Raw genomic sequence first — 55,407 nt, forward strand, 5'->3', positions numbered from 1 at the left:
TTGACGGTTAGACGATTTGGATATAGTTACTTCGACCCCGGGAGAAACCTCATCAACTATATTTTGCGCCATTGCAACCACGTTTGAATCTTCGCCTTCAATCGGATTCAAGGTCCTTTCATCAGCTAGGGCAGCTTTCGCTGCTGCTACCGCCTTGGAATCAGCATTGGATTTAATGGTTTTGGCCGAAGTAGATGATAATTGGATGGAAAAGAAGAATAACAGACAGACAGTCAGCGCTATGATATGACGTTTCTTAGTAAACAAATGGACCGCCCCTTTCTTATTTGTGTTGGACGGCCCGTTGGAAAAGGCAGGTACATGAATCCTCCTTTTCGGTAGCCTGGCTATCATAGACTGATCTGTCCTTAGACCCATGGCTTTGCGTCCCTGCTTTTCAACAGGTTTGCCTTTATCGGTAAGTGATCTATCCCTGCCGTCCTCGTCTATGTAAAAAACCTGCTCGGATAAGTTGCCGGGCAGGAAATATAAGAACAGTATTTTTGGCAACCCGGCGGCCATGGTCTTGCGACTTTAGGCCCGTAGCTTTGCGTCCCTGTCTTTCGACAGGTTTGCCTTTTTACTTCTATCTACTTTACATCAACTATATCCTGCGATTACCAATTTGTCAATATATCTACTATAATTGGGGATAAAGGTCCCTTGTTTATATGAATTATTATCTAGATAGGATTCTCAACTGTGATACTGGAACTAGAACGACGTAAGGTGGTGATTAAAAGCCATCATGAAATTGGCCAAAAGCCCTGCTGGTTATATACAACGTCGAAAACTGGTACTGATTTCGATGAAAATTACGATACAATTACTAAACTAAATTAAGAAAAACTCAAGATATAAAATTATAGTTGAAGCCAGGAGTTTGCTCTGGAGATAATGAAGCAAAGAAGACAATTTTCAATTTGTCATCGGGTTTAGGATAATTGTGGTGAACATTATATATGAGGTACATAAAAATGTGGGAACAGTTTGATATTGTTATCATGGGGGGAGGCATAAATGGTTGTGCTATAGCCAGACTGCTTTCTCAGAATGGAAAAAAGGTGTGTATTTTGGAAAGACACACCGTAGGTAGTGGCACCTCATCAAACAGCTCCAAGCTTATTCATGGTGGATTAAGGTATCTGGAGACCGGAAGGGTTGGTTTGGTTCAAGAATCTCTCAAGGATAGAAAAAGACTTTTTGAACTTTATCCTGATCTGGTTGAGATGGTGCCTTTTTATTTACCAGTATACAATGATAGCTTGCGACCTTGGTGGATAATCCGTGCGGGATTGGGGCTTTATGATCTTCTTTCTTGTCAAACGAAGTACCATTGCAGGCACATAAGTAATACTGATTTTTTAAACAGGTTTGTAGGGATTAAATCAAGGGGGTTACGTCGGGTTTATTTATATTACGATGGTAAAACGAATGACTTAGAAATGACTCGCAAGATGGCCCGAGATGCTGTCGGTTTTGGTTGTGATATCCGGGAAAATTGTCAGGTGTTTTCCATTAATATCGATGATAAGTTAATTAAGATCATGTACAAGAATAGCAGAGGAGAACATAAGGTAGGGGCCCCTTTGCTTATTAACGCTACCGGTCCTTGGATTGACGAAGTGAATGTAAAATATCGTTTGCCGCATAACTATCGGATCAGCAAGGTGAGCGGGGTACATATCGTTCTTAACCGAACATTAGTTCCGGACTGTATGTTTTTGCAGACGTACAACCGGCGAATATTTTTCATGATCCCTTGGGCGGAGGGAAGAACTATTATCGGGACAACCGAAAGGATGGAGCGAGATTCCTGTGACGATGTGCAAATACAGGATGCCGATGTGAAGTACTTGTTGGATTGTGCCAATCACTATTTACAAGAGCCGGTTAGTCAGGATAATATTTGTGATACTTTTCTGGGCATAAGGCCTCTGGTAAGAATTAAGAATGCTGACTCAGATGCTACTACTATGAGCAGGGATTACAAAATCGATGTAATCAGTAAAGGAAAAGTCAAATTGATTCATGTTTATGGTGGCAAGTTGACTACTTGTTTGAGTATGTCGGAGAAGGTAGCTGCACGAATTTAGAAGAATCATTAGGACGTAGCCAGTTTATATGGTCTTATCTATTATCAATAAAATCATGCAAAGCAGCCGTATTAGCCGGCAAATCGGGGACCAAATAATAAACGCCGTTGATTGTCTTACCTTCGCAGGCTGAATCAAGAGGAATCCGAGTTCGTTGGACGCTTGTAAGATTGGAAGTCAATGCATCTACTCCCATTTTTATGAGATCGGTTTTGCTAAAACTGGTGACGATGTAGGGCAGTAACTCGGAGACTAACCCGGGTACTTCATTGTGGTCTATTACCTGGACTTTATAAATCACTTCTGTAAGCACGCTTCGCTGGCGCTCGGTTCGTTCGTAATCACCGTTGCCTACATACCTGATTCGCGCGTAATCTACCGCTTGCTGACCGTTCAAATGTTGCCGTCCCGCTTCTGTAAGCCCTTCAACACGGGACACTTCTTCTTCCAAAACATTGATATCTACTCCACCCAAGTAATCTACTATCTTTGCCATACTGTCAAATGATACGAATGCATAATCTCTGATATCTAGATCGAAATTGCTGTTAATGGTCTGAATAATCAATGGCGGTCCGCCAAAAACGAAAGCATGATTGATCTTATCCATCCCGTGGCCGGGGATATTGACATAAGTGTCCCGCATAATGGAAGACAATTTGATGGCATGGTTTCTTTTATCTATCGAAAGGATCATGATTACATCCGCCCTGCCCGGGTCATCAAGATTTTCCTGATCAATTCCAAAAAGAGCGATATTCAATGGCGGATATTCCCTAATTATAGAGGTCTCCTGTACTTCCGGATTGATTCCCAGGGCCTCATTACTTTTATCCATGGCCGTATAGGTTATTTTGTTAAGCTGCCAATAAACGTAGGTTCCACCTAGTAAAATCAACGCCAGCATTAAAACACCTATTGTAATAAAAATATGCTTTTTGTTCATTCTTTTTGGCGTATCCGATTCTGTCATATAATACTTGCTCCTCGAATTAGATTTAATTTGCAAAATCATTCTCATTATACCACCGCTGTATGAAAACTTGCCATATGCAGGAGGATAATGGCAGAATCGATAATTTAACACTGTTCAGGTAATATAGCTAGACTTACCAGTTATGAACGGTTTACCCATATCTCGGGCTAAGAACTACTCACTAAAAAATATTCTCTAGGCACCTGAGCGAAAGTGTTCGAGATTTGTTATATTAAAAGGGTATTCTTATTGGCGTCAACAAATATTGTGTAAATATATAAAGAGGGGTGTAATTACTTTGAGCGGGGTTTTTGGGGTTGTATCTAAAGAAGATTGCGTCACCGATGTATATTTTGGTACCGATTATCATTCACATCTGGGAACCAGCAGGGCTGGGATGGCCATTTGGAGCGGTAATAATTTTAACAGTCTAATACACAACATTGAAAATACTCAGTTCAGAGCAAAATTTGAATCTGATTTGCCCAATATAAGCGGGAACATGGGTATAGGATGTATAAGCGACACCGAACCTCAGCCATTGACGGTGCGTTCACATCTCGGTCATTATGCGCTGACCACAGTAGGCAAAATCAACAATTTGGATGAATTGGCGGATAAGGCTTTCACCGGCCGAAATATGCATTTTCTGGAAACTAGTAAAGGCACTATTAATCCTACCGAACTTGTATCGGTAATCATAGACCAGGAGAGTTCTTTTAAGGACGGCCTGCTGAAAGCACAGGAATTGATTGACGGCTCCTGTTCAATTCTGCTTTTGACCCCTGAGGGGATTTACGCCTCACGGGATAAACTTGGCAGAACGCCTTTGGTAATCGGCGAAAAGGAAGGAGCTTATTGTATTTCCTTTGAATCCTGCACCTTTACCAATCTCGGCTACAGGTTTAAATACGAGCTGGGGCCGGGAGAAATTGTGCTCATAACCCCCGATGGTATTGAAAAAATCGTTCCTGCCGGGGATAAAATGAAAATCTGCGCCTTTCTATGGGTGTATTATGGCTATCCCTCCTCAACCTACGAGGGAATGAATGTGGAGGTTATGCGGTACCGAAACGGTGCGGCCATGGCGAAAAACGACCAGGTGGAAATAGATATGGTGGCGGGAATTCCTGATTCAGGTATCGGACACGCCATCGGTTACTCCAACCAGGCCAAAGTACCGTTTGGACGGCCTTTTATTAAATATACACCTACATGGTCCAGGAGTTTTATGCCTCAGGATCAGGATATAAGAAACCTGGTTGCCAAAATGAAGCTTATGCCTGTTCCGGAATTGGTCGCGAATAAGCGCCTGCTCTTTTGCGATGATTCCATAGTACGCGGCACCCAGCTGGGGGAGACGGTAGATCTTCTGTACAAATGCGATGCTCGCGAGGTTCATATCCGGCCGGCCTGCCCGCCGCTGGTTTTCGGCTGTAAATATTTAAACTTCTCGACTTCCCGCTCGGAAATGGATCTGGCCGCCAGACGGGCTATTATTGAACTTGAAGGCCGGGAGCCGGAGAATCTTGATGACTACTGTGATCCGGCCCACGAAAAGTACCACCGCATGGTAAATTGCATCAGCGAACGGCTCAACTTCTCGTCGCTGGAATATCAGAACCTGCCGGATATGCTTGATGCCATCGGAATAGGCCGGGATAAGATCTGCACCTACTGCTGGAACGGCAAGGAATGATACCGGAGGACGCTTTCCTTGTGTTATTTTTTGATTCACTTCAGAATTATTACGAAGCAGCTCGTCAGGTGAATGCAATATCAATGCAGCGGCTGCACAAGTTGCGGTGAAACATCGTCTTTTAGCCCAGGCGGCCTTATGATGTCGATGCAGAATTATATCTTGCCCAAACAGAACGGCTAATGGGGACTTGATGGTTGATTAACTATGTCAGTCGCTTTATAATTTTGTATAGTCATAGGAATTATTCTGAAGTACGGCTGTTTATATCATTTTATATGGTTGTACGGTAGAACGGGAGGAAAATATAAAATGCCCATAATGGATTTTTTAACTCGTAATGCTGCGATTTATGGCTCAGAACTGTGTCTGACCGAAATTAATATGGATCTCCAAGAAAGCCACAATGTCACCTGGCTGGAGTATGAACTGATTGAAAACAGTCCGGCAGGGGAATACCGCAGGGACATGACCTGGAAGGTTTTCAACGAAAAAGCCAATCGAATGGCCAATCTGCTGCTCAAGAGGGGAATCAAAAAAGGTGATAAGGTAGCCATACTTCTTATGAATTGTCTGGAATGGCTGCCCATTTATTTCGGTATTCTGAAGAGCGGGGCTATCGCAGTTCCCCTGAATTTCCGCTACACCGCTGAGGAAATCAAGTATTGCCTGGATTTATCCGATTCCATTGCCCTGGTTTTCGGACCGGAATTCATCGGCCGGGTTGAAAGCATATACAATCAAATCCCCCAGGTGAAAACCCTCCTCTTTGCAGGGGAGAATCGTCCCAGCTTCGCTGAGAATTATGACCGTCTGACTGCCAACTGCTGCTCGGATGATCCTGAGATCGAAATCAATGACCAGGATGATGCGGTGATCTACTTCTCCTCAGGGACCACCGGATTTCCCAAAGCCATTTTGCACACCCATTACAGTCTGCTGTCATCGGCTATCACTGAACAGCATCATCACGGCCAAAATCGTGAGGACAATTTTCTGTGCATTCCGCCCCTCTACCATACCGGCGCCAAGATGCACTGGTTTGGCAGCCTGGTGGCAGGGAGCAAAGCGGTTTTGCTCCGCGGCGTAAAACCGGAATGGATCCTCAAAACCGTTTCCGAAGAACACATCACCATCGTCTGGCTCCTGGTTCCCTGGGCGCAAGACATCCTGGACGCCATCGAGAGAGGCGACTTGACGCTGGAAGATTATAACCTTTCGCAGTGGCGGCTGATGCATATCGGCGCCCAACCGGTTCCGCCCAGCTTGATTCGGCGCTGGAAGCAGTACTTCCCTCAGCATCTCTACGATACCAACTATGGACTGAGCGAGGCTATCGGGCCCGGATGTGTTCATTTAGGAGTGGAGAATATCCATAAAGTCGGGGCTATCGGAACTCAAGGCTATAGCTGGGAGGCCAAGATCGCCGATGAGGACGGATGTTCGGTAGAACAAGGCCAGGTTGGAGAACTGGTGGTCAGGGGGCCTGGTCTGATGAAATGCTACTACAAGGATCCTGAAGCCACCGCAACTGTATTACGGGATGGCTGGCTGTTTACCGGCGACATGGCCCGCATGGATGAAGACGGCTTTATTTATCTGGTAGACCGCAAAAAAGATGTCATCATCAGCGGAGGGGAAAATATTTATCCGGTACAGGTAGAGGATTTCCTGCGCGCCCACCCGGCAATAAAAGATGTTGCGGTAATCGGCCTGCCTGATAAGCGTCTCGGTGAGATTTCGGCCGCCATCATCGAACTCAAACCGGGCTGCGAGTACAGCGAGGAAGACATCCGGGCATTTTGCGCTCCCATGCCGCGTTACAAACGCCCGCGTGCCATAATCTTTGATGAGGTTCCGCGCAATCCCACCGGCAAAATTGAAAAACCCCGGTTAAGGGAAAAATATGGTGCGGTCAGTCTGGTGGCGGTACAAACCGGAAGCTGATTAACCGCACATTAATGAATGCTGCGAAAAATTCTTTATATCATTTATTGCCATAAAGGGGCTGATTCCCATGACATTTGGGATTCAGCCCCTTCAAGCCTTATGCTTGGGATTTCCGTTTCGTTTACCCTATTGACCCAATCTTATGTTTTTGAATGCAATAGTCTGGTTCTTGATCGCTGTTTCGGTGGGAAGCCTTTCGATGCTGGAAGCACCAAAGAAACCATCCACTCCCCGGGTGTGACTCAGGACATATTGCGCATCCGCCGGTTCGGCTATGGGACCGCCGTGACAGATGACCATGATGTCAGGATTAACAGATTTTCCGGCATCATGAATGGCCTGCACCCGCTTAACCGCCTCATCCAGATCCATAGCAGTCTCGGCCCCGATAGTGCCTTTGCTGGTCAAACCCATGTGAGCAACCAGCACATCCGCACCTGCCTGGGCCATCTTCCTGGCATCTTCTTCATCGAACACATAGGGGGTGGTGAATAATCCAACCTCATGTGCTTTGCCGATCATTTCAATTTCCAGTCCATAACCCATGCCGGTTTCTTCGAGGTTGGCCCTGAACTTCCCGTCGATCAAGCCTACTGTAGGGAAATTCTGCACCCCGGCAAAGCCCATATCCTTTAATTGCCTCAGGAAATATTCCATGTCCCGGAAAGGATCTGTGCCGCATACCCCGGCTAGAACAGGAGTATCCTTTACGATGGTCAGCACCTCCCGGGCCATTTCCACCACAACTTGATTGGCGTCTCCATAAGGCATCAGCCCGGCCAGGGAACCCCTACCGGCCATTCTATAGCGGCCTGAATTGTAAATTATGATCATATCCACACCGCCAGCTTCGGCCGATTTGGCAGAAATGCCGGTTCCGGCACCTGCGCCTATCAGCGGCCGGCCGGCTTTAATCTGTTCTTGCAGCCTTGCCCGCACTTTTTCTATAGTCCACGCCACAGCATGAAGACCCCCTTTGATTATTTTTCCAGCATATCAACCAGTTTCTTAGCCATCGCCAGAGCAAATGCTTCATCATTGATATTATTGTCCATCTCTATCAACTCAACTTTATCCTGATTTATGTTGTCTCTCAGGGCATCAAACAGAGCCCGGTCTTCTTCAGGGCCATAGAAAGGCTGACCTTCGGCATCAATCAGTGAAACCCCTTTCAGCGGTAAAAACAGCGCGGTTGCTCCGGTGGTCATGTTCAGCTTGTCAGCGATAATCAGGCCCAACTGCCGGTTTTCATCAACCGTGGTACGCATTAAAGTAACCGTGGCATTATGTTTATAGAGCTTCCTGTCCTTGAACTGTGCTGGAACCGTATCCATAGGACCAAAATTGACCATATCCAGTGCACCTGTTGAGACCACCTGAGGAATTCCCATCTGTGCTGCCGCTTCCAGTCTATGGGGACCTGCGCTAAAGACCCCGCCCACCAGTTCATCACACCATTCTGTAGTGGTGATATCCAATACGCCTTTTATAAAGCCGGCAGTTATTAAGGCTTCCATCGATCCTCCGCCAGCTCCGGTAGCATGGAAAACCAGTACTTCGTAGCCTTTTGACTCCAAGTATTCACGAGCTGCAGTAACGCAGGGCGTTGTCACCCCAAACATGGTGGCTGCCAGGAGGGGCTTTTCATGCTCCAGGACCGGAGTAACCCCTTTTGCCATGCCGGCAATGGCAAAGGCGGCGTTGGCCAGGATTTTTGAGGATATCGAATTTATCCCGGAGATGTCTACCACGGAGTACATCATAGTGATGTCTTTGTTTCCCACATAAGGCCTGGTATCTCCGGAGGCAACCGTTGAAACCATCAGTTTGGGGATTCCCACCGGCAATGCTTGCATGGCATGGGTGCCGATGGTGGTGCCGGCGGTTCCGCCCAGACTTATTATGCCCGCGATCATATCTTGTTTTTCCAGCTCGGAGACGACTTTCGCACTGCCTTTCATCATCACATCCACAGCCCGGCCTCTGTCATTGGCTGCGATAAGTTCGGCCAGTTCCGTACCGCCAGCTTCGGCAACTATGTTGTTGGATATATCCGGTTTAAAGTGGGGGATACCCAGCACTCCGGCGTTGACAACCAGCGCTTGTACACCTTGGGATTCAATGATGTCTTTGATAAACTTGAATTCCGCGCCCTTGGTATCAAGAGTCCCTAAAATTACAACTTTTTTCAAGACCACATGCCCCCTTTTTAATATCGGCCACATTCCACTCTGAAAACGACATCCTATAAACCCAGTCTATTTCATACACCATAATATGTAAATTTATAATTAGAACACCCTGAAAATAGGGATCCAGGGGATGCAAATATTGTAACCAGATTAATTAAAAGTATTATTTGTTGAGCTTTTCTTTCCCATAAGTACCAGGTTTTTTCCACTACATATATATTCTCCATTAAGGCATTAATTAACAAATTAATCTATAGGCCAATCTGACAAACTATATAGTCCTTTAACAGCATGGATAAGACAAGGTAAAAAAAACTGTATGGCACTATAGCCATGTCGTTACTGATATTTCCGATTATTAAAATAAAGCCTACAGTTGGCTTTTGTAGTATGATTGCTCATAAGGAAAGATAGCCCGAGCGGATTTTTCAACTGATGATTGGGTAATTAAAAGCTAAAGGAGAAGTTGTTTTTATACATGCACAATAATTGGAAAAAGAACATTGTTACATTTTTAGCCAGCCAGAATATATCATTGTTTGGATCGATGCTGGTTCAGTATGCTATAACCTGGTACATCACTTTGCAGACCCAATCCGGTGTGATGATGACTGTCGCTATTATTTGCGGATTTGTACCCACTTTTTTTATTTCCCCGTTTGCCGGGGTATGGGCCGATCGCTATAATCGCAAGCTGCTCATTATAGCCTCAGATTCTTTAACAGCGATAACTACATTGATTTTAGCAATTCTGTTTATCATGGGCCACGGTTCGATATGGCTGCTTTTTGTAGCATCTGCTATACGCTCCATCGGTACCGGTATTCAGACCCCTGCGCTGGGAGCAATTCTTCCCGATTTAGTCCCTGAGGACATGCTTACCAGAGTGAACGGGGTAAACAGCAGCATTCAATCTCTGGTTTTCCTGGTTTCGCCTCTGCTCAGCGGAGCGCTTTTGACTCTGGCTACCATCGAAGCCATATTTTTTATCGACGTAGTAACAGCGGCAATAGCGGTCTTTATATTATCTTTGCTGAATGTCAAACTCCATGCCAAAGCGCTTCAGAAGTCTGACATCAGCTATTTTGGCGATATGCAACAAGGCCTCAGGTACATCAGCAATCACGGGTTTATAAGAACCCTTTTTATATTTTGCGGGATATTTTTTATATTGGCGGCCCCGTTATCATTTTTGACCCCGCTGCAGGTAACACGCAGCTTCGGGGCCGAGGTCTGGCGTCTGACTGCCATTGAGGTGGCCTTTTCTGTCGGGATGATGGCAGGGGGCATAATCATCGCCGCCTGGGGCGGTTTCAAAAACCGACTTCACACTATGATAACCTCAGTTGTGGTCATCGCAGTAGGCACCTTTGCACTGGGAATTGTCCCTATATTTTGGATTTACCTTGCTATTATGGGGATGGTCGGCATGGTTCTGCCCATGTTCAACACCCCCTTCATCGTATTACTGCAAGAGAAGGTGGAAACAGATTTTTTGGGGAGGGTATTCAGTGTTTTAAATATGATATCCAGCTCCATTATGCCTCTGGCTATGCTGGTGTATGGACCGGCAGCCGACATGATCAGAATCGAATGGCTCTTGCTGGGAACCGGCCTATTAATACTTGTGGAAGGTTTTTTCATGTTAGGCAATAAGGTGTTGATTGAAGCCGGAAAACCGGAAAACAAATTGGAACCTATTTAGTTTTTAGAGGGCAAAACTCCTCAGCGGTTAAATTTGGGGGGGCGATGGGTTGCTGCCGAGATTGCCATCGCAAACAGGTTGTGGCGGCAAGATAGTTTTCACCCGAGTACACTGCGGTTTGGACCTTAAGGGTCAGGCGAAATTCTGCCTTAAACAGGGCAGCAGTATTATTCCCTGCCTGGCAGCGTGTATTTTTCCTGGTATGGGTTTCAAAACCGTCCCGCTTGCCAAACCCAAATATAATCCAAATCATTGACGCAATAACAGATAGATGATAAAATCTGTTTATTCACGACAAGCATAAACCGATGAGCAAGAGAAGTAGGTTTAAGAAAGCGTTACAGAGAGCCGCTGCCGGTGGAAATGCGGTATGCCGGAATATACTGAATGGACTTGCGAGGGCGGCTCGAAACGATGGGAGTAGACGCCGACGGGAACCCTGTCCGTTATCAGTGGGGTGCATATGATGGTATGCAAAATGAGCGGGCGATTTATCGCCAATCAGGGTGGCACCGCAGAAGTTTGAGCTTTTGTCCCTTTTAGGGATAAGAGCTTTTTTTATGCCTTGGCCCAGCCTGTTTTTGACCTGGATGTTCAAACCATGAAATGAGGTGAAGCTGATGATCAGACCTGACTTGGAGAGTGTTCAGTCTCTGGCCGGTGAATACAGTATTATCCCGATTTGCCGGGAAATCTACGCGGATGTTATTACTCCAATTGCATTGCTCAGAAAAGTCTCCGGCATAAGCAAGCGCTATTTCCTGTTGGAGAGTATAGAAGGAGGTGAAAAATGGGGACGTTATTCTTTTGTGGGCTTCGACCCGGTAATGAGGGTGTCCTGTAAAGAAAACGCGGTTATTATCGAGAACAATGGCGAGTTTAGAGAAATCAAGACCGATCATCCTTATGAGGTATTACGGGTGATTCAGCAGGGCTACCGATCTCCCCGGATTCCCGATATGCCGCCTTTTACCGGGGGATTCGTGGGCTATTGGGCTTACGCCATGATCGCTTACGCGGAGCCCAGCTTGTCAATTAAGCGGGGCGACTGCAACGATTTTGATCTTATGCTCTTTGACAAGGTAGTGGCCTATGATCATCTCAAGCAGAAAATCTGTATTGTCGTCAATGTAAGGACCGATAATTTGCTGGAGAATTACGGCCGGGCTGTTGCAGAATTAGAGGCAATTGCCAGTCTGACCTGTGCCGAGCAAAAGCTTCCCCGGCAAAAGAGTGAGAGAAAAGTTAACTTTACCTGCAATGTCAGCAAAAGTGAGTACTGCGCTATGGTGGAGCGGGCCAAAACATACATTTATGAGGGGGATATCTTCCAGGCCGTTATTTCCCGGCGGTTTTCAGCTCCTTACCACAGCAGCCTGCTCAACGCCTACCGGGTTCTGCGCACCACCAATCCATCGCCATACATGGTCTACCTGTATGTGGACGGCGATGAAATAATGAGCACTTCCCCCGAAACCCTGGTGCGGCTGCAAAATGGGCGGCTTACTACTTTCCCGGTAGCAGGTTCCCGGCCCCGGGGAAGAACCGCAGCAGAGGACAAGCGCCTGGAAAACGAGCTGCTGGCTGATGAAAAAGAACTGGCGGAACATAATATGCTGGTTGACCTGGGCCGCAACGATCTGGGCAAAATATCACAGTTTTCCTCAGTCCAGCTTACAGATTATTTGGCGGTGCACCGCTACTCAACCATCATGCATATCTGCTCACAGGTAGAGAGCAATATCCTGCCCGGGTATGACGGATTCAAGGCCATTGAAGCCGTATTGCCGGCCGGAACCCTGTCCGGGGCGCCCAAAATCAGAGCCTGCCAGATAATAGAAGAATTAGAAGCTGAACCGCGGGGCATATACGGGGGTGCGCTGGGATATATCGATTTCAGCGGAAATATGGATACCTGTATCGCCATCCGCATGGCCGTTAAGAAAGGCAACCTGGTCTATGTGCAGGCGGGCGGAGGGATTGTGGCTGACAGCATACCTGAGAAGGAGTATGAAGAATCGGGCCATAAAGCCCTGGCGGTGATTAACGCCATACGCCAGGCAGCGGAGGTTGATGAGCTATGATTTTGCTGATAGACAACTACGACAGCTTCTCCTATAACCTGGTGCAGCTGGCCGGCGGCATCAATCCGGATATCAGGGTAATCCGCAATGACGAATTGACCGTATCTGAGGTCGATAACCTGAACCCTTCTCATCTCATACTTTCTCCCGGCCCTGGCTACCCCGTGGATGCCGGCATCTGCGAAGACGTGATCCGCTGTCTGGCGGCAAGAATCCCTATTCTGGGGGTTTGCCTGGGACATCAAGCTATTTGCGAAGTCTACGGAGCCAAAATTACTCATGCCAAACGCTTGATGCACGGCAAGAAGAGCACCATCATTCTGGACAACAGCTGTTTGCTCTTCCAAGGCCTTCCCCGGCAAATTGAGGCGGGGCGCTATCATTCGCTGGCAGCACAGGAAAAGACGGTTGACAGCCCTTTGCAGGTGATCGCGACAGATGAGGCCGGTGAGGTTATGGCCGTAAAGCACCGGGAATATCCGCTTTACGGAGTTCAGTTTCACCCAGAATCCATCCTGACTCCACTGGGGCATGTAATCTTAGACAACTTTTTAAGAATATAGGAGGAGAATAACATGATGAAAAACGCCATCCAAACAGTGATAAACGGCGGGGATCTTGATTTTGCCACAGCCAAATCAGTCATGCACGCCATCATGGACGGCACTGCCAGCCAGGCCCAAATTGGCGCTATTCTGACCGGCTTGAGGATGAAGGGCGAAACTGTCGAGGAAATCACCGCCTGTGCTACCGTGATGCGTGAGAAAGGACTGAGAATAAACCCGGTGCGCAATTGCATCGATATAGTCGGGACCGGCGGGGACGGCACCAATACTTTTAACATATCCACCACTTCCGCCTTTGTGGCTGCGGCGGGGGGTGTACCGGTGGCAAAGCACGGCAACCGCGGGGTATCCAGCCAGAGCGGTGCGGCCGATGTTCTGGAGTGCCTGGGGATAAACCTCAACCTGACGCCCGAACAGAGTGAGGAAGTACTAAAAAGCTGCAACATCTGCTTCATGTTTGCCCAGCTCTATCATACCTCGATGAAATATGCCGCACCGGTCCGTAAAGAAATGGGGGTTCGCACCATTTTCAACGTATTGGGCCCCCTGGCCAACCCGGCCGGAGCCACCATGCAGCTGATGGGGGTGTACGACCGCAAGCTGGTTGAACCCCTGGCTCAAGTCCTTTCCAATCTTGGTGTAATCAGGGGGCTGGTAGTGAGCGGACAAGAAGGGATGGATGAAGCCACCCTGACCGGCGAGACCCATGTATGTGAAATAAGGTATGGAACGTTGACTCAATATGAGATTACCCCGGAACAATTCGGATTAAAGCGCTGCGCACTGAATGATTTGGCGGGTGGCAGCCCGGCAGAAAATGCGCGGATTACCACCGATATCCTAACCGGCAGGGAAGGAGGACCCAGGCGCGATGTGGTGGTCTTGAACTCGGCCATGGCTTTGTACCTGGGCATCGACAACTGCAGCGTAGCGGACTGCATTAATATGGCCGAAAACATTATCGACAGCGGAAAAGCCGCGGAGAAACTGGACGAATTTCGACGCCTGACCAGGCAGGTGGCGCCATGATTTTGGATGCCATCGCGGCTGCGGCCAGAGAGAGAATCGAGGGCAAGAAAGCGGCGCTGCCCCTGGAAAAGGTTAAACAGGAAGTTATGAAAATCAATAGGCCAACCGGTTTTCCTTTTGAAAAAGCCCTGCAGCAGCGGGATATCGGTTTTATCTGTGAAGTCAAAAAGGCTTCGCCGTCCCGGGGGGTGATTGCGGCTGATTTTCCATATTTACAGATTGCCAGAGACTATGAGGCGGCTGGGGCAGACGCCATTTCCGTTCTTACGGAACCGCAGTTCTTTTTGGGCCGGGACGACTATTTAGCGCAGATAAAGGATGCGGTTTCCATCCCGCTGCTTCGCAAAGATTTCGTCATTGACGCTTATCAAGTCTTTGAAGCCAAAGTTCTGGGCGCCGCAGCGGTTCTTCTTATCATGAGCCTTATGGATGTGAAGACCGCACGAGAATACCTGTCTATCTGTGATGAACTCGGCCTGTCCGCCCTGGTAGAAGTCCATGATGAATGGGAAGTTGAGGCTGCTTTAGCCGCCGGATCCCGGGTTATCGGGGTAAACAACCGCAATCTTCAGGATTTTAGCGTAGATATCAACAACAGTGTCAGGCTGCGCAGCCTGGTGCCCAAAGAGATCCTCTTCGTGGCGGAAAGTGGAATAAAAACTGCTGCTGATGTGGCAATGATGCGGGAGGTCAAAGTCAACGCCGTCCTGATTGGGGAAACGCTCATGCGCAGTCCCGATAAGCAAGCCGTTTTAACAGAATTGCGGGGTCAGGGCCGATGACCAGAATAAAAATATGCGGTTTGACCCGGCGGGAAGACATAGAGTCTGTAAACCGCTGGCTGCCGGACTACATCGGGTTCGTGTTCTGCCCTAGCAGGAGGCAGGTGACAGCGGAACAGGCCGGCCGGCTGAAAGCCGCTCTTGATAGCCGCATTAAGGCAGTGGGAGTTTTTGTCAATGCCCCGGTGGGCTCAATAGTAAATCTCTGCACAAGTCGAGTCATAGACCTGGTTCAGCTGCATGGGGATGAAAATGAAGGCTATGTGGAGGAGCTCAAGCATAAGATAGACTGCCCGCTGATCAAGGCGGTACGGGTACAGAGCCCGGCGCAGGTGCTGCAGGCCGAGCAACTGCCCTGTGATCTGCTCTTGCTGGATGCTTACCAAAAAGACCAATACGGAGGCAGCGGGAAATCATTCGATTACGCCATGATTCCTGCTCTAAAAAAGCCGTTCATTCTGGCCGGTGGATTGGAAGGGAGCAGCATTATACAGGCCATCGGCAGGTGCCGTCCTTATGGTGTTGATGTCAGCAGCGGGGTGGAGACCGACGGCGTGAAAGACGACGTGAAAATCAAAGCTATCATCCGCAATGTCAGAAATTTTAGATAACAATCAGGAGGCAGGTAAATGATATTTGTATTAAAACCTGAGGTGCCTCAAGAAATCATTGAGCGTTTTCAACGGCACATCGAGTCAGGCGGTTTCCAAACATTCTTAAGTACTGGCACCGAGCATACGGTGGTCTGTTTGATCGGCAACACGGCGGCCATAGACATGGATGCGGTGGTTCAAAACCATGACTTTATAGATTATGGCAAACGCGTGACTGAGCCGTATAAAGCTGTAAACAGGAGCGTACATCCGGAAGACACCATGATAAATATCGGCGGCGCAATCATTGGCGAGGGCATGTTTCAAATTATAGCGGGACCATGCTCGGTAGAGAGTGAAGCCCAGATTATCGAAGTGGCCAGATCGGTCAAGGCCAGCGGCGCAGCCATGTTGAGGGGCGGCGCCTTTAAACCTCGCACCTCACCGTATTCCTTCACGGGGCTGCATGAGGAAGGGCTGCGCCTCCTGCTCAAGGCCAAAAAAGAGACCGGGCTGCCGGTTGTGACTGAAATAATGAATCAGACCCAGCTGCCTTTATTCGAAGAAATCGATGTTATCCAGGTTGGGGCCCGGAATATGCAGAATTTCGATTTGCTGAGAGCGGTAGGACGGTTTAATAAGCCGGTGCTGCTGAAGAGAGGGCTGGCCAATACCCTGGAAGAGCTTTTGATGAGCGCAGAATATATACTATCAGCGGGAAACAGTCAGGTTATCCTTTGTGAGCGAGGAATTCGCACCTTCGAGACCGCCACCCGAAACACATTGGATTTGTCGGCTATTCCACTGCTGAAAAAGAAATCCCATCTTCCGGTTATTGTGGACCCCAGCCATGCGGCAGGTATAAGGGGTCTGGTAGCCCCTCTGGCTAGGGCTGCGGTCGCGGCAGGGGCTGACGGCTTGATGATTGAGACCCACAACGATCCGGCCCGGGCCCTGTGCGATGGCGCCCAATCTCTCGATCTGCTTCAATTTGGCGAATTAATGAAGGACTTAAAACGCCGCATCGCTTTTGAGGGAAAAACCGGCGGTGCTTCGTTGATGAAAACAGGCCGTACTATATAGTCTTGGATCATGCTGAAACTTGTGGCTGTATCCTGAAGAAAATGTAAGTTTTGTGATTGCCGGACTTTTCATCCTTGACCCCAATTGGATTGTGCATATCTGAGCAGGAAATGTTACAAAATAGGAATATTGGAACTCTGTACTATTTGGCAAGAGGACCTTATATGAACCAACCTGCAAACCAGATTATTCGCCGTCCCAAAATTAATATGACCTCCTACAGTCTAAATAGTTTTCACCTCAGGAAACCCTGGGTTATCGCCTGGTGGTCATTGACCTTCCCCGGATTCGGGCATATGGCCTGCGGAAGCATGGCCAAAGGGATCTTCGTATTTGCTGGAGAAGCCATTATAAACCAAATGGCACACATTAACCTGGCCATTTTATATAGCTTTACCGGTGAATTCGCAAAAGCCAAAGAAGTCCTGGATACGCAATGGATGCTGCTGTACTGCGGAATACTGGTTTTCTCTATTTGGGATAGTTATCGTCTCGCTGTAGAGTTCAACAAGTTTTCTGTATTAGCTGACAGGGAAAACGCCAGAATTACTCCTGTTAATCTTGGCGTGGTATCGATGAACGGTCTGGAGAAAAGAAATCCCCGGGTGGCTATGGCATGGTCTTTGTTGATCCCGGGTATTGGCCAGCTGCATACTGCCGAAACGATAAAAGCGGTATTTCTCATGGCGGTGTCAGCTGCTGTCATTGTTAAATCCAATGCCCTGATCGCTGTCGGTTACACTGCGGTCGGCGATTTTCAACAGGCCAAAACCGTCCTGGACTGGCAGCTATTTATTAATATCCCTTCATTCTATGGTTTTGCCGCCTGGGATGCTTATGTTAATGCCATTGAAATCAATAAGCTTTTTGATATGGAACAGGCCCAGTACTGGCGCAGCCAGTTTCAAAATGCTGCCGCCAGGAAGCCGCTGCCCAGGCAAGGAGGCTGAAGTCTTGTTTATCGTCGCTTCATTTAACTACTCACTGTACACCGAGCTGGCTGTTACAGAACTGCTGGAAAAAGGCTTAAAGAACGAGCAGATATTAGCCTTTCCGATGGAACTGAGCGAAGAACCCCGGGAGATTTTTGACACTATTCACCATTCCGATGGTATCAGCATGACCGATGCAGGGTTTATCCTGGGTACTGCTTTTATGACGCTTGGTGTCATATACGGCTTTATATGGGAATGGGGTCCCATCATTTGGGGCCTTATAGGTTTAGCAGCCGGTTTTTTGCTGGGATGCCTGCTGGACTACCTGTGGGGAAAAATGAAGCGATTTACATGCCGGTCCAAAGCAATCACAGAAGTCATTATTATGGTTGATTGTCAGGAGAATCAGGTGGAGATGGTTAAGAAGACCTTGCGGGGGCATCTCGCTTTAGGAATGTCCATGATACCGTAGCAATCTGCAGAAGGTCAACATAGTGGACTTCGGTATTGCCAAAAAAGTTAAATAGGAGACAGTAGATGTTTGCAGTAAAGGTTTTATCCGGCAACGCTGTTTCAGGCCTCAAGTCAATACTGAATTTAGCGGTTATAATATTTGCTTATTCACTTTAAACTGTTTAAAAGGCAGTTAAAATTTCTGTAATCCAAGCTGTTTTCAAGCAGTACATTTTGCATAACAAAAAGCCCATAAGTGCCGGCAATGCAGGAAAATGATTCCATAAATTGTCGGCCTATTTATTGCAATGCACTTCTAAAGTTATTGACATATGTCATTAACCGGTTCATAATGTAATTGTAAGCGACATATGTCATAAACCAAAAGGAGGTGTGTGTTATGCCGGGAGGAGACAGAACCGGCCCGATGGGACTTGGAGCGAAGACAAGCAGAGGCTTGGGCCTATGTAGTGGGGCGAAAGCTGTGGAAGGCGGTCCCGCCTTGGGAAAAGGATTGGGATGTAGGCGCGGCCTGCGTCAGCGCACGGGCAGACGATTGAATTGTAGTTATATTGCGGCAAAGAACTATAAAGAACTGCTGCAGGAACAAAAATGTGTTCTGCAAAACCGGTTAGAAGCTATTGATAGGTATATGGAGACCATGTAGCGAGCAGCGGGAATACCAGAGGAAACTCTGGTTAATTCCTGCGTTAATCGAGGTGAATGATATGCCAAGACCGCGGAAATGGAGAAAAGTATGTTGTCTGCCGCAAAGCAATCGCTTTGGGCCTCTGGACTGCACGGCCAAGGCGGCGGGATTTATTAATATGGGTGTGGACGAGTATGAGACCATCAGGCTTATCGACTTGGAAGGATTAACCCAGGAAGAATGCGCCGGCCAGATGAATATTGCCCGCACCACCGTTCAGGGTATTTACAATGAAGCCAGAAAGAAACTGGCGGATTCACTGGTGAATGGCAAGGTTTTGTTTATCGGGGGCGGGGAATACCGCTTATGCGACGGTTTGGGCGAGGCTTGCGGAAGGGGCGGCTGCCACAGACACCGCTGTGGCAAAGGGTTTGTCAGTGTTGATAGCGAGGAGGAAAGCCAATGAAAATTGCCATACCGGTAGAAGACCAATGCATCCCTGCCAGTGTTTGCGCTTCCTTTGGACGTGCTCCATATTTTTTGATCTATGATACTGAGGATCAAGAAAGCCGTTTTGTCGGCAATCAGGCAGCGTCAAGCCAAGGTGGCGCCGGGATAAAGGCAGCTCAGGCAATAGTCGACAGCCGTATCCAGGCTTTGCTTACCCCGCGCTGCGGCGAAAACGCCGCCGAGGTAATTAGAGCGGCCGGTATCAAGATATATAAGACTGCGGGTACCTCTGTGACAAGCAATATCAATGACTTTAATAACGGCAGACTTGAGGAATTGACCGAAATCCATTCCGGATTTCACGGCCGTGGAGGCGAATAGCATGAAGATTGCTGTGCTAAGCGGCAAAGGCGGCACAGGCAAAACCCTGCTGTCAGTCAATCTGGCTGCGGCAGCGGAATCATCCACCTATATTGATTGCGATGTAGAAGAACCTAATGGTCTGTTGTTTTTCAAGCCTCAAGTTCTTGAAACTGAAGACATTGCGGTTAAGGTTCCTTCAGCAAAAGGGCGAATTTGCATCGGATGCCGCATCTGTGTTGATTTCTGTAAGTTCAATGCCCTGGCGCATGTCAACGGCAGATTGAAAGTGTTCGAAAATATTTGCCATTCTTGCGGGGGATGTCTCTTACTCTGCCCGGAGCATATCCTGACGGAAAAAGACAAGGTTATCGGCAAAGTCCTGAGGGGTATTGCGGATAATGTTGCCGTCCATACCGGGGTGTTAAATATCGGCGAACCATCTGGAATCCCTATTATCAAGAGGATGTTGAGCAATAGTGAGCTCGTGCACACCGATCCTATATTCATCGACTGCCCGCCCGGCAGCGCCTGTACCGTCATGGAAAGCATCAAAGAGGCGGATTATTGCATCCTGGTGGCAGAGCCCACATTATTCGGCGTTCACAACTTAAATATGGTGTATGAGCTGGTAAAGCTGTTCGGTAAACCGCATGGGGCGGTCTTAAATAAATGCCTGGAAACTGTAAATCCTTCGGAAATATTCTGCGAAGATAAAAACATTTCCATATTAGGCAAGCTTCCCTTCGATCGGGAACTTGCCACACTAAATTCCAACGCCCTGATAGCGGCTAGAGTCAGTGCCAAGTATCGGGCTCTGTTCTCATCATTGCTGCGGATAGTGAAGAGGGAGGCTGCGCTATGAAACAGCTCTTAATCCTTAGCGGGAAAGGGGGTACGGGCAAGACTACCATCGCCGGCGCGTTTATCAAGCTGTCCGCTGCCAGAGCTTATGCCGACTGCGATGTTGACGCACCCAATTTACATCTGGTCATGCATCACCCTTCTGAACCCGAAAGAAGCGATTACTGCGGATTGCCCAAAGCAGTCATTGATGCAGGTCTGTGTATTCGCTGCGACCTGTGCCGGCTGCATTGCCGCTTTGATGCCATAATCGCTGAAGCGGATTACAGAGTGGACCATTACGCCTGCGAAGGCTGCGGAGTTTGTCAGGTGCTCTGCCCATACGGGGCAGTATCGCTCCGGCCGGCAGTGGCCGGAGAACTGAGGCTGTATCAAAATGACGCCTTATTTTCCACCGCCCAGCTTAGAATGGGAAACGGCGCCTCAGGGAAACTGGTCACCGAGGTGAAAAAGCAGTTAAACTCGGCCGGAGTGGATACTGAACTGGCGATTATCGACGGTTCTCCAGGCATTGGATGTCCGGTAATCGCTTCCATGAGCGGGGTCGATATGGTATTGATTGTTGCTGAACCATCATTGTCGGGCATCAGCGATCTGGAACGCATTATTAAAACAGCTTGGGCTTTCCGAACCAAAATGATGGTCTGTGTAAACAAATACGATCAAAATTTGACTAGAACCGAATTTATTGAAAACTATTGCGAAAATACCAATATTCCTTTTGCCGGGCGGATACCGTTTGATGCCGACGCGGCCGAGGCAATAAATACCGGCCAGACCATTGTGGATGTGGACTGCATATCCGGGCGCGCTGTTAAGAGGGTTTATGAGGAGACGATGAGACTGCTCTTTCAAGGCAGTGATTAAATAAAAAACAATATTCAGCCCCAGCAACTTACTAAATTGATGTAAAGGAGTAGATTTAATGAGCGAGAATTGTGATCAGAATTGCGGAAGCTGCAGTGATGAATGTGCCGAGAGGAAAGAACCCGGAACCAACTTTTTGGAGCAGCCCCATGAACTCAGCCATATCAGAAAAGTGATTGGAGTGGTCAGCGGAAAAGGAGGGGTAGGGAAATCCCTGGTTACCTCCATGCTGGCGGCTTGTATGAACCGGAAAGGTTTTAAAACCGCCATACTGGATGCCGATGTAACCGGGCCATCTATACCTAAGGCTTTCGGCATTAAAGAGAAAGCAAGCAGCAATGCCCTGGGCCTGTTGCCAGCCAAAAGCAAGGCCGGAATTGAGATCATGTCTATAAATATGCTGCTGAATGATGAAACCGACCCGGTAGTCTGGAGGGGGCCCATGCTGGCCGGGGCGGTAAAACAATTCTGGACCGATGTGATCTGGTATGATGTCGATTTTATGTTCATCGATATGCCCCCCGGTACCAGCGATGTGCCGCTCACAGTGTTTCAATCCATAGCAGTGGACGGCATTATAATCGTAACTTCACCCCAGGAGCTGGTCTCAATGATCGTATCCAAAGCAGTCAAGATGGCTGAAATGATGAAAATACCCATTATCGGTCTGGTGGAAAACATGTCATATTTCACCTGTCCCGATAATGGTAAGGATTATAAGATTTTCGGCGACAGCCATATCGACGAGATTGCCAGGCAGCATCATCTGAAAGTCCTGGCCAAGCTGCCCATTGATCCAGAGATTTCGGCAGCCTGCGACCAGGGCACGATTGAATTATATGATGCTAAATGGCTGGAAGCTGCGGCAAGAGAATTAGCGGAATTGGAGGGAAGAAAAATGCTAAAAATCGCGGTGGCGAGTGAAAATGGCAAGGTTACGGAGCACTTTGGGCACTGTGAGAGTTTTATGATTTTCGATACTGAGAACAACCAGATCATCGCTTCCGAAACCATCGCCAACCCCGGGCACCGGCCGGGATTTCTGCCCAACTTTCTGAATGACAGAGGGGTCAATGTAATTATCTCCGGGGGCATAGGCAGTGGAGCCATAGATATATTCAATGAAAAAGGGATACAAGTAATCGTAGGGGCTGGCGGTGACGCCAGAGCTGCGGTGACAGCGTATCTCCAAGGCGATTTGATTTCTACCGGATCGGTATGCCAGGAACACCAGCATCATGATGGATGCGGCCATTAACTCAATTATCCTGTAGCACAAAAGCTCTGTTGCCTGAGTGGTGTGCCGCTCGACGATGTGATCGAAGGCAAATCTGTAATTTACTTGATAATTCCAACTCATGTGGGTGGAGGAAAATACCTTTAACACAATATACGGTGAAGATGCGGAGGTTTTTAGATGATCTATGCTTTTAATGGCTACACCCCGGAGATAGGGGAAGGTACTTATGTAAGTGAAACTGCCATCGTTATAGGCAACGTTAAAATAGGCGATAGATGTTATATCGGGCATGGAGCCATATTGCGCGGTGATTATGGCCGGATTGAGATCGGATCGGAAACGGCGGTGGAGGAAGGGGTTATCATTCATGTGGCGCCGGATTTGATAAGCAGGGTCGGAAACCAGGTTACATTCGGTCATGGGGCCATAGTCCATTCCGAAGTTATTGGCGATTGGGCCGTTATCGGCATGGGTGCGGTAGTCAGTATCGGAGCCCGCATAGGTATTGGGGCCATCGTGGCCGAGGGAGCGGTTGTTAAGATGAATCAGATAATTCCGGATAAAGTGATGGTGGCCGGCAACCCGGCCAGGACCATACGGGAAATAAAAGAGAAAGATCTTAAACTATGGACCTGGGGCAAACAGCTCTATGTTGATCTGGCCGAAAAATACTTGCGGGTAGGAATGCAGAGGATTCATAATTAATCCCCCCGGATTAGAGTACAAATCCCAAAGGAAAACCGGCAAAGATATTCATACCTTTCCCGGTCAATAGAAATAGCTCTTAAGGAGATTCAATTGTTATTGACAGGTTTACCGATTTATTTGCGCACTAATTCGCGCGGATAATTAGTTAATACTACAGGTTCGGCAGTTCCCACTGCAACCGTGTCTTCGATGCGAATACCCCACGAACCGCAGTATAAGCCGCAGTTACCGACAGCAATAACGGTATTGGTCTGCAACGGATCCGGCGCTTTTTCCCCATGGAAGAAGGCATGACCGGGCGGCAGCGGAGCTTCTTCGAAATCGATGCCGGTACCGTGGATAGCCGGTCCAAAAATGTGGTCCTTATGACCGGCCGCTTTGTAAATATCGTGCATGGCGTTCTCCAGTTCGACCATACCGACACCATTACTGCACTTGGCGATGGCTGCCAGTAAGCCCTGCAGGTAGAGGTCATAGACCTCTTGTTGAATTGTGCTTGGTGTACCCGCACATACCATCCGGCAAAGATCAGCACTATAATTGTTGACTATGGGATGAATATCGATCATCACCAAATCACCTGATTCAATACGTCTGTTGCTAGGCAGGCCGTGGGCTATGTTGGTCCGTGGACCCGCCGCCACATAGCTGCGCCAAAAACCTTCCGCTCCGTGACGACGCATGGCGTATTCAGCTGCACCAGCCACTTCACTTTCAGTAACCCCAGCCGCAACCGCATCGATGGCTGCCTGCATACCGATATCAGCCACCCGGGCTGCTTCCTTCATCAACTCGATCTCAGCTGCTTCTTTTACCAAACGCAATTGTGACAACAGATGAGTGGCATCTTTTGCCGCCACTTGCTCTGGCTTGGCGTGAGGGTGGGTGAGCATACCCTGCATTGACATGGTCAGAAAAGTGTTTTCAATACCCATGGAACCTTTGGAAATCCCGAATTCTTTAAAATAATGGGCGATAGAGTGAATCATGCCGACTTCATCTTCAAAACCGACTATCTTATCGAATGCTGCCGTTTTGGCTACATCCTCGATATCGGTGGAGGGAACCCCGAGCGCTACTTCACCTCTGGACGTTATCATAGCGTAAGAGCATAGCCGGCCGTCTCCAGTCAGGTAAAACATATTGGAAGGCTTGGTCAGCAATAAAACATCCAGATCATGTTTTGTCATAAGTTCGGCACATTTTTTCACCCTGGCAGAATGAATACTATCAGCCATAACAAGTCCTCCTTATCTCTCCGGTATGATGTATAAGCTGGGTTTGATTAATGGTATTATAGCATCAAAGCGAAACCGGAGGTATCACTGATGGAAACAAACCAGGCGACAGTAAAATCTGTGGATGAATACATTGCGAATTTTCCTGCTGATATTCAAGATATCCTGCAAAAGCTGAGAAAGGTGATAAAAGAGGCAGCACCTGGCGCCACAGAAAAGATAAGCTATCAAATGCCCGCCTATGATTTGTTCGGGAATCTGGTTTATTTTGCGGTCCACAAAAAGCATATCGGGTTTTATCCAACTCCCAGCGCAATCGAGGCATTTAAGAAGGAATTATCAGAATATAAAGGGTCTAAAGGCGCGGTACAGTTTCCTCTGGGCCAACCACTGCCTGATGAGCTTATCAAAAGGATAGTGAAGTTCAGAGTTGCTGAAAATGAGGGAAAAGCGGAAGGTAAATTGAAAAAGAAGTAGGCGTATGTGCCAGGGCATAAACCCCATATTAGGATCATCCAACTTAATCATTTGTTAAAATATCTTATCCAGACATACCTCTTCCTTTCTGGGCATGTGCTCGAGCTGCCCCCGGCAATCTTTTTCAATGATTTTGTCTCCTTCATAATTCTTGTATCCTTAATTAGTATTTCCCTGACCCTTAGGAGCATTCTTAAAACCATTTGACACCCCTTATAACATATGTTAAATATAACCTATGGTGTTCAGGAATTGTAAGGCTGAAACGGAGGATAACATGGCCATCAAATATGCCATCCTGGGCCTGTTAAGCTGGCAGCCCTTTACTGGATATGACTTGAAAAAGGTATTTATGGATTCTACAGTTTTTTATTGGTCAGGCAATAATAATCAGATCTATCGGACTCTGGTTCAGCTGCACAATGAAGGGTTGGTTACTAACGAGATCCACTATCAGAAGTCTCTCCCCGCTAAGAAGGTATATTCTATAACCGGGGAAGGGACCAAAGCACTGCAGGCCTGGGTATCTGCAAACCCGGAGCCGCCTGAGCTGCGCAATAAGTTCCTTATTCAATTGGCCTGGGCAGATCAGTTGAGTAATGAGGAGATCAACACCCTCTTGGAGCGGTATGAAGAGGAATTGAAGCTGCGGCTGCTCATGCATAAAGAAAAAGAGCGGCGGGGGAGGGCGGCCCCCAGGAGAACCCCCCGGGAAGAATATTTGTGGAACATGATATCCGAAAATATCAGCGCAAAATTTGAAAGCGAATTGAATTGGGTAGGACAGTTAAAGCACGATTTGAGTAATTGGAAAGATTGAAGGAGAGATTGATGTGGACTATCGAGTAAATCATGAGGGTGAAAGAAAGTTTATCGAGGTTATCCCGGGCAGTGATGGTGTGGAGGATGCCCAGGATGCGTTGGAGTTAGTGGTTATATGTCACGAAAATGATACCAATCTGGTCATGTTATATGAGGATAATCTGAGCCCGGACTTCTTTCACCTCAAGAGCGGTGTAGCCGGGGACATTCTTCAGAAGCTGGTGAATTATCACATTAAAACCGCGCTGGTGATGGATACAGACCGGATAGGGGAAGGCCGGTTCAAAGAGATGATGCTCGAGGCCAACCAAGGCAGTCATTTCCGGGTGTTTGATAATAAAATGCATGCTGCGGCCTGGCTGGCAAGACCGCAGCCACAACAGTGATGGACGTAAAATTGGAGATACTTGTAATTCCCCATGGCGCGGCATCAGCCATGCCGCCCGAGAGTGACTGTCGCTACAATTGGTGTCATCTTCGGCACAACCGGCATAGGACCCGGACTTTTAAAACGTGCCAAACCGCAACAGACAACTGCCAAGGAGCAGATTCTCTGCTCCTTCATTAATCAAGATCCGGTTATTTCTGTTTTAGCTTTTCGATCTCTTCTTCTACTTCTTCAGCGCCTTCCTTATAAAATGCCTCTTCGTCGGGAGCGAGTTCCTTCAATAATCGCAGGAATTCTCCGGCATGTATCCGCTCCTCGTCGGCGATGTCTTTCAATACAGCGATAGCCAGCTGATTATCAGTTGACTCGGCCAGCTGCATATAGAGTTGAATGGCCTCATATTCAGCGGCTACCATAAAACGAATAGCCCTTATCAACTCGGCTTCAGTCAGCTTGCGATCCCTGGCGTTACCCGAAAACGAGTTTCCGAAATCCGGCATAATAATCACTCCAATTCATTTAGTACTGTTTTTAAAACCGCTACCTAAGGCACTGGCTATACTAAAAAAGCCTGCTTGTCAGGTTTGGAACCAAGGGAGTTATGACTTCAGGTTATGTTTATTATATCCCAGACGATCCTTATAATTATAAATAATCAAAAATAATGAATTTCATTTAGTGATATTAATAATCTCAGCTTTTTAATATTAGATCATCGGTTTGGATACGATTAATAATGACAGGGGAATATTATGCGCATTTGCTCAATACGGAGTAACCATGGTCGTGTACAGGGCCTTAGCGATCTTCGGGATTATGACGAGAATAACGGGCTGTTTTAGAGGTTGAATCCAAATATCGGGAAATCCGCTGAGCAAGAAGCGTTGTTTTTATCGTATAAACAAGCGTTTATAAAAGAGACTAAAATAATGTAGAATAATGTAAAAATAAGATACAGAGAGATAAGCATAAGTTTAGAGCTTCATATATATCACATAAGATCCATTACTGCCGTTTTTTCATGGATTAGTCCGTTTTCACTTGTCGAAGAACATTTTCAATGCGACCAGAAACAGGGCTACGGCAAAAATCTTTTGCAGAATGTGGTTAGGCAATCCCACCGCTATTTTGCCTCCCAGCAGACCACCTATGAAAAATCCGATGACGATTAGACCTGCAATTCTCAGATCAACCAACCCCCGGGTGTAATATGTCCAGGCTGCCAATAGTCCTACCGGGGGTATCATTAGCGCCAGGGTGGTGCCCTGCGCTTGTTGCTGAGTCAATCCGAATATAAGTACCAGGGCCGGCACAATGATAATACCTCCGCCAATCCCGATGAGGCCGCTTAAAATGCCGGCCAATAATCCTAAAATTATGTAGGGCAGAATGTCGGGCATCCATTTCTCACTCCTTTGAAACTGCTTATTGCCCCGGTCGTGCAGATGACCATAGATTCTATTTGACTGTACAATAGGAAAGCCTGTGGCGCAACATCAATTGGCCTCCGGATCGATGTTGTCCTTTTTGAGCCTAACAAATGTAATGCGCTCACCCTGAAATGGTTGGCCCTGGCCGGATGAAAAGCTTCCCACGAGGTTATATTGTCCCAAGACATCAATAAAGACTCAGCATGAATTTATTCAATTGATTATGTCTGACAGGCCGGGAGCTTCATCGATAACAAGGCTATAACTCTTGACAAGCGCCAAAGATCTCCGGCTTAAGCGGATAGGCCAGGGAGCGGACTTAAACGGCACTACAATAGCTGCGGAATCAAGGCAACACCTTGTTGAATTTAGGCCTTGTTCACGAGGCCTCCATTGCATCCAGTATTCTTAAGGCCCAACCCCACCCACAAAGCATTTAGCGTGCTATAATTGATGCAAATATACCTGACTCACAGGTAAATATAATGAAGTTGGAGCAATGCAGTTCCTTGATCCCCCAGGGATTTTTGAATTGGATTGCTTTTTCTGCTTAGAAAGGAGAATGGCTATGAATTGGGGATTTGATCGTGCCTCTACTGGCATATCGGGCTTGGATATGATTCTTGACGGACTGCGCTGGGGAGATAACGTGGTATGGCAGGTTGAGGATATAAAAGAGTATCAGAATATGGTGATTCCTTTGGTGGAAGCAGCCAAAGCCAAAAATATAACCGTGGTATATCTGCGTTTTGGCCAGCATGCTCCGCTGCTCCCCTCTGACCCCAAAATCAAAGAGTATCAGCTGGATGCCAATATGGGGTTCGAGTCCTTTTCGAGCCGGGTACACACTATAGCCACTCAAGAAGGCGAAAGGGTTTATTATGTATTTGACAGTCTTACCGATCTGCTCTCCGCCTGGGTCACAGATCTTATGATAGGCAATTTTTTCAGGGTGACCTGTCCATATCTATTCAAATTAAACACCATCGCCTATTTCGCGCTGATCAAGAACCGCAACTCTTATGCCACCATTGCCCGTATACGGGAGACCACGCAGCTTTTGCTGGATATCTTCCGCTTTGAGGACCATATTTACATCCATCCACTCAAGGTTTGGAACCGCTACTCACCAACCATGTTCTTACCGCATATCTCTCAGGGCAATAGCTTTGTGCCGATTACCAGCAGCGCTGAGACTGCCCAGTATCTTTCGCGCTTCCAATTGCAGGGACCCGGCAACGTAGAACGCAAGATCGATTACTGGGATCGGATTTTCCTCAATGTGCAAAACCTGTTGGAGGAAAAAAACCGGACAGCGGCCGATTATTGCGAAAAGGAAAAAGCCATGGTGGAGAAGCTATGCCGCATGCTCTTGGGCCGGGATGAGCGCATCTTGAGCCTTGCCCGCAGGTATTTTTCTCTGGAGGATTTCCTGGAGATGCGCAATCGTCTGGTGGGTTCCGGTTTTATCGGCGGTAAAGCCGTAGGAATGCTTTTGGCCAGCAAGATATTGGAAAAGGATTCGGACATCGACTGGTCCAACTATTTGGAGCCTCATGATTCATTCTATATCGGATCGGACGTTTACTATACTTACCTGGTAGAAAACAATTGCTGGGAGCTTCGCCAGCAGCAAAGATTACCGGAAAATTATTTCACCCTGGCCGAACCCTTGAAAGATCGAATTATCAACGGCACTATGCCTGAAGTCGTTAATGATCAGTTTAAGCAGCTGCTCGACTATTTTGGCCAATCGCCTATCATTGTACGCTCCAGCAGCCTGCTGGAAGACGGCTTCGGCAACGCTTTCGCCGGCAAATATGAGAGCGTGTTCTGCGTCAATCAAGGCAATCCTCAGGAACGCTATCTTAATTTTGAGAAGGCCGTGAAATCTATATACGCCAGCACCATGAACCAGGATGCCTTAGCCTATCGACTACTGCGGGGCATGGCCGACAGTGATGAGCAGATGGCTCTGCTGGTGCAGCGGGTGTCGGGCTCACTGCGGTCGCACTATTTCTTTCCCGACCTGGCCGGGGTGGCTATGTCTCATAACTCTTATACCTGGCGGGAAGATATGGACCCGCAGGCCGGCATGGTACGCCTGGTGCTCGGATTAGGGACTCGGGCGGTAGACAGAGTCGATGACGATTATCCCCGTATTCTGGCTTTAGATAAGCCCATCCTGCGCCCCGATTCTAATCCGGCAGATACCAGTCACTATTCGCAGCGCAAAGCCGACGTGCTTGATATACAAAACAACGTTCTCACCACCATTGATCTCTCGCAGATAGTGAAGATGAAATCAGAATTGCCCTGGTGGAAGACGGTGGCCACTCCTGACCATGATATAATATACCGCTTCAGGCAGATGGGCAGAATTGCTCCCGAAGCATGGATACTCTCTTTTGAAGGTTTTCTCAAAGGGGCTTTCCCCCAATTGATGCGCACCCTGCTGCAAACCCTGGAGGGAGCCTATTCTAATCCGGTTGATACAGAATTCACGGTTAATTTCGACAGGAAAGGGGGATTCCGCATCAGCCTTTTGCAGTGCCGCCCCCTGCAAACCATCAAGAATCAGGACGACCGCCTATTGAACCTCGACTACAAGGCAGAAGACCTCTTATTCGCCACCCGCGGCAATACCATGGGACCCGGCCAGCAGCAGAAGCTGGAACGAATATTATATGTAAAACCGGACGCCTATCACCGCCTCAGCGTCAACGATAAATATCAGGCCGCCCGCCTGGTGGGGCGCTTGAATCGCTTGTTCAAAGAGCGCGACGACAGTTCCTACCTGCTCATCGGTCCCGGGCGTTGGGGAACCACCACCCCTTCGCTGGGAATCCCGGTAACTTTCGCGGAAATCTGCAATGCCGTGGTTCTGGTTGAAGTGGCTCAGGATGAAGGGGGATTTATGCCCGATCTTTCCTTCGGCACTCATTTCTTCCAGGACCTGGTAGAGACCGGAATATTTTATGTCGCGCTTTTCCCGGGGAAGGAAAATACTATTTTCAACCCCGCTCAACTTGATCCGGGCTACAATATATTGGCCCATTATTTGCCCGACCCGGGCAGATGGGAACAGGTTATTCAGGTCTTTGAGCTGGCAGCAATGGGTAAAGAATTATGGCTTCAAGCTGATATAAAAAACCTGCAAACGCTGTGTTTTTTCCGCCCAGCGACACCCGGGCAAGTTTGACCCCGGATTCTGTTGTGAAAAGGTCGTTAAGCTGTATGAAAAGTCCCGAAATTACGATTTAATTTTCTAAAGTGGAGAGGAACGAGTTATTCCGGTCAACAGGCTAGCCTCCGCCCCAAATAAAAGCCGAAAATCGGCTGTAAGTGGGTCGGCTGAAAACCCACAGAATAGTTTTCACGCCGTCTGTCGTCTTTTTGACGGCCTTTGGTAGTCTCTAGGAGAATGCGGATATTAACGGCCTGACTGAGGGACAATAGGAAAAACACAGGGAGTTATTTGATGAAGATTAATCGCTCACCCACCATAGCTATGCTATGGTCGTTATGTCTTCCGGGTTTTGGGCAGTTTTACAACCGGGATTATATTATTGGCTTGGTTCTGGTCACCCTGGAATTAATGATAAATGTTAAGGCTAATCTAAACCTTGCCATCTTGTACTCCTTCAGAGGCCAAATTGCTTTGGCCATTCAGACCGTGGACTATCAATGGCTGCTTTTTTATCCCTGCATTTATTCATATTCGATGTGGCAAGCTTATAATCAGGCTTTAGAAACCAACCGGTTTGACGGGGAGAACGAGAAAGACCGTTTCCAGTTGCGTTATAATAGTCATTTTATCGGAGCAGCCATGGGCGGAACCCTGGGGATCATATATTTAGATCAAATTGGACCGGTATTTGGAGGATTTCTGGGTTTGGCAATAGGAGTTGCGATTGGATCCTGGTTGAAAAGATTGTAATTTAATAAATGATTTTCTGCATGGATTCAAGGCAGCGGTAAAATATTGAGGTTTGTATTCAATCAGGGCGGGATACGTTATTAACCGAGGACAAAGGAGGAAGCCATAGGAATAGTGCTTCCTCCTTTATGCTGTTGGCGAAGCTTATCACCCCAGCTCTGACGTACTGATATCTCGGCCTGATCCCCCGGCATTTTAACCCCGGATGAGTTAAAATAATATAAGACGGCAGCAATATTAGGGAAAATATCCTTAATTCAGCAACTTGTTGTAAATGCCCAAAATATAGCATAATGAATACAAGCGAATTAGTTGATGGCCCAATCACACCATAATTGGAGTTGAGCGTATGGAAAAAATATTGGTAGTGGATGACGAAGAAGCCCTGGTGCGGCTGATTACATACAACTTGAACAAAGCCGGCTTTGAAACCGTTGCGGCCTTTGACGGCGACCAGGCCTGGCACCTTATCAACACGGAGCAGCCTGACCTCATCATTCTCGATTTAATGCTGCCCGGCAAAGACGGGCTGGAAATCTGCCGGGAAATACGCCGGGCCAACCTGCAGACACCCATAATCATGCTCACTGCCCGGGATGATGAAATTGATCGGGTTCTGGGTCTGGAAATGGGGGCCGATGATTATGTGACCAAACCCTTTAGTGTGCGGGAATTGACCGCCCGGGTCAAGGCGGTCTTACGCAGGAGAGGGGGCAGGGCTGAGGCCGAAGCAACTCCGGCCAGCATCACCATCGGCAGCTTTGAGATCAGACCCGAACAATATGAGATTTACCACCACGGACAGCGTCTGATTTTGACGCTTAAAGAGTACGAGCTGCTTTCGCTTTTTCTCAAGAACCGGGGGCGGGTTATGAAACGGGAATACCTTCTTCAAGTGCTGTGGGATTCTCCGGCCGGAGTATCATCCCGGGTTCTGGATGTTCAGGTCAGCAAGCTGCGCGACAAAATAGAAACAGACAGCAACCAGCCTAAATTTATTAAAACCGTGCGCGGAGTTGGCTATAAATTTGAGGAAAACGACGATGAATAAGAGCTATCACCGCAAGCTGTTCGCGGCTTTCCTCGCCACCATTCTAGTATTGCTGGTCTTGCTTTCCGGACTTGGTTACTTTCAATTCACAACCTATTATCTGCACAACCTCGAATCCAGGCTGGCCAAAGAGGCTTATCTGACGGCCGATATGGCCAGATACCGGACTCAGGCGGACGGCGTAAAACGCAGCTATCAGGATATATGTCTGACTGCTGCCAGGGATGCCCTGACCCGGGTCACTATCATTGATTCCCAGGGGATCGTCCTGGGTGATTCAGAGGTATCTCCAGGCCAACTTGACAACCACAGCAGCCGCCCCGAAGTCTATGCCGCCCTGCATGGGGAAACCGGGGTAGAAATTCGCTACAGCGACACCCTGGACATGAATATGCTCTATGTCGCGGTGCCTTTTTCCGATGGTGAAAACAGCGGCGCTGTACGCATGGCGATGCCCCTGGCTGATCTGCAGGATATCTACAAAAACGCCCTGCTAGGAATATTGGGGATCGGATTGGGCTGTGGAATACTGGCATTGATATTGAGTTTTTTAGTCATCCCGTATTTTTCCCGGCCTATCCTGGAGATTGCTGCGGCTGTCCAGGACATGGCGGGGGGCAATTATTCACGCCGCATATCTGTACACAGCGATGATGAACTGGGGGTACTGGCCCATGCTTTCAATAACATGGGCCAGCATATTGAACAAAACCTGCATCAAATTTCGGAAGTTAAAAATCGCCTGGAAGCGATTTTAAGCAATACGGTTAACGGCATTATGCTTATCGGTCATGACGGGCGCTTGATTTATGCCAATCCTGCTGCTGTTGCGCTGTTGGGATTGGGAGAGGATTTTATAGGCCGTAACTATACTGAGTCCATCGCCGCCTATGAACTGCTCTGCATGATAGACGAAGCCAAAGTAAGCCTTCAGTCGATTAAGCGCAGTATTGTGCTGCACACCAGAGGGGGAAACATAGCTGAAGCCAATGTGGTGCCAATAATAAATAATGGCGTATCCAGTCAGGACATACTGTTAGTGTTGAATGACATCACTGAAATGAAGCGTCTGGAACAGGTGCGCAAAGATTTTGTGGCCAATGTATCTCACGAGTTGAAGACCCCGGTTTCGGCCATCAGCGGTTTTGCAGAGACTCTATTGGATGAGGGCATTTCAGACCAGTTCAATGCGGTTGAGTTTACTCGCATTATTTATGATGAAGCCCAGCGTTTAACCCATTTAATCAATAGCTTATTGACTTTGTCCAAATTAGAGTCGGAACCGGTCAGCCTGAATATGCAAATAATAGACCTCAACAGTTTGATGGCGACAACGGCGGCCAGGATGAATAATCTGGCCGGACTAAAAAACATAACGATCAATTATTATGATCGCGGAGAGGCGGCTAATCTAAAAAGTGACCCGGAGCTTATCGAACAGATTATGATCAACCTGCTGGACAATGCCATTAAATACAGCTCCGAGGGGAACATTATCGAATTAATCCTGGAGGAATCTGCTGACAGAGTCATTATCAAGGTTAAAGATCATGGTACCGGCATTCCCGCAGCAGAGCTCCCCCGTATTTTCGAACGGTTCTACCGGGTCGATAAGGCCCGTTCCCGGAAAACCGGAGGATCCGGGCTGGGATTGGCGATCGTCAAGCATTTGGTGGAAAACCTCCATGGTCAGATAGCGGTAGAGAGCACCATAGGCACAGGCACCGTCTTTTCGGTAACCTTATTCAAGCAGTAACTTCTACAAAAAACATTTTCTGGTGCCGTTTACACAATCTTTACATAAGAATTACCCTGGCGAGATGTAAGGTCCGATTATCCTTTACAATGATCGTTTATCCTATTAATGATAAAAGTAAGGCATTATAAAAGGAGGAACGTATTCATGAGATTATCGAGAGTAAAGAAAGTCGGCACTGTATTTTTTGCGGGATTATTAATGTTTGGCGCTTTGGCAACTGCCGGATGCGGAAAGCAAGAAGCTTCTGCCCCCCCCCAGCAGCCGACTCCTGCCCTTAGCGGCACCTTGACAGTGGCTGGTTCTACTTCGGTTCAACCTTTCAGCGATTTGCTTGCCGAAGAATTTATGGCTGCCAATAAAGAGGTACAGATCAACGTACAGGGAGGCGGCTCCAGTGTGGGCATTGAATCTGCGGTCTCAGGAGCTGCGGGTATAGGCGCGGTTTCCCGGTCGGTAACCAGTGAAGAAAAGGCCAAAGGCCTGGTGGACACTATCATTGCCCTGGACGGCATCGCCATAGTGGTACACCCCAGCAATGCCATTTCTTCAATAAGCACCGCTGACGTAATGAACATCTACCTGGGCAATATCAAGAACTGGAAGCAGCTGGGCGGCCTTGACGCACCCATCACCGTAGTCACCAGAGAAGATGGTTCGGGAACCAGGGAGGCCTTCACTAGCCTGGTTATGAACAAAAAAGACATAATCAGCACCGCCATCGTGCAGAATTCCACCGGAGCGGTTAGAACCACTGTGGCCGGCGACAAGAATGCCATCGGTTATGTATCGTTGTCCAGCCTCAACCAGGAAGTCAAAGCTCTGCAGGTGGACGAAATTGCAGCCAACGAAACCAATGTGAAGAATGGCACCTATAAACTGCAAAGGCCTTTCATCTATGTGACCAAAGGCGAACCCAGCGGATTGGCCAAGGCCTTTATCGACTACGTTCTAAGCCCGCAGGGACAACAATTGATAGTTGAAGAAGGCGCCATCACTGTAAGCAAATAAGATGAGTAGACCTATCATCTCCTCATCAAGCGAATTACCCATTAAATCCGGCGGCAGCCCAGCCGCCGGTAAGCTTATAGGAGGAGCTATGAACAGGCTATACGGAGGCGCAGAAGCCCGCTACAATGAGATATTTATCGAGAAAGCCCTGTTCGTGAGCGCCGCCCTCTTTATTATCATAATCGCCATTATAACCCTGTTTATATTTAGCAAAGGACTGCCGGTCTTTTTGAAGGTAGGGTGGGCAGATTTTTTGTTTAATACCGATTGGCGTCCCACCAAAGGTATATTTGGAATTGGGGCAATGGTGGTGGGTTCTTTGGCCGTGACTCTGTCCGCCATGATATGGTCGGTTCCCCTGGGGTTGGCCACGGCGGTTTTCATGGCCGAAATCGCACCCCGCCACATAGGCCAGCTGCTAGGCAGTCTGGTGGAACTATTGGCCGGAATACCCTCAGTTGTCTATGGCTTCGTAGGGCTCTTGGTGGTAGTGCCCTTTATTCGTGAACATATGGGCGGAAACGGCATGAGCGTTTTAGCCGGTGCTATCGTGTTGGGGATTATGATTCTGCCCACAGTGGTAAACATCTCCCGGGATGCTATACAGGCGGTTCCCCGTGAATATACCGAAGGTTCGCTGGCATTGGGAGCTTCTCATTATCAAACCATAGCCAAGGTTATTATTCCGGCGGCTCGTTCAGGGATCATTACCGCTGTTGTGCTGGGTATGGGACGGGCTATAGGCGAAACCATGGCGGTGGTGATGGTAACAGGCAATTCAAGTATTGTGCCGGCCAGCATCCTGGCTCCGGTGAGAACCATGACCAGCAATATAGTATTGGAGATGGGCTATGCCAGCGGTGATCATCAAGCTGCACTTTTTTCAACCGGGATGGTATTGTTTATTTTTATCGTGGTCTTGAACCTAATTGTCAACCGGGTGGCTAAGGCAGGTGACATCAATGGCAAGAAATAGATGGCAGGATCGCATCATCACCGCGGCCTTCTGGTCAGCAGGGATAATAATAGTAGCGATATTGGCCGGTATCATCGGCTACGTGGCGTTCAAAGGCATCTCCAGTATCAGCCTGGATTTCATCCTGGAGCCTCCCCGCAGGGCGGGCCGGGCGGGGGGAATATCCACCACCATCGTCAGCACAGTCTACCTGACGGCATTGTCTTTGTTGCTTGCGGTGCCGGTAGGAGTAGGAAGCTCCATTTATTTGCAGGAATATACCCCCAACCATAGTAAATTTGCCCGCCTGGTGAACCTGACCGCGGAGACTCTGTCCGGTATTCCCTCGATAGTATTCGGCTTATTTGGGTTTGTATTTTTTGTTATATTCCTGGATTTGGGCTGGTCCATACTATCGGGCAGCCTGACCCTGGCTATAATGATCCTGCCCACCATCACCCGCACCGCTCAAGAAGCCATACTGGCGGTAGCTCAGGAATACCGGGAGAACAGTCTGGCTCTGGGGGCGACCCGTTGGCAGACGGTGAGCAGAGTTATACTGCCTGCGGCGATGCCGGGCATCGTAACCGGTATCATCTTATCCATCGGCAGAGCGGTGGGTGAAACCGCAGCCATCATTCTCACCGCCGGCAGTTCTCTGGGGATGCCATTAGCTCCTACAGATCCGGCCAGAACCATGTCGGTTCATTTATATATAATGGCCATGGAGGGGATTTCAACCGAAAGGGCCTTTGGCACCGCTTTATTACTGGTAATTTTAATAATAATAATAAACTTTCTGGCCAATCTCAGCCTGAAGAGATTCAGCCAGGCGGTGCGCTAAACAGGGAGGAATATGATGGATGCCCAACTTAAAATGAGAAGTGAGAACCTGAATGTGTTCTATCAAGATTATCAGGCCCTCCACGGAATTAATATGAATATCGAGGCCAACCGGGTCACCGCCCTTATCGGCCCCAGCGGCTGCGGAAAATCCACTTTTCTGCGCACCCTGAATCGATTGAACGATCTCCTGGAAGGAACTACTATCGGCGGTCAGGTTTACTTAGACGAAATTCCTATATATGATAAAGACGTCGATGTGGTAGGTTTGAGAAAACGGGTCGGGATGGTTTTCCAAAAACCCTCGGTTTTTCCTATGTCAGTATATGAGAATGTAGCCTATGGCCCCAGGATACATGGCGTCAAGAACCGGAGTCAGCTGGATGAGATCGTGGAAAAAAGCCTGCGGGCCGCCAACCTATGGGATGAAATGGGGAGTCGGCTTAATTCGCCGGCAGCGCGAATGTCGGGAGGCCAGCAACAGCGTCTGGTGATTGCCCGGGTGCTGGCGGTCGACCCCGAAGTTATCCTGATGGATGAGCCGGCCTCGGCTCTGGATCCCATTTCTACCGCCAAACTTGAAGAACTGATCGCAGAACTCAAGAATAACTATACCATTGTAATCGTGACCCACAATATGCAGCAAGCGGCGCGGGTGTCTGATTATACCGGTTTTTTCTTGAATGGCTCTTTAATAGAATTCAATCGTACCAGGGAATTGTTTGTCAATCCGGTTAATAAAAAGACAGAAGACTATATTACCGGCCGATTCGGTTAAATTTCATGCTTTGATTATGAAGGAGGAATATTCAGTATGTCCGTCGACTCATTGGAATATCAGCTGCAGGTACTGAAAGAAGACATACTCAAAATGGGCATTCTGTTGCAAGAACAGATCTTATTGGCCAACCGTGCCCTGACTGAGAAAAACCTGGAATTAGCCCAGCAAGTTATCATTCGTGACGATATGATTGATCAGATGGAGCTGGAAATCGAAAAAAAGTGCCTCTGCCTGATCGCATTGAAACAACCCATGGCCAAGGATCTGCGCTTCATCGGCACAGCTTTACGCATTATCGTGGACCTCGAACGCATGGGGGATCATGCTGAGGATATCGCAAAAATCGCCATTAAACTATACGAAGAGCCCTACATGAAACCGTTGATAGATATACCCCGGATGGCACAGATCGCGCAGGATATGGTTATCATCGCTATGAAGGCCTTCATTAATGGGGATTCGTCGCTGGCCATGAGCCTGGTGGATATGGAAAAGCAGGTGGAGTATTTGTATAACGAGGTATTCACTGAACTACTTTCATATATGATGCGTGATCAAGGCCATGTCCCCCAGGCCACCTCCTTGCTGCTTACGGCCGGCCACCTGGAGAGGATTGCAGACCATGCCACCAACGTGGGGGAGATGGTCATATATATGGTTGAAGGCCGGAGGGTGGATATCAATGTCATAGCCCGTTCATGATATTATTGCGGCCATGGCCGCCTAAATCAACGCCAAGGAGAACATTTATGACGGAGATTCCAATTAAAAAGAAAGTACTCTTTATCTGCCAGCAGAACTCGGGACGGTCGCAATTAGCCGAGGCTCTTATGAGTATGCTTTACGGAGACAGGTTCGAAGCTTATAGCGCCGGAGTTGAGCCTTCCCGGGTCAATCCCTTCGCACTCCAGGTATTGGCACAAAAGGGAGTGGATACCTCCGCGCTGCGGGCCAAGAGTATAGAGGAATTCAAGGATGTAGAGTTCGACTATGTGGTAACCGTTTGTGACCGGGCTAAGGAGAACTGCCCCTTTTTCCCGGGCTGGCATATTATACATCACAGTTTCTCCAGCGCTTTGAGCGAGGGCAGCGAGCAGGCGATATTAGACTCATTCGCCCGGGTCAGGGATGAAATAGCAGACTGGTTGACAGTGCAATTTGGCGCACAAACCAATTGAAACAGGCATAATTCAGGATATAGGCCCGGCGAGATCAGGACCAAATGCGATGAGCAAACCTGAACAGCCACTGCGGGTTGCGCACTTTTATGACCTCTTTCATAAGTCCTCCATTATATATAAGTGACGGTCAGTATATTATCTCCACTGACCGTCATTTGTTCTTTATTTCAATTGAAGCGCTTTATTTCCCTGCAGGCTTGCCAAAGAAACGCTGCAGCAGACGTTGCAGAACTGACACCTTTGGGGTGGGCTCCTGGGGCTGAACCGCTTCTGCAACCGGTTTTACAGATCCTTCAATCCTGGGGGACTGGTTGGGAACCGGTACAGCGGCCACCTTTTCAGGTTTAACCTCCTTAGGAGTTTGAATTTTTCCGGCACTCCGGGGCGGTCTATGCTCATGGTTTACTGAACCAGGCTGTTCATGGCGATCCTGGTTATGGCGGGCTGGCCTTTTTCTGCCGGAAGAGGAGCGCCTTTTTTTAACCTGGGGATTTGATTCCGAAGCTGGCCGGGGCGGCCTGATTTTCTGCTGGTTGGCCTGTTTCCATTTCTCAGCCTCAGCCCGCTGTTCACGCAAATCAGACTCGGATGGCAACTCCGCTTCAGGGATCATCACCCCGATATGCTCTTCTATCTCATAAAGAGTCATGATATCGTCACCTGTAACCAGGGAGATGGCCCGCCCGGATTGCCCCGCCCTCCCGGTGCGTCCGACGCGGTGCACATAGCTGTCTTTCTCATTGGGAACATCATAATTGATCACCAGGGATAAGTCATCCACATGAATACCTCGTGCGGCAACATCCGTAGCCACCAGTAAAGGGAAGCCTCCCCGCTTAAAATTATCTATGGTCTTCATGCGCCGCGTTTGGGGAATGTCTCCGTGCAAGGCCATGGAGGTATAGCCCTTTCGAGCCAGGAATCTTTGCACCTGGTCAACTTTGGCCCGGGTATTGCAGAATATCATACAGCTTTCGGGCCGTTCCATCAGAAGAATACGGTTCAATTGCGTGTTTTTTTCATTGTGATTGACCCGGTAATATAATTGTTCGGTGGTTTCCACGGTGCTGATCGGCGACTCGATCTCGATGGTAACCGGATTTTTCATAAAATTATGGCAGATATTGCGGACCTCGGGGGGAATGGTAGCCGAAAACAAAAAAGTCACCCGGTCTTTAGGGAGGGTTTTAATGATTCTCACTACCTGATCCAGAAATCCCATGTCCAGCATACGATCCGCTTCATCCAGAACCAAAAAGCGAATTTTTTTCGTGACCAGATTTCCCTGGCCAATATGATCATAAATCCGGCCCGGTGTTCCAGCAACAATAGAAACCCCCTTATTCAGGGCCTCAATTTCGATTTGCATACTGTGCTGTCCGTAAATGGCCGTGGTCTTGTGCTTAAGGTGCCTGGACATCATTTTGAGATCACTGTCCACCTGTACGGCCAGTTCCCGGGTAGGCGTAAGAATCAGGCCTTGGGGTTCATCCGCCCGGGGGTCGATCATCTGCAGCATGGTGACACCGAAAACCGCAGTTTTGCCGCTGCCGGTTTTAGATTTGACGATCAGATCTTCCTTGTTCAAACCATGTGGAATGGCTTTGCTCTGCACTTCTGTTGGTTCCTTAAAGCCCATATCGTCAAGGGCTTTCAAAATAGGAGACGAGATACCTAGATTCGAAAAGCTTCTATTCATCATCAATACTTCTTTCATTACGATAAACGATCGGGAAACACTCTCCGTCCCATTTACAAAATATTAAAATTACTGCACCTGCAATAAACCTGGGCCCGGTGGGAATGGTTCGCCGCAGCCGGGTTTGGTCTGGTCATCCGGATAAGATCCGTGGATTGCCATAATTACAATGGTCTTGAAAGACACAGTAAGCCACCTTATCTATAGTGCCATATGGTTGAGCGCCAGTCAATAAGCAGGTGTACAGATAAGCCGTACCCCGGGTAATCTTCTATCATAAAACTCCAAGGACTCGATGCATCCTTATTTCAGAATCCGCGCAATCATCGGCGAGCCTTTAAAAATCTTGAAACTATGCCACAGCCGGAGAATATATCAAACCTGGTTAAAGAGATGATCGCACAGGCGGACTGGTTATACCCCGGCTTGTCAAACATGATTTAGTTCTTTAGTCCTATATTATTTATAAAATAATAGTATCCTTAACTTATATGCCTTTAAGTCCTAATATGTTAAAATATTGGCAGCAAAATTCTCGATGCAGTTGAAGCAGGCCGGGATGATGACAGTCGATGCCGCTGCCTTCAAGAAGAAGATTTTAATCAATTAAGAGCTAATGTTGACCTCAAAGCGAAATGAATAAGATTTGTGACGATAATAGCACACCTTCCGAAAGGATGGGCCGCAAAGTCCTGGGTCTAAAGCGATTGGCCAAGATTGCCAGACTGCCGAATCATAGATGATATGTAAACAAGCGTCTATGCTTCAACAGATGCTTGTTTTTTATTTCCATAAAGACATGATCAAAAAATATTTTTTAAAAGAGAATACGCCAAATCATTCCTTTTATTGTAGCTTAGGCATGAGATGGAACAAGACACGGCCGGCTGCCATGCTTGGCCGCAAAAATATAGTAGCAAAGGAGAAAAATATTTTGCAGGATTTGAAGAAGCTTTTAATGGGATCTGCATTAACCCTTACCCTGATTATTTCGGGGACTGCACCTGCCTTTGCATATCCCGCCGGGAATGAATACCCTTTGGCAGGCAATCACAGCGGCGGCATCCCTCCGGCTTTTAGCAATAATGACAGGATTATCAATGTCTATGCCATGGTCAATCCGAATCGCGTCAGCGATCATGGAGCGCAACCATTTTCGACTCTCAAGGGTAAAACCCGGGTAAAGAAATATGACCGAAATATCAAAATTGAAAATTTCCAATCCGATATCAATGAAGATAAGACGAATGTGTATGTCTGGGGCGAAGAAAGAACTGTTAACAAATCGCTATTTAACAATATGGGCGGCAGTAGAGGATATCATAGAGACTCAAGACAGGAATCATCGATAGATCCTCTGCGGGAACCGGGGTCTAATGAAGCAAAATATACGCTGGTCTTTGGCTCAACAGACAAGCAGGTGTATCAAAGCGCTGCGGAAGCGCAAGCCAACATGGTCACTATTTCAATCGATGTATGGCAGCTACGCGCAAATGGAGAAAAATATCCTGCCAAGCTTAACTTGACAGTCAATAAGGCTATAGCGGATCTGTTCCAATCAGTATTCAAGGAAATATTTGAAGGGCAGGAGAAGTTCCCCATATATAGCGTTCAAGGGTATGCCTGGCGTTCAGGCAACACTTCGGAGCACAATTGGGGTCTGGCGGTTGACATCAATCCGAACGAAAATTATATGATAAACAGCAGCGGAACGATTGTAGCCGGCTCTTTCTGGGCTCCGGCGAACAGTCCTCATTCCATACCGGAGAACGGCGATGTGGTGACAGCATTTAATAAGTATGGCTTTACGTGGGGCGGCAACGCCTGGAAATCGTCAAACGATTATATGCATTTTTCTTACCTGGGAAGGTAGAGGCAGATTTAGACGTTTAATAACTTTTTATAAAAGAGTGGGGGAAATTTGTTTTGCCAAACTGGAAGTTATCACGCTATACGGTAATATTCCGAACTGAATCCGGCGACGCTATTTTCCATAATAGTTTTATGGGTGCTCTGGCGCTGGTTCCCTCTACGGATTTTGCAAAAATTGAATCGCGGCTGAATCGGGAGATTTTTTCTCATGATCTGCAGAATAATACCCTCCATGAGCTTTGCCAAAATCTTTTTTTCTTTCCTACCGGCATTGATGAGAAAAATTATGTCACAGATATACTGCATAAGGAGAATAAATCCGGCCATTTTGATATCATCATCCTTCCTCACGAAAATTGTAATTTCAGATGTGTGTATTGTTACGAAACGCACCGGCGCGGGCGGATGGAACCCGCTGTTGTGGAAGGTCTCAAACGATTTGTTGAAAAGAAGGCTGCCGAATGTAAAAGTCTTAGTATTCGCTGGTTTGGCGGTGAGCCCTTGCTGGCTGCCGATATTATTGATGACCTGTCGTCTTCCTTTTTGGCCAGCTGCGCCAAATCAGGGGTATCATATCATAGCCACATGACTACCAACGCCTACCTGCTGACTCCCACGGTTTTTGAACAGCTGATTAAAAACCGGATCAAAGATTTTCAAATTACATTGGACGGTCCCGAGGCGTGCCATGATACCACCCGTATTTTGGCAGGCGGAGGCAAGACCTTTCAAACCATCTACAATAATCTATTGCAGATGCAGCAAAGCGATCATGATTTCTCGGTTTCGCTGCGCATAAATTTCAATGACGAATCGATTCCGCTGATGGAAGATTTTTTTGCATCACTTTCTAAAACATTTGGAAACGATCGCAGATTTGGTCTGTATCTCCGCCCCATCGGCAAATATGGAGGCCCCAATGATGAGAACATAGCTGTGTGTGAACCGGATATTGCCAAAGTCATTGAAATGGATCTTAGCGAAAAATATCTTCCTTACGGATATTTGGATAAATTGATCAAGAAGAGTTTACAATCGCACGGTCAGGTTTGCTATGCCGCCAAAGAATCTTCAATTGTGGTTGGTTCTGATGGAACCGTTTACAAATGTTCGGTATCCTTTGAGGATGCCAATAATCATGTAGGCAAATTATTGCCCGACGGCAAACTCGAAATTGATCCCTTGCGCTGGAATCTGTGGGTTTCCAATTCCTACGATAAAAACCACATTTGCGATTCTTGTCCGGTTTATCCTTTGTGTCAAGGAAAATACTGTCCCAGATCCTCCATTCGGGAACAAAAACCGGTCTGCCCGATGACCCGGACGACTTATTCTCAGTTGATTCAATTAGCTGCCAGCAGCATGGCCAAATTTCAATAAGAAGGGAGGCGTTCAAAAGGTCCAATTGCTTTATTATTAGGATCATTTTGCCATTGGGAACCAATGAAGGGATTTTCTAAAAGCAATAATTAAGGAGCTGAGTATTATGGATGAAAAAAGATTGCAAGAGATCAAAATCGCCAAACAAAAGATTGTGGAAGGCTCATTAACAATTTGGAATGCTCGTTTGGACGCATTGATGGAAGAAGGCTATTCCCGGGATATCATAGATCATATCAGCGCGGTTGATATCTGTGGATGCGGAGGGGGCTCTCCGATTTGCGGCTGCGATTGTCCTGCACCATTTACCACATGTTCGAATGTTCCCAATCTGGATCACACCATCAATGAAATGAATAAATCGATTATTGAGCTTGCTCAGGAAATGAAAACGATCAGAGAAAAAATCAATAAATAATGATCCTTTATCTTCAGCTGTCGCTTAGAAAACGGTTTTTCAGAGGCGTAAAAGCAGCATTGACACAAGGAGCATACCGGCTTAACAGGCCATCTTTTTGTATCTTCAAGGCAGGCGGTAAATGGTTGTTTTTATCATAACACCGGATTTAATAATTGGAGATAAGGTAATTAATTAGCGTGATCTATCCCGGCCCGTCTATAACGGCGGGCTTTTCTTGTTCATGTTATTTCGCCCCGCGCATTTCAGATAAAGCTAAAAGTGTCAGCATCCTTACCTTTCATTTGGTTTTTAGTATTTTAATGACTGGCTTTAGAAATTAATCATTTTCATTTTTCCGAAAATAACTATCCCTATTTTTCGGCTTCTCTGTTAACCTAGCTGTCAGATTCGGCAAAAAGTCAGACTGCTTGATATGCTTTTTGGTACATTAGTCCTAAAATATAGGTTAAATAATGGGATTATTAACTTATATGCCTTTAAGTCCTAATATGCTAAAATGTGTGCAGCAAATTCGCGATGCAGTTGAAGGAGGTCGAAGTGATGACGGTCGATGCCGCTGCCTTCAATGAAGAAGATTTTGATCAATTAAGAGCTAATGTTGAAGCGATGACCATAGTGTCGGAATTGCGCCGTCAAATCATAGGCGGTATAAGTGAAGATGATGTTAAACAGTGCATAAACACTATACAACATCATTATCAGGATGCAGAAAAGGCCTTGTTAGACAAAATCGAAGCACTTGAATCCTACAAGAGGAAAATTATGAAGGAATCTGAAACTTTGAGACAGGAAAATGAGGCAGAAAAGGCCGCTTTACATGAAAAATTGGAGGTTGTTACGGCCGACCTCAGCGATTACCAGACCCGGTGTCAGGAAAATGAGATTCAACTTAAAGAGATAGAGGAACGCTATTCAGCGGAATTGAACCAGCTGGAATCCGAAAGACAGCAGCTGGGCTCGGAATACAGCGAACTGGCCCAACAGGCAGCTGATTTAGAAAAGCACAGCAAAGAAATCACTGAAGAAAAGATCGATTTAGAAAACAAATATCGTGCTCAGAAGTTTCGCATCGCGGTATTGGAACAGGAAATCGCGTTGTCGCGAGGGGAATTGGATGAACGCACCAAGCTCTGCGAGGAATTGAGGCAGCAAAACAATGAATTAGCCCTGGCCCTCAAAGATACTGAAAGCAAGGCCGAGAAAGAAATCAGAGCCAAACGCATCGAATTGGCCAACAGCCTTGAAATGCGGGAGATGCTCGAAGCCAGAATAGAAGAACTCGAGGAACAATTGTCTCAAAGTAAGAAAAAGACCGAAGATCTATATCAGGCCTTTTTAGAGATGGAACAGAAGGCCCAGGTGCTGGAAAAACAAGTTGATGAAAACTCTAAGCCCGTAAGCTACAAAGGTGAAATTGATGCGATTTACCATCAGTTAAACCTGCTTAATGAACAGTTGATCGTAAATGAAAACCTGCAGCGTGAACTGGACGCTGAAAAAAAGCGCGCAGAAAAGGCGGAGCAGGATATATCCGAATTGCTGGACTGTGTTTTGGAACTGAAGAACCGTCTCTATGCCGATCAGATCCAACTCGAAGGCCATTTTGTCGAGTTGGAAGAAAAGCAAAAAGCCATGCAATCCGATGTTGACGGCTTTCGTTCAAATCTTAATAAATTCTGCGGAGATACCGGAGCAGAAATTACTGATTTATATGAAACTGCGAAAAAACGCTACGAATTATTGAAGCAGGCGGGCAGTTAAGCTCCGGACATTCGATATCCGAGATTTTACCTAAAATCGGCTGGGGTTGCCCGTAATTTATTGACACTGACCTGGTTTACATAGATCCTATTAACATACAATAACCTCTCTCGTTATTAAAGGCCTTTCTCATTGAGAAAGGCCTTTAATGCGCCAACTACACCGGGATTATCTTAAGCTGGACCGATCCCTTGGCCCAGAGGCTAAATATCAGGCAGATTAAGAACCCCGGACAATAGAGGAAAGTAGCGGCAGGGAAAGCCCAGTTTAACAGAAAAAGACATTAGCCGGAGGAGCGAAATACTGACCTTTAATATTGGTTCCCAGGCTCTTGAGCATATTACAAACACCTGTTAAAAGCGGGTTGGGCCCTGTGAGACTCTCACCAGAAACCTTCAGGCCCATAGTCAATCCCGGGTTGGCATCGGCCGGGTAAAAACATTTTTGTGAAAAATAACGGTTAAATAGCAGCATCATATTTGCTCAACTCATATTATTTTGTATTCTAGTTAGTGAGGGCAGGATTGTCGACAAACCGGATGTAAAACCGCAAGGACTATGCTGATTAGATTCTGCCGAAAAAGAGGCGGGGACGAGACAGGAATTTTGCTCCTACAATCCCTCCGTCTATCCAGACCAGCGGGAGGTGGCAACAATTAAAAACTTGTACTATTATAAAACCGATGTCGGACTTATTGGCATAGCCGATAATGGCCAGGCTGTTACCGACTTGTTTTTCGCCAACGAAATCGCACCCGGCGATGCGGTCCAAAAGGAAACCAGTCTCATCAGACAAACGGCTCACCAGATGGAGGAGTATTTGCAGGGTAAACGCAGATTTTTTGATTTACCATTGCATCTGGAAGGAACAGCGATGCAGCAGATGGTGTGGAAGGCATTGCTGAAGATTCCTTACGGCCAGACCCGCAGCTATAAACAGATCGCCGAGCAGATAGGCAGGCCCAGGGCTTACCGGGCTGTTGGCAGGGCCAACAACCGCAATCCCATCTCTATCATAGTGCCCTGTCACCGCGTTATTGGCGCTAATGGCAAACTGGTGGGATATGGCGGCGGATTGGAATTAAAGCAGCACCTGTTAAATCTGGAAAGAGTTCATGCTGGTCAGAGTTTTGCGTAAGACTGATGACAAGCCTCCGGTGCAGATTAAGGATTCATAGCTGGAAAGGCGGTTCTAAATGGAAAAGGGGAAGATTTATGCAATTTCGATTAGCCCGGAAAGGGGACAGCTGAAACAGGAAGTCGCCGAAGCCAGAGTGATAGCCGGCTACGGCATAGAAAATGATGGGCATGCGGGAGATTGGGGACGGCAGATCACCTGTCTCAACCGGCAAAGCGTACTCAAAGCCAATCGGCAGCATGATTTAAATGTTGGTCCCGGCGGTTTTGCGGAAAATATTTTAATTGACGGATTGGATTTCTCCGCAATTGCTGTAGGCAGCAGACTGAAACTGGGTCAAGAGGCAGTCATAGAGGTGACCCAGATTGGCAAAGAAGATCATCCCAGCGTAGTGACCAGAACTCTGGGCATCAGCCTTTTACCCGCCGAAGGATTATTCTGTAAAGCCTTGAGCGGAGGCGTGATACGCAAAGGGGATGCGATTGAAATACTTTAAGCGCAAAGCTCAAATACCAAACCGGCTCGAGGCACAACCGATTAGAGATAACTGAAATCATTTAAGCCTTATTATTTATGGCCTGAAACCCGGCGGTACAGCTGTCCGAAAGTACCGCCCCGGGTTTTTGGGTTACCCGGAGTGTCATTTTAAGATTACTAGAATGCCGGAAATAAATCTGGGCTGCGAGTTTATTTGTATGGTAGACTTTTATCTATGAATGAGAGCAGCAATGTCAATAAATCAGCTGAGGAACAGGAGGCCCGGTTCACGCCGGCTGAAGCAAATACAGCGCAAACTTTTGCACAGGGGCTAAAAGCCGGACTGCCCATCGCTATTGGCTATCTTCCCATTGCCATCGCCTTTGGGCTTCTGGCGCGCTCGGCAGGGGTTTCCCTCTATGTGGCCGTATTGATGTCATTACTGGTCTTTGCCGGAGCCAGCCAGTTCATCGCCGTAAACCTTCTGGCTTTGGGCACACAGGCCTGGGAAATCATTTTGACCACCCTGGTGATCAACCTGCGCCATTTCTTGATGACCGCTTCACTCTCCCAGCGTCTGGCTCCGGAATTGTCCAAAAAATGGAGAAGCCTTCTGGCTTTTGGGATAACTGATGAGACCTTTACGGTAGCCTCCCTGCAAACCCCATCCATTCTGACAGCGCCTTTTGTACTGGGACTTAACCTGATCGCTTACTCATCCTGGGTATTGGGAACCGGGGCGGGGGTATTGCTAGCCGGCGGATTGCCCGCGGCAATACAGGCCAGTATGGGTATTGCTCTCTATGCGATGTTTATCGGGCTCCTGGTACCTTCTTTGCGCAACGGTCTGCCGGTCATAGTGGTGGTATCAGCGGCTGTAGCCCTTCAGGGGCTTATGAACTGGGTGCCGGTGCTCAGCTTCCTGGCCACCGGCTGGAAGTTGGTCATTTCGGCCAGCCTGGCGGCGATGCTGGGGGCGGCGTTTTATCCGGAGGGGGTGGAGAGCTGAGCGCTTTAGAACTGATGCTGATCGTTGTCTTAATGGCTGCGGTTACCTATATACCCCGTATGCTGCCACTGGTTTTTTTGCGCGATATACGAATGCCGCCTTACCTGCGGGCCTGCCTGCAGTTCATCCCTTATGCCGTCCTGGGCGCGCTTATTTTCCCGGGGGCGCTTTATTCCACCGGCAATATATCAACCGCCATCGCCGGAATAATGGGATCGGCTATCCTGGCCTTCTTGCGCCTCAATCTGGTTATAGTCGTGGTAGGCGGAATCCTCTGTGCCTATCTCTTCGGCCTGCTGTGACCGGAAGACGATTTAGCTTGCAGCCGCTGCCAGGGATCACGGGATTAGATCGTACGCGGAATGACGCGTGGGGATGCATGCAACAAGTATACAGAAAAAACTCGAGTCTGTCCTCACACCTCGGCGTAATGACAGACTCGCCTCGTTCTCTAGTCATTGAGCATGATTTTTTCCAGATCCAGAGGTTGGATGTGCCGGCCGTCTTGGTAGGCTCTCATATTGCCGCCGGAAATCTCGTCCACCAGCGTTATCTGCTGCTCAGGCCCCACCCGGCCGAATTCAAATTTGATGTCATACAGTTCCAAGCCTTTTTTGGCCATTTCATCCTTCACCACTCTGGTAATTTTACGGGTGAGTTCTTTTAATACCTGATACTCGGACTTGGAAAGAATGCCCAGGAGTTCCAGGGCGTCCTCGGTAATGGGAGGGTCCTCGCGGGCATCGTCCTTCAAGGTCACTTCCACAAAATAATCCAGAGGCTGCGCTTCCTGTACATAATCGCCATAGCGGCGCAAGAAACTGCCTACCGCGCGCAAACGGCACACGACTTCCAGGCCTTTGCCGAATAGTAGCGCGGGTTTAACGGTCATAGTGGCATTTTCGATATCCGCGTCGATATAATGGGTAGGGATGCCCTGTTTTTCTAATAGCTCAAAGAAGTACTTTGTCAACCGCAGCCCGGCCCGTCCGGCGCCTTCAATTGTCAAACCAATGGTGTTGCAGCCCGGGTCAAATACCCCGTCCGCTCCGGTAGCATCATCTTTGAATTTCAGCAAATAATTGCCGTCTGCAAGACGGTAAACATTCTTGGTTTTGCCGGTATAAATCAGTTCCAATTGCAACGATCCTTTCCAAGCCATTTTGGGCTTATTATAACCCAAGTATTTCTAATGAAGCAATATTTACACATGGCCTTCAGCCCTTATCGCTTTTGTGGCATTATGTTCATAAAAGAATTGTTTAATGCTTGACCGGGTCATTCAAACTAATCGCACCGAAAGGGGATAATTGCATGTCAGCTTTGCAGCGCCCTGTTCATCCGGTTCCGGATTTTGTTCTGGACGCACTCTTGAAGGAAGGTTTGATGGATAAGTACAAACGCCGGCCGCCATATCAACAAAATGATTATATAGGCTGGATTACACGAGCAAAACGCTATGAAACTCAGCTTAAGAGACTCAATCAAATGCTTAGCGAACTCAAAACAGGAGACAAATACATGGGTATGGATTACAAGGCGAAGTAGGGGAGCCGGGCACCTCCGCTTAAAAGCATCACTTGTCAGGGAGTAGAAGCAATTTACTATTACTGTGTCAGCCCTATGGGATTCTGCAGGGGAGGACTATTAACCAGCACGTGGTTTAACATGGCGTCCCGTATCTCTTCAGGACCGGCGCCATGACCGGATTCAAGCCAGATCAGCTCTTTGTAGGGGGCCTCGAGCACATTGTAATAACGCTCCAGCAGCGAAGACATGGCATTGACATCCTGGCGCCCCGCCAGGAAGTACATGGGAACCTCCATTCTGGCCGCTTGAGTGGTGAAGTCCAGATCCTCTAATTGCGGGTAGACCACGGTAAATGACTGTATTAACCCCCTGGCGAAATTGACTTTGTCAACCAGACCATATTCGTCCGCGAACTGCGGGACCAGAAAGGCTACCATTTCCACGCGTATATTTCCCATATGCTCAAACAGAACGTTGTTGTAGGCGGCATATTTATAGGCCATACCCTCCCCGAAATAAGGTGGCTCGCCATAACCGCTGAGCTTTTGCAGCAAATCCTGTTCGCCTTTTTCAGCAGCCAGCTGCAGGCTTAACCGATAACCCAGTCGGTCGTTTTCAACGGTATTGACCATTTGTCCGGTTCCTATATAGGCATAGTAGTTTTCAGGATGCTGATGCACCAGTTTGGTGCCGATTATAGTACCCCAGGACAGCCCCATTACATAGATCTTATCTTGATTAAAGCGCTGGCACAGTAATTCCGTCAGTTCCCGGGCATCAGAGACGAATCGATCCACCGTCAGTGTGGATATGGGAACCGCTCCATAAGACTTGCCGGTGCCGGGCTGATCCCAATTTACCACCACAAAATCATCCTCCAGGGGCTTAAGGGTCAGGGAATTGGCGGGAAAACCGCCTGCGCCCGGACCTCCGATTCCCAGATATAACAATACCGGTTTGTCGGCGTCTTTCCCCCGGATGGTTATCCATTGTTCTGTGCCGCCTAACCGCACCTTTTCCAGAACCGCAATGCTATTGTCACCGGTAATACCGGGAGTGGCGGCGTAATGCTGGGAGGCCGCTACAGCTAACAGAGCTAAGCCAACCAACCCCAAAATTATACCCACAGCAGCCAGAACGCTCCTGCGCATACGAAACCAAAATATCATCAGAACGAATTGCATAGCAAACAACAGCATCCAAACATAAAACGGCACAGCAGTGGCAATAGGCAAATCTGCTACTGGTAGGATTGATAATATATAGGTGATCAAAACAGTGGCGGTCAATATGATGTTTCCCAGGCTGTTTAACGATTTGGCTGGTTGGTTCATGAATCACCCTCCTGTTAGGCTGCTGTTTATTAACTTTGTATCATAAAGCCGTTAAAATATATAGAGCGAAATCTCTATTGCCGCACGATCAGAGACAAGGAGGATGTATTGTGGCCAAACCTACATTTGATGAATTTACGGAAATGGTGGATGAAGCGGTTAATCGCGTCCCGTCTTATTATTATCGCTGCCTCAACGGAGGCTTCAATGTTCTGCGGAAGAAAAAGCGCGAAGATGAATTTTACATAATGGGTGAGTATGTCGAGGACGAGCATCTGGGGTGTCTCATCGTTTTTTACTACGGTTCATTCGCTGCTTTGTTACATGACGAGCCCCTGGAAAGCTGGGAACAAGAGATTATGGATACGGTTCTGCACGAATTGCAGCATCACCTGGAATCCATGGCGGGGTGTGATGACCTGGCCCGCAGGGAAATCGAGGAATTGGAGAAAACCTTGCGAAAATAGAAGGTTTCACCCTAGGAACAGGACGTTTGGACTGTATAACCCCAATTGGAATGTTTTGGCCCTGGTTGATCTATCCCGCAGTTATCTCGAAACCGGCTTCGGCCTTTAAACCATATCCTATCCCGGGGTTTTTCCATTATATACCATGCAAATGTACACGAAACCGACATAATGGTGTGCTACCATATACAGAGACATTAAGGAGTGTGATTCGAAACAATGAATGAAAGCAAATCCAACTTAACGCGGCTGATAGCCTTAATTGTGATTTTCACCATCATTGGTGTGGGAGCGGGCTATGGGGCAGCACAACTGAGGCAGCCGGTGGTGGCCAGCGTCGATAGCGAAAAAATCACTAAAGATGAGTTTTATGATTCGCTGGTTAAAGCCAACGGCAATCAGATTCTGGATTCTCTGATAGCTCAAAAGATCATCAAGCTCGAATCCGCAAAACAGAACATTGTGGTTTCCGAAGCAGAGATCCAAACGGAACTTAATAAATATTATGACTACTACGGAGGCGAGCAAGCCTTTATTGACACTATTCAGGCCAACGGCCACACTATAGATGAAGTGAAGGAGGATACGGCGACAAACCTTCAGGTTAAAAAGCTGATGGCCCCAAACATCACTGTAAGCGAAGAAGATATACAAGCTTATTTTGAAGAAAACCAGGATTCCTTTGCGCAGCCCGAGCAGGTCAAAGCCAGTCACATTCTGGTTGACAGTGCGGAAAAAGCCAATGAAGTTAAGGCCAAGTTGGATGGCGGCGCCGATTTTGCTCAACTTGCGCAGGAGTATTCCACTGACACCAGCAACAAGGATAGCGGCGGAGATTTGGGATACTTCGAAAGAAATACCATGGTGGAGGAATTTGAGGAAGCCGCTTTCTCATTAGGAGTCGGTGCCATCAGCGCTCCTGTGCAGACCGAGTACGGCTACCATATCATAAATGTCACCGACAAAAAGGCCGCCCAGGAACCCAACTATGAAGCCAGTAAAGAAGGCATCAGAAATACTTTGCTGGATGAAAAAATAAGTGATGAATATTCCGCCTGGATGGACGGGTTGTACCAACAGTATAATGTACAGAACTATTTATCCGAATAAGTTTAATAGGCGTTGAGGTCATATCTTGATGCCCGGTCATTAAAAACCATAGTTTTGTATCTATCATAATGACCGGTTCAAGCCGCCCATTATGATGGGCTATTACAAGCAAAACCACATGCCAACCTCTTTCTCCGGGGACTTTGACAGTATGTCTTCCATTTAAGGAATGACATGCCGGCAAGGTCCCCTTATTCATGCCGCTTATCCCATCTACATTGACAGACATAGTAATATGTTATATATTATACTATAGGAGGTGTAATAATATGGGTGGCAGAATTACGACAGATTTGATACGCGGTCACACCGATACCATCATCCTGAACATACTGCGGCAAGGAGACAGCTACGGATACGAGATTTATAAAACCATCATCGCATTGAGCGGACAGCAATATGAACTGAAAGAAGCCACCCTGTATTCGGCTTTCAGACGCTTGGAGCATGACGATTTGATTGCCTCTTATTGGGGCGATGAGTCCCAGGGAGGCAGGCGCAAGTATTACCGCATCACGGAAAAAGGCCGGGAGAACTATGAACAGAATAGAAAAGACTGGCGCTTTGCCAAGGATATTCTGGATAAATTGATAGAAGGAGGCCTTGAAAATGTTGAAAAGTGATAGTCCCCTCAATAAAAAAATCAACGATTACCTGGACCATTTATTTTCCGGGGTTGGAGCCAGTCAACAACTCTTTGATTTAAAGGAAGAACTGGCAACCAATCTTAAGGAAAAGACTCAGGATATCAAAGCCCGCGGTCTGGATGATGATCAGGCCTTCAGAGAGGCGGTGATTTCAATGGGTGACCTGGGCGGCCTGGTCGATGATATGCGCAGGCTGGGGCAAGATACCGCCAGACAAACGGTATATACATCTATGAGCGCTCGTATTTCAACCGCAGGCATAGTGATCGGGGTGTTGCTGATTCTTTTCGGATTATTCACCTCAGCCATGCTGTATTTCATGCGCGGCTCCGGGGTTGAGGTAGCGGGCGCCGGGATATTCGTGGTTGCCGGGGGAGCCCTGGTGACTTATAGCGTACTGACCAGGGAAAGCAGAAATAAATATGCCATGAACAAGGTCAGGGCGGCTCTTTACGCCATATCGGTAGGGCTTTTGCTTTTCAGTCTTTTCACCGGATTAGTAACCCGTTATGCCACTGGTGAGATGTTCATTGCCATAGCTTCGGTTATGATATTCTTCCTGGCAGGCACCGGATTGTTCCTTGCCCTGGCCTTAACCGGAACCGATCGCCGCAAATAGAAGTCTTGGAGCCAGTCGCCGCCCACCCGGGCTGGCTGCTTAAAACCATGGCGGGGACGGGATCAGGATAAAGGTTCTCTGTCCCCTTATTTATGGAGGTAAGTTTATGCTGGAATTACTCATTACTTTAGTAAGCATTCTGATTTTTGTATATGGCCTGGTGATGCTTTCAAGGCTCTTTTCCGCCCAATTAAGCCAGAAGCAAAAAAAGTGGTGGCTTATAGCCCACATCATTTTCGTGATAATATATTTTGCCGGAGTTCTGGGGGCACTCTTATTGACCAGTATGGCTGCCAATCTGATTACAGAAAATGCTCAAATCAACGCGGCCCATCTGTTCGCCAGGTATTTTGATTGGTTCCTGGTCATTCCCGGTGCTTTAGGCTGCATGATCACCGGTATCTGGATTTCAGTAAGGACCAACTGGGGCCTCACCAGGTATTATTGGATCATAGTAAAAACCCTGGGGAATATAGCTGCCATATTATTTGGGAGCACCTTTATGCGCCATTGGCTTGAAGAGACCATTGCCTTGAGTTCGGCAGGGCAAATCCATCTCGTGGAGAATACAACTTATTTGCACAGCCATCAGATGCTGATGATCGGAACTATAATCTCGCTTTCTATCCTGCTTTTCTTGTTGCTCACTTCTTATTTAAAACCTTGGGGGAAAAGGGCTCTGCCTGTCAAGTCCCAATCGCTTAACCTGCCATAATTTCTACAGTCCAGTTTATTGCGATTTTAACATGAGTTGGTTCTGTGCATAGAGATTCATGATAGAATAACCAT

Annotated in this window: 56 protein-coding genes, 3 riboswitches and 1 other annotated feature; of the genes, 46 read left to right on the top strand and 10 right to left on the bottom strand. The window is 47.6% G+C overall.

Annotation, left to right across the window (positions count from 1 at the left end):
• Positions 1 to 267 (bottom strand): hypothetical protein (locus tag B2633_RS01195; RefSeq protein ID WP_483168714.1); only part of this gene is annotated, 267 nt, incomplete at its 3' end.
• Positions 268 to 334: 67 nt separating this feature from the next.
• A riboswitch (cyclic di-GMP riboswitch) is annotated at positions 335 to 421 on the bottom strand.
• Between the two features lie 81 nt (positions 422 to 502).
• Positions 503 to 587, bottom strand: a riboswitch (cyclic di-GMP riboswitch).
• A 390-nt stretch (positions 588 to 977) separates the two neighbouring features.
• On the opposite strand from B2633_RS01195, the gene B2633_RS01200 reads away from it, so the two are divergent.
• On the top strand, positions 978 to 2,096 hold the full coding sequence (locus B2633_RS01200; RefSeq protein WP_481038849.1) for a glycerol-3-phosphate dehydrogenase/oxidase: 1,119 nt from the start codon (positions 978 to 980) through the stop codon (positions 2,094 to 2,096).
• Between the two features lie 34 nt (positions 2,097 to 2,130).
• On the opposite strand, the gene B2633_RS01205 is transcribed toward B2633_RS01200, so the two are convergent.
• Positions 2,131 to 3,111, bottom strand: coding sequence for an LCP family protein (locus B2633_RS01205; RefSeq protein ID WP_483168715.1), 981 nt, complete (start codon positions 3,109 to 3,111; stop codon positions 2,131 to 2,133).
• A 259-nt stretch (positions 3,112 to 3,370) separates the two neighbouring features.
• On the opposite strand from B2633_RS01205, the gene B2633_RS01210 reads away from it, so the two are divergent.
• On the top strand, positions 3,371 to 4,771 hold the full coding sequence (locus B2633_RS01210) for an amidophosphoribosyltransferase (RefSeq protein WP_483168716.1): 1,401 nt from the start codon (positions 3,371 to 3,373) through the stop codon (positions 4,769 to 4,771).
• 312 nt (positions 4,772 to 5,083) lie between these two features.
• Positions 5,084 to 6,718, top strand: coding sequence for a class I adenylate-forming enzyme family protein (locus tag B2633_RS01215; RefSeq protein WP_483168717.1), 1,635 nt, complete (start codon positions 5,084 to 5,086; stop codon positions 6,716 to 6,718).
• 129 nt (positions 6,719 to 6,847) lie between these two features.
• Here the strand turns inward: B2633_RS01215 and B2633_RS01220 are convergent, their stop codons facing one another.
• Together B2633_RS01220 and B2633_RS01225 are read right to left on the bottom strand one after the other, a co-directional pair.
• Positions 6,848 to 7,681 (bottom strand): phosphoenolpyruvate hydrolase family protein, encoded by an 834-nt coding sequence (locus tag B2633_RS01220; protein ID WP_483168719.1) that lies wholly within the window; start codon positions 7,679 to 7,681, stop codon positions 6,848 to 6,850.
• A gap of 20 nt (positions 7,682 to 7,701) precedes the next feature.
• The gene (locus B2633_RS01225) at positions 7,702 to 8,913 is read right to left on the bottom strand and encodes a Tm-1-like ATP-binding domain-containing protein (protein ID WP_483168720.1); all 1,212 of its coding nucleotides are present in this window, start codon (positions 8,911 to 8,913) and stop codon (positions 7,702 to 7,704) included.
• A 478-nt stretch (positions 8,914 to 9,391) separates the two neighbouring features.
• On the opposite strand from B2633_RS01225, the gene B2633_RS01230 reads away from it, so the two are divergent.
• The 16 genes from B2633_RS01230 to B2633_RS01305 all read left to right on the top strand — a co-directional run bounded on the left by B2633_RS01230 (position 9,392) and on the right by B2633_RS01305 (position 23,278).
• Positions 9,392 to 10,618 carry an MFS transporter gene (locus B2633_RS01230; RefSeq protein WP_483168722.1) on the top strand — a complete coding sequence of 409 codons (1,227 nt, stop codon included), beginning with the start codon at positions 9,392 to 9,394 and terminating at the stop codon, positions 10,616 to 10,618.
• A gap of 299 nt (positions 10,619 to 10,917) precedes the next feature.
• Positions 10,918 to 11,159 (top strand) — a binding site (T-box leader).
• 79 nt (positions 11,160 to 11,238) lie between these two features.
• The gene (locus tag B2633_RS01235) at positions 11,239 to 12,702 is read left to right on the top strand and encodes an anthranilate synthase component I family protein (RefSeq protein WP_483168723.1); all 1,464 of its coding nucleotides are present in this window, start codon (positions 11,239 to 11,241) and stop codon (positions 12,700 to 12,702) included.
• Entirely contained in the window at positions 12,699 to 13,265 is a 567-nt protein-coding gene (locus B2633_RS01240) for an anthranilate synthase component II (protein ID WP_483168725.1), read from the top strand. Before B2633_RS01235 ends, B2633_RS01240 begins: the two co-directional genes overlap by 4 nt.
• Positions 13,266 to 13,277: 12 nt before the next feature.
• Positions 13,278 to 14,297: an anthranilate phosphoribosyltransferase gene (trpD, locus tag B2633_RS01245; protein WP_483168726.1), complete on the top strand. Its 1,020-nt coding sequence runs from the start codon at positions 13,278 to 13,280 to the stop codon at positions 14,295 to 14,297.
• Positions 14,294 to 15,079, top strand: coding sequence for an indole-3-glycerol phosphate synthase TrpC (trpC, locus tag B2633_RS01250; RefSeq protein ID WP_483168727.1), 786 nt, complete (start codon positions 14,294 to 14,296; stop codon positions 15,077 to 15,079). Before trpD ends, trpC begins: the two co-directional genes overlap by 4 nt.
• The gene (locus B2633_RS01255) at positions 15,076 to 15,690 is read left to right on the top strand and encodes a phosphoribosylanthranilate isomerase (RefSeq protein ID WP_483168728.1); all 615 of its coding nucleotides are present in this window, start codon (positions 15,076 to 15,078) and stop codon (positions 15,688 to 15,690) included. Before trpC ends, B2633_RS01255 begins: the two co-directional genes overlap by 4 nt.
• An 18-nt stretch (positions 15,691 to 15,708) precedes the next feature.
• Positions 15,709 to 16,755, top strand: a complete 1,047-nt coding sequence (gene aroF / locus B2633_RS01260; protein ID WP_483168730.1) for a 3-deoxy-7-phosphoheptulonate synthase — start codon at positions 15,709 to 15,711, stop codon at positions 16,753 to 16,755.
• Between the two features lie 164 nt (positions 16,756 to 16,919).
• Positions 16,920 to 17,705, top strand: a complete 786-nt coding sequence (locus tag B2633_RS01265) for a hypothetical protein (RefSeq protein ID WP_483168732.1) — start codon at positions 16,920 to 16,922, stop codon at positions 17,703 to 17,705.
• A gap of 4 nt (positions 17,706 to 17,709) precedes the next feature.
• Positions 17,710 to 18,162: a hypothetical protein gene (locus B2633_RS01270; protein WP_483168734.1), complete on the top strand. Its 453-nt coding sequence runs from the start codon at positions 17,710 to 17,712 to the stop codon at positions 18,160 to 18,162.
• 381 nt (positions 18,163 to 18,543) lie between these two features.
• Entirely contained in the window at positions 18,544 to 18,810 is a 267-nt protein-coding gene (locus B2633_RS01275; RefSeq protein ID WP_483168735.1) for a DUF5320 domain-containing protein, read from the top strand.
• 61 nt (positions 18,811 to 18,871) lie between these two features.
• A complete protein-coding gene (locus tag B2633_RS01280) occupies positions 18,872 to 19,258 on the top strand; it encodes a DUF134 domain-containing protein (protein ID WP_483168736.1) in 387 nt (128 codons plus the stop codon).
• Positions 19,255 to 19,623: a NifB/NifX family molybdenum-iron cluster-binding protein gene (locus B2633_RS01285; protein WP_483168737.1), complete on the top strand. Its 369-nt coding sequence runs from the start codon at positions 19,255 to 19,257 to the stop codon at positions 19,621 to 19,623. Before B2633_RS01280 ends, B2633_RS01285 begins: the two co-directional genes overlap by 4 nt.
• A 1-nt stretch (position 19,624) precedes the next feature.
• Positions 19,625 to 20,467 (top strand): nucleotide-binding protein, encoded by an 843-nt coding sequence (locus tag B2633_RS01290; protein WP_481038883.1) that lies wholly within the window; start codon positions 19,625 to 19,627, stop codon positions 20,465 to 20,467.
• A complete protein-coding gene (locus B2633_RS01295) occupies positions 20,464 to 21,333 on the top strand; it encodes an ATP-binding protein (RefSeq protein WP_483168739.1) in 870 nt (289 codons plus the stop codon). The genes B2633_RS01290 and B2633_RS01295 overlap by 4 nt, the downstream gene beginning before the upstream one ends.
• A 58-nt stretch (positions 21,334 to 21,391) precedes the next feature.
• Positions 21,392 to 22,591: an iron-sulfur cluster carrier protein MrpORP gene (locus B2633_RS01300; protein ID WP_483168740.1), complete on the top strand. Its 1,200-nt coding sequence runs from the start codon at positions 21,392 to 21,394 to the stop codon at positions 22,589 to 22,591.
• A gap of 159 nt (positions 22,592 to 22,750) precedes the next feature.
• Entirely contained in the window at positions 22,751 to 23,278 is a 528-nt protein-coding gene (locus B2633_RS01305) for a gamma carbonic anhydrase family protein (protein WP_483168742.1), read from the top strand.
• 116 nt (positions 23,279 to 23,394) lie between these two features.
• Here B2633_RS01305 and B2633_RS01310 read toward each other — a convergent pair whose 3' ends face one another.
• Positions 23,395 to 24,519 (bottom strand): M24 family metallopeptidase, encoded by a 1,125-nt coding sequence (locus B2633_RS01310; RefSeq protein WP_483168743.1) that lies wholly within the window; start codon positions 24,517 to 24,519, stop codon positions 23,395 to 23,397.
• Positions 24,520 to 24,609: 90 nt separating this feature from the next.
• On the opposite strand from B2633_RS01310, the gene B2633_RS01315 reads away from it, so the two are divergent.
• The 3 genes from B2633_RS01315 to B2633_RS01325 all read left to right on the top strand — a co-directional run bounded on the left by B2633_RS01315 (position 24,610) and on the right by B2633_RS01325 (position 26,204).
• On the top strand, positions 24,610 to 24,996 hold the full coding sequence (locus B2633_RS01315) for an iron chaperone (protein ID WP_483168744.1): 387 nt from the start codon (positions 24,610 to 24,612) through the stop codon (positions 24,994 to 24,996).
• Positions 24,997 to 25,273: 277 nt separating this feature from the next.
• Positions 25,274 to 25,816, top strand: coding sequence for a helix-turn-helix transcriptional regulator (locus tag B2633_RS01320; protein ID WP_483168745.1), 543 nt, complete (start codon positions 25,274 to 25,276; stop codon positions 25,814 to 25,816).
• Between the two features lie 13 nt (positions 25,817 to 25,829).
• Positions 25,830 to 26,204: a DUF4180 domain-containing protein gene (locus B2633_RS01325; RefSeq protein ID WP_483168747.1), complete on the top strand. Its 375-nt coding sequence runs from the start codon at positions 25,830 to 25,832 to the stop codon at positions 26,202 to 26,204.
• Between the two features lie 193 nt (positions 26,205 to 26,397).
• On the opposite strand, the gene B2633_RS01330 is transcribed toward B2633_RS01325, so the two are convergent.
• Complete coding sequence (locus B2633_RS01330; protein WP_481038898.1) at positions 26,398 to 26,706, bottom strand: ferritin family protein; 309 nt, start codon at positions 26,704 to 26,706, stop codon at positions 26,398 to 26,400.
• Positions 26,707 to 27,243: 537 nt separating this feature from the next.
• Entirely contained in the window at positions 27,244 to 27,606 is a 363-nt protein-coding gene (locus B2633_RS01335) for a TSUP family transporter (RefSeq protein ID WP_483168748.1), read from the bottom strand.
• A 598-nt stretch (positions 27,607 to 28,204) separates the two neighbouring features.
• Between B2633_RS01335 and B2633_RS01340 the strand changes: the two genes are divergently transcribed.
• The 10 genes from B2633_RS01340 to B2633_RS01385 all read left to right on the top strand — a co-directional run bounded on the left by B2633_RS01340 (position 28,205) and on the right by B2633_RS01385 (position 39,151).
• Positions 28,205 to 30,838: a PEP/pyruvate-binding domain-containing protein gene (locus B2633_RS01340; RefSeq protein WP_483168749.1), complete on the top strand. Its 2,634-nt coding sequence runs from the start codon at positions 28,205 to 28,207 to the stop codon at positions 30,836 to 30,838.
• 279 nt (positions 30,839 to 31,117) lie between these two features.
• The gene (locus B2633_RS01345) at positions 31,118 to 31,576 is read left to right on the top strand and encodes a hypothetical protein (protein ID WP_483168750.1); all 459 of its coding nucleotides are present in this window, start codon (positions 31,118 to 31,120) and stop codon (positions 31,574 to 31,576) included.
• 349 nt (positions 31,577 to 31,925) lie between these two features.
• Positions 31,926 to 32,627, top strand: coding sequence for a response regulator (locus tag B2633_RS01350; protein WP_481038905.1), 702 nt, complete (start codon positions 31,926 to 31,928; stop codon positions 32,625 to 32,627).
• Positions 32,620 to 34,383, top strand: a complete 1,764-nt coding sequence (pnpS, locus tag B2633_RS01355; protein ID WP_483168751.1) for a two-component system histidine kinase PnpS — start codon at positions 32,620 to 32,622, stop codon at positions 34,381 to 34,383. Before B2633_RS01350 ends, pnpS begins: the two co-directional genes overlap by 8 nt.
• 147 nt (positions 34,384 to 34,530) lie before the next feature.
• Positions 34,531 to 35,394, top strand: a complete 864-nt coding sequence (locus tag B2633_RS01360; RefSeq protein WP_483168752.1) for a phosphate ABC transporter substrate-binding protein — start codon at positions 34,531 to 34,533, stop codon at positions 35,392 to 35,394.
• An 88-nt stretch (positions 35,395 to 35,482) separates the two neighbouring features.
• Positions 35,483 to 36,370, top strand: a complete 888-nt coding sequence (gene pstC, locus B2633_RS01365) for a phosphate ABC transporter permease subunit PstC (protein WP_481043164.1) — start codon at positions 35,483 to 35,485, stop codon at positions 36,368 to 36,370.
• A complete protein-coding gene (gene pstA / locus B2633_RS01370) occupies positions 36,357 to 37,193 on the top strand; it encodes a phosphate ABC transporter permease PstA (protein WP_481038911.1) in 837 nt (278 codons plus the stop codon). The genes pstC and pstA overlap by 14 nt, the downstream gene beginning before the upstream one ends.
• Positions 37,194 to 37,208: 15 nt before the next feature.
• Positions 37,209 to 37,970, top strand: coding sequence for a phosphate ABC transporter ATP-binding protein PstB (gene pstB / locus B2633_RS01375; RefSeq protein WP_481043166.1), 762 nt, complete (start codon positions 37,209 to 37,211; stop codon positions 37,968 to 37,970).
• Positions 37,971 to 38,006: 36 nt separating this feature from the next.
• Positions 38,007 to 38,675 (top strand): phosphate signaling complex protein PhoU, encoded by a 669-nt coding sequence (gene phoU, locus B2633_RS01380; protein ID WP_481038913.1) that lies wholly within the window; start codon positions 38,007 to 38,009, stop codon positions 38,673 to 38,675.
• A 47-nt stretch (positions 38,676 to 38,722) separates the two neighbouring features.
• The gene (locus tag B2633_RS01385) at positions 38,723 to 39,151 is read left to right on the top strand and encodes an arsenate reductase ArsC (RefSeq protein ID WP_483168753.1); all 429 of its coding nucleotides are present in this window, start codon (positions 38,723 to 38,725) and stop codon (positions 39,149 to 39,151) included.
• Between the two features lie 184 nt (positions 39,152 to 39,335).
• Here B2633_RS01385 and B2633_RS01390 read toward each other — a convergent pair whose 3' ends face one another.
• On the bottom strand, positions 39,336 to 40,871 hold the full coding sequence (locus tag B2633_RS01390) for a DEAD/DEAH box helicase (protein WP_483168754.1): 1,536 nt from the start codon (positions 40,869 to 40,871) through the stop codon (positions 39,336 to 39,338).
• Positions 40,872 to 41,502: 631 nt separating this feature from the next.
• Positions 41,503 to 41,586, top strand: a riboswitch (cyclic di-GMP riboswitch).
• A gap of 27 nt (positions 41,587 to 41,613) precedes the next feature.
• On the opposite strand from B2633_RS01390, the gene B2633_RS01395 reads away from it, so the two are divergent.
• The 8 genes from B2633_RS01395 (at position 41,614) to B2633_RS01430 (ending at position 49,213) form a co-directional block, all read left to right on the top strand.
• Positions 41,614 to 42,726, top strand: coding sequence for a M15 family metallopeptidase (locus B2633_RS01395; protein WP_483168755.1), 1,113 nt, complete (start codon positions 41,614 to 41,616; stop codon positions 42,724 to 42,726).
• A gap of 53 nt (positions 42,727 to 42,779) precedes the next feature.
• Positions 42,780 to 44,105, top strand: a complete 1,326-nt coding sequence (locus tag B2633_RS01400; protein WP_483168757.1) for a radical SAM protein — start codon at positions 42,780 to 42,782, stop codon at positions 44,103 to 44,105.
• A gap of 106 nt (positions 44,106 to 44,211) precedes the next feature.
• Entirely contained in the window at positions 44,212 to 44,523 is a 312-nt protein-coding gene (locus B2633_RS01405; protein ID WP_483168758.1) for a hypothetical protein, read from the top strand.
• Positions 44,524 to 45,066: 543 nt separating this feature from the next.
• A complete protein-coding gene (locus B2633_RS01410) occupies positions 45,067 to 46,287 on the top strand; it encodes a hypothetical protein (RefSeq protein ID WP_483168760.1) in 1,221 nt (406 codons plus the stop codon).
• Positions 46,288 to 46,951: 664 nt separating this feature from the next.
• Positions 46,952 to 47,425 carry a methylated-DNA--[protein]-cysteine S-methyltransferase gene (locus B2633_RS01415; RefSeq protein WP_483168761.1) on the top strand — a complete coding sequence of 158 codons (474 nt, stop codon included), beginning with the start codon at positions 46,952 to 46,954 and terminating at the stop codon, positions 47,423 to 47,425.
• 58 nt (positions 47,426 to 47,483) lie between these two features.
• Entirely contained in the window at positions 47,484 to 47,921 is a 438-nt protein-coding gene (locus B2633_RS01420) for an MOSC domain-containing protein (protein ID WP_483168762.1), read from the top strand.
• A gap of 216 nt (positions 47,922 to 48,137) precedes the next feature.
• On the top strand, positions 48,138 to 48,911 hold the full coding sequence (locus B2633_RS01425; RefSeq protein ID WP_483168763.1) for an AzlC family ABC transporter permease: 774 nt from the start codon (positions 48,138 to 48,140) through the stop codon (positions 48,909 to 48,911).
• A 14-nt stretch (positions 48,912 to 48,925) separates the two neighbouring features.
• The gene (locus B2633_RS01430) at positions 48,926 to 49,213 is read left to right on the top strand and encodes an AzlD domain-containing protein (protein ID WP_483168764.1); all 288 of its coding nucleotides are present in this window, start codon (positions 48,926 to 48,928) and stop codon (positions 49,211 to 49,213) included.
• A gap of 149 nt (positions 49,214 to 49,362) precedes the next feature.
• Here the strand turns inward: B2633_RS01430 and B2633_RS01435 are convergent, their stop codons facing one another.
• Positions 49,363 to 50,049 (bottom strand): phosphoribosylaminoimidazolesuccinocarboxamide synthase, encoded by a 687-nt coding sequence (locus tag B2633_RS01435; protein WP_483168765.1) that lies wholly within the window; start codon positions 50,047 to 50,049, stop codon positions 49,363 to 49,365.
• Between the two features lie 176 nt (positions 50,050 to 50,225).
• Here B2633_RS01435 and B2633_RS01440 point away from each other — a divergent pair, with 176 nt between their 5' ends.
• Positions 50,226 to 50,459, top strand: a complete 234-nt coding sequence (locus B2633_RS01440; RefSeq protein WP_483168766.1) for a YdeI/OmpD-associated family protein — start codon at positions 50,226 to 50,228, stop codon at positions 50,457 to 50,459.
• A gap of 59 nt (positions 50,460 to 50,518) precedes the next feature.
• On the opposite strand, the gene B2633_RS01445 is transcribed toward B2633_RS01440, so the two are convergent.
• Entirely contained in the window at positions 50,519 to 51,775 is a 1,257-nt protein-coding gene (locus B2633_RS01445; RefSeq protein ID WP_483168767.1) for an alpha/beta fold hydrolase, read from the bottom strand.
• Between the two features lie 110 nt (positions 51,776 to 51,885).
• On the opposite strand from B2633_RS01445, the gene B2633_RS01450 reads away from it, so the two are divergent.
• The 5 genes from B2633_RS01450 (at position 51,886) to B2633_RS01470 (ending at position 55,333) form a co-directional block, all read left to right on the top strand.
• Positions 51,886 to 52,242, top strand: a complete 357-nt coding sequence (locus B2633_RS01450) for a metallopeptidase family protein (RefSeq protein ID WP_483168769.1) — start codon at positions 51,886 to 51,888, stop codon at positions 52,240 to 52,242.
• A gap of 219 nt (positions 52,243 to 52,461) precedes the next feature.
• The gene (locus B2633_RS01455; RefSeq protein WP_483168770.1) at positions 52,462 to 53,352 is read left to right on the top strand and encodes a peptidylprolyl isomerase; all 891 of its coding nucleotides are present in this window, start codon (positions 52,462 to 52,464) and stop codon (positions 53,350 to 53,352) included.
• A 269-nt stretch (positions 53,353 to 53,621) separates the two neighbouring features.
• Positions 53,622 to 53,975 (top strand): PadR family transcriptional regulator, encoded by a 354-nt coding sequence (locus B2633_RS01460; protein ID WP_483168771.1) that lies wholly within the window; start codon positions 53,622 to 53,624, stop codon positions 53,973 to 53,975.
• Complete coding sequence (locus B2633_RS01465; protein WP_483168772.1) at positions 53,962 to 54,618, top strand: permease prefix domain 1-containing protein; 657 nt, start codon at positions 53,962 to 53,964, stop codon at positions 54,616 to 54,618. Before B2633_RS01460 ends, B2633_RS01465 begins: the two co-directional genes overlap by 14 nt.
• Positions 54,619 to 54,724: 106 nt before the next feature.
• The gene (locus B2633_RS01470) at positions 54,725 to 55,333 is read left to right on the top strand and encodes a DUF2269 domain-containing protein (protein WP_483168773.1); all 609 of its coding nucleotides are present in this window, start codon (positions 54,725 to 54,727) and stop codon (positions 55,331 to 55,333) included.
• The last annotated feature ends 74 nt before the right edge of the window (positions 55,334 to 55,407 follow it).

Origin of the sequence: Syntrophomonas sp. UBA1041 (genome assembly GCF_002316705.1) — a bacterium.
Lineage (GTDB): Bacteria > Bacillota > Syntrophomonadia > Syntrophomonadales > Syntrophomonadaceae > DTU019.

Coding starts and splice junctions, on each gene's coding strand:
- B2633_RS01425 (WP_483168763.1), top strand. CDS start 48,138: ATGAATGAGAGCAGCAATGTCAATAAATCAGCTGAGGAACAGGAGGCC.
- B2633_RS01305 (WP_483168742.1), top strand. CDS start 22,751: ATGATCTATGCTTTTAATGGCTACACCCCGGAGATAGGGGAAGGTACT.
- B2633_RS01300 (WP_483168740.1), top strand. CDS start 21,392: ATGAGCGAGAATTGTGATCAGAATTGCGGAAGCTGCAGTGATGAATGT.
- B2633_RS01230 (WP_483168722.1), top strand. CDS start 9,392: ATGCACAATAATTGGAAAAAGAACATTGTTACATTTTTAGCCAGCCAG.
- pstB (WP_481043166.1), top strand. CDS start 37,209: ATGGATGCCCAACTTAAAATGAGAAGTGAGAACCTGAATGTGTTCTAT.
- B2633_RS01405 (WP_483168758.1), top strand. CDS start 44,212: ATGGATGAAAAAAGATTGCAAGAGATCAAAATCGCCAAACAAAAGATT.
- trpD (WP_483168726.1), top strand. CDS start 13,278: ATGATGAAAAACGCCATCCAAACAGTGATAAACGGCGGGGATCTTGAT.
- B2633_RS01335 (WP_483168748.1), bottom strand. CDS start 27,606: ATGCCCGACATTCTGCCCTACATAATTTTAGGATTATTGGCCGGCATT.
- B2633_RS01295 (WP_483168739.1), top strand. CDS start 20,464: ATGAAACAGCTCTTAATCCTTAGCGGGAAAGGGGGTACGGGCAAGACT.
- B2633_RS01320 (WP_483168745.1), top strand. CDS start 25,274: ATGGCCATCAAATATGCCATCCTGGGCCTGTTAAGCTGGCAGCCCTTT.
- B2633_RS01205 (WP_483168715.1), bottom strand. CDS start 3,111: ATGATTTTGCAAATTAAATCTAATTCGAGGAGCAAGTATTATATGACA.
- B2633_RS01330 (WP_481038898.1), bottom strand. CDS start 26,706: ATGCCGGATTTCGGAAACTCGTTTTCGGGTAACGCCAGGGATCGCAAG.
- B2633_RS01465 (WP_483168772.1), top strand. CDS start 53,962: ATGTTGAAAAGTGATAGTCCCCTCAATAAAAAAATCAACGATTACCTG.
- B2633_RS01455 (WP_483168770.1), top strand. CDS start 52,462: ATGAATGAAAGCAAATCCAACTTAACGCGGCTGATAGCCTTAATTGTG.
- B2633_RS01470 (WP_483168773.1), top strand. CDS start 54,725: ATGCTGGAATTACTCATTACTTTAGTAAGCATTCTGATTTTTGTATAT.
- B2633_RS01390 (WP_483168754.1), bottom strand. CDS start 40,871: ATGAAAGAAGTATTGATGATGAATAGAAGCTTTTCGAATCTAGGTATC.
- B2633_RS01235 (WP_483168723.1), top strand. CDS start 11,239: ATGATCAGACCTGACTTGGAGAGTGTTCAGTCTCTGGCCGGTGAATAC.
- B2633_RS01275 (WP_483168735.1), top strand. CDS start 18,544: ATGCCGGGAGGAGACAGAACCGGCCCGATGGGACTTGGAGCGAAGACA.
- B2633_RS01440 (WP_483168766.1), top strand. CDS start 50,226: ATGTCAGCTTTGCAGCGCCCTGTTCATCCGGTTCCGGATTTTGTTCTG.
- B2633_RS01410 (WP_483168760.1), top strand. CDS start 45,067: ATGACGGTCGATGCCGCTGCCTTCAATGAAGAAGATTTTGATCAATTA.
- B2633_RS01385 (WP_483168753.1), top strand. CDS start 38,723: ATGACGGAGATTCCAATTAAAAAGAAAGTACTCTTTATCTGCCAGCAG.
- B2633_RS01395 (WP_483168755.1), top strand. CDS start 41,614: ATGCTTCAACAGATGCTTGTTTTTTATTTCCATAAAGACATGATCAAA.
- B2633_RS01290 (WP_481038883.1), top strand. CDS start 19,625: ATGAAGATTGCTGTGCTAAGCGGCAAAGGCGGCACAGGCAAAACCCTG.
- pstC (WP_481043164.1), top strand. CDS start 35,483: ATGAACAGGCTATACGGAGGCGCAGAAGCCCGCTACAATGAGATATTT.
- B2633_RS01200 (WP_481038849.1), top strand. CDS start 978: ATGTGGGAACAGTTTGATATTGTTATCATGGGGGGAGGCATAAATGGT.
- trpC (WP_483168727.1), top strand. CDS start 14,294: ATGATTTTGGATGCCATCGCGGCTGCGGCCAGAGAGAGAATCGAGGGC.
- B2633_RS01240 (WP_483168725.1), top strand. CDS start 12,699: ATGATTTTGCTGATAGACAACTACGACAGCTTCTCCTATAACCTGGTG.
- B2633_RS01315 (WP_483168744.1), top strand. CDS start 24,610: ATGGAAACAAACCAGGCGACAGTAAAATCTGTGGATGAATACATTGCG.
- B2633_RS01340 (WP_483168749.1), top strand. CDS start 28,205: ATGAATTGGGGATTTGATCGTGCCTCTACTGGCATATCGGGCTTGGAT.
- B2633_RS01445 (WP_483168767.1), bottom strand. CDS start 51,775: ATGAACCAACCAGCCAAATCGTTAAACAGCCTGGGAAACATCATATTG.
- B2633_RS01345 (WP_483168750.1), top strand. CDS start 31,118: ATGAAGATTAATCGCTCACCCACCATAGCTATGCTATGGTCGTTATGT.
- pstA (WP_481038911.1), top strand. CDS start 36,357: ATGGCAAGAAATAGATGGCAGGATCGCATCATCACCGCGGCCTTCTGG.
- B2633_RS01460 (WP_483168771.1), top strand. CDS start 53,622: ATGGGTGGCAGAATTACGACAGATTTGATACGCGGTCACACCGATACC.
- B2633_RS01350 (WP_481038905.1), top strand. CDS start 31,926: ATGGAAAAAATATTGGTAGTGGATGACGAAGAAGCCCTGGTGCGGCTG.
- pnpS (WP_483168751.1), top strand. CDS start 32,620: ATGAATAAGAGCTATCACCGCAAGCTGTTCGCGGCTTTCCTCGCCACC.
- B2633_RS01280 (WP_483168736.1), top strand. CDS start 18,872: ATGCCAAGACCGCGGAAATGGAGAAAAGTATGTTGTCTGCCGCAAAGC.
- B2633_RS01310 (WP_483168743.1), bottom strand. CDS start 24,519: ATGGCTGATAGTATTCATTCTGCCAGGGTGAAAAAATGTGCCGAACTT.
- B2633_RS01420 (WP_483168762.1), top strand. CDS start 47,484: ATGGAAAAGGGGAAGATTTATGCAATTTCGATTAGCCCGGAAAGGGGA.
- B2633_RS01430 (WP_483168764.1), top strand. CDS start 48,926: ATGCTGATCGTTGTCTTAATGGCTGCGGTTACCTATATACCCCGTATG.
- B2633_RS01215 (WP_483168717.1), top strand. CDS start 5,084: ATGCCCATAATGGATTTTTTAACTCGTAATGCTGCGATTTATGGCTCA.
- aroF (WP_483168730.1), top strand. CDS start 15,709: ATGATATTTGTATTAAAACCTGAGGTGCCTCAAGAAATCATTGAGCGT.
- B2633_RS01265 (WP_483168732.1), top strand. CDS start 16,920: ATGAACCAACCTGCAAACCAGATTATTCGCCGTCCCAAAATTAATATG.
- B2633_RS01285 (WP_483168737.1), top strand. CDS start 19,255: ATGAAAATTGCCATACCGGTAGAAGACCAATGCATCCCTGCCAGTGTT.
- phoU (WP_481038913.1), top strand. CDS start 38,007: ATGTCCGTCGACTCATTGGAATATCAGCTGCAGGTACTGAAAGAAGAC.
- B2633_RS01360 (WP_483168752.1), top strand. CDS start 34,531: ATGAGATTATCGAGAGTAAAGAAAGTCGGCACTGTATTTTTTGCGGGA.
- B2633_RS01255 (WP_483168728.1), top strand. CDS start 15,076: ATGACCAGAATAAAAATATGCGGTTTGACCCGGCGGGAAGACATAGAG.